We start from the raw sequence: 51,747 nt of genomic DNA, 5'->3' as shown, positions 1-51,747 counted from the left end.
CCCCCCTGGTGTCGCCTCGGTGTGCCAGCCAATCTATACGGGTGACTTCTCCGACGGAACTCTTGACGATGCCTCATCGAAGGGTCCGAAAGTCAGGGCCGGAGCGTCCGAAAGTCAGGGAGTTCCGCCACCCCTACAGCTGGGCGAGGGCCTTGGCGATGCGCTTCTCCGACACCGGATGAGCGGTGCCCAACGAGTTGGCGTAGAGGCTCACCCGCAACTCCTCGAGGTCGATGACGATCTCGCGCCAGGTGCTCGGGACCGACACGACGGTCTGCGCCCAGTCGGATTTCGCAAGCTCCGGGAACCGGTTGCGGATCTTCTTGGACACATCGTCTTCCACTCCACCGACGCGGTCCATCAGCTGCCTGTCTCGGATCGGTGAGTTCTGCATCCCGTCGATGCGCACGACTTCGGCCTGCACCCACCGCGGCAGGTCCCTGACCATCGCTCCGGTCATCGCTGCCACCGCAGTGGCCGAGATGCGGGATCCGCGCCACTGCTGGACATCGGCGAGGTTCGACAGGATCGCCAGGGACGATGCCTTCGACACCTTCTTGTCGAGCTCGGTCGTCGCTTTCAGCGCGCGGATCAGGTGAGGCAGGAGATCCGAGCTGTCGAGAGGCAGCGCCGCCTGCACGGTCTTCTCCAGTTGGGCGAATTCCTCGGGTGTGGATACCCAGCTCGTCTCCGCCGGCCCCAGCTCCGACTCGACGACGCTGCGGATGCCGACTCGGAGCAGGGCGGAGAGCATCTCGTCCGACGTCTTCTGATGACCGGCGAGGATGAGCTTCTCGTCCATCGTCAGCCCATCACGCAGGTATTTGAGCGCATGCGTCGTGCCGATGCCGAGCAGAGTGATGAGCCCCTCCCGGCTGGCCAGACGCGCCTGCAGTGGCGTGTCGAAGGCGACGAGGTCGACGCTGGTCCCCCGGTCGGCCAGTCCGGGCACCACGCCTGCCTCGGCGTCGTCCGGATCGGCTAGGGTGCCGAACGACCACGAGGTCAGGCCTGTCCGGGCGGTGAACGAGACCTGTTTCTGGCGCGCTTTGCGCACCTGTGGCTTCGCCGTCGCCGTCAGCTGACCCAAATCCTCGCCGAGGCCGACGGTCTTCTTCCCATCGACGACGCGGAACCGGATCCGCAGGTGCGGCGGGATCCGTTCATGGTCGAAGTCCTCGGACCTGACCGTGATCGGCACCAGATCGTGGAGGCCTCCTCCGCCCGCACGTTCGCTGAGGTGCGCGGCGAGGACTTCCGGCAGGCTCCCCTGGTAGGGGCTGAGGCTGGGCAGGATGTCGCGGGCGACGTCGGGGGCCGGGACGAAGTACCGGCGCTTGCTCTTCGGCAGTGACCGGATGTAGGCGGCGACGAGCTCCTCCCGCAGACCGGGCACCTGCCAGGAGAACTCGTCCGGGTCGACGAGGGGAACTGCGGCCGCGGGGAGTTCGACGGTCACCCCGTCCTCGCTGCTGCCCGGGTCGAAGGAGTAGCGCAACTTGGCCTTCGTCCCGTCGGAGAGCTCCCATTCCATCGGGAAGTCGTCGGCCACCGAGGCGGTGAGCTCCTCACTGTCCTCGCTGAGCAGGATCGATGTGGTCAGATCAAGGACGTGCGCATCGCGGCGCTTCTGCTTCTTCCACCAGGACCGGAAGTCCGAAGCCTGGGTGATGGTGGCGGGAACGCGCTCATCGTAGAAGCCGTAGAGTGCGTCGTCCTGGTCGAGGACCCGCCGGTTGCGGGTGCGAGAGGCAAGCTCTTCGGCCTCTTCGATGACGGCCTGGTTGTGGTCGAGGAACGGGAACCGCTCGTGCCAGTCGCGTTCGATCAGACCCTTGCGGATGAACATGTCACGAGCGGCCTCGGGATCGAAGGTGCCATAGCCGACCCGGCGGTCGCTGACGAGGGTGACTCCGTACAGGGAGATCTTCTCGTAGACCATTGACGCGCCGGCCTTCGTCGACCAGTGGGGTTCGGAGTACTGGCGGGTGACGAGGTCGCCGGCGGCTTCGATGACCCAGTCGGGGTCGATCGCGGCGACGGTGCGTGCCCAGAGCCGGGATGTCTCGACCAGTTCGGCGGCCATGACGAAATCGGGGTTCTTCTTGAACAGACCTGATCCCGGGAAGATCGCGAACCGGGTGCCGCGGGCGCCCTGGTAGTCCCTCGTCCGCTCCGAGCGGGACCCGATCATGGAGAGCAGCCCGGTGAGCAGGGCGCGGTGGATCGCGGCTGCATACGGGTCGAGCTTCATGGATGCACCGGCTGGACCGGTCTCGCCGTTCGCCTGCCCGTTGCCCTTCTTGGAAGACTTCTTGGCCGCGCTGATTTCGGCGAACCCGACCTTCCCGCGTGGACCTGACTGAGTCTGCTGCGCGGGTTGAGCCGACCCTCCCGAACCGTGGGTACCGCGACTGCGCGACCCCTGGTTCCGTGACTCGGCCCCGGCATTCGCCGGACCCGAACCCTCGACGCCAGGATCCGGTCGGAGTTCAGGCTCTCCGCTGTCCTGTCGCCACGTCGGACGGTCGACGCGGACGCCGGCCGAGCCGAGCAGGGATCGGAGCTGACCGACGAGGTCCTGCCATTCGCGGATCCGGACGAAGTTGAGGAACTCGGCCTTGCACAGGCGGCGGAACTTCGAGCTCGTCAGGGACGCTTGAGCGTCCTCGAGGTAGTTCCACAGGTTGAGGTAGGACAGGAAGTCGCTGGCCGGGTGGGTGAATCGGGCATGCTTCTCATCGGCGGCCGCCCGCACCTCGGTGGGGCGTTCCCGCGGGTCCTGGATGGACAGCGCCGCCACGATCACGGTGACGTCTCCCCCGCATCCCGCTTCCGCGCCGGCGATGACCATTCGCGCCAGGCGCGGGTCGATGGGCAGCACGGACAGCTTCCGACCGATCGGGGTGACCTCGATCCGCCCGGACTTGTCCGTGGTCAGTGCCCCGAGTTCGGCGAGCATCGTGCGCCCGTCGCGCACGGCCTTTGCTTCGGGCGGGGTGAGAAAGGGGAACGAGAGGATGTCCTCGTCGCTCGACGCGAACCCGAGTTCGGTCATCTGGAGGATGACGCTGGCGAGGTTCGTGCGCAGGATCTCCGGGTCGGTGTACTCCGGCCTGGAGTCGAAGTCGGCTTCCGAGTACAGGCGGATGCAGATGCCGTCGCTGGTGCGGCCCGATCGGCCTTTGCGCTGATTGGCGCTGGCCTGTGAGATCCGTTCGATGGGCAGACGCTGGACGCGGGTGCGGTTGGAGTAGCGAGAGATCCTCGCTGTTCCGACGTCGATGACGTATTTGATGCCGGGAACGGTCAGCGAGGTCTCGGCGACGTTCGTGGCGAGCACGATGCGCGGACGCGAATGCGGTTTGAAGACCTTCTGCTGCTCTCCCGCGGAGAGGCGGGCGAAGAGGGGGACGACTTCCCAGTTGCTCAGTCTGGTTCGTCTGCGCAGGTGGTCCTCGAGGGCGTCGGCGGTGTCGCGGATCTCCCGTTCGCCGGAGAGGAAGACGAGGATGTCGCCGGGAGCTTCCTGGCTGAGTTCGTCGACGGCGGCGATGATGCCCTCGGTCTGCTCCTCGACGCCGGTCTCGTAGTCGCCGGAGTCACCGGGCCCGTCGACATCGTCATCGGCGACGTCCTCGATCAGCGGCCGGTAGCGGACCTCCACCGGGTAGGTGCGGCCCTCGACCCGGATGATCGGGGCGTCGTCGAAGTGGGCGGAGAAGGACTCGGGATCGATCGTCGCCGAGGTGATGATGATCTTGAGGTCGGGCCGGTGCTTGCGGACTTCCTTGAGATAGCCGAGGAGGAAGTCGATGTTGAGGCTGCGTTCGTGCGCCTCGTCGATGATGATGACTTCGTAGTCGCGCAGGAGTTTGTCACGCGAGAGCTCGGAGAGCAGGATTCCGTCGGTCATCACCTTGACGCGCGTCGAGTCGGCGACCTGAGCGGTGAACCGGACCTGGTAGCCGATGGTGGACCCGAGATCTTCGCCGAGTTCATCCGCGATGCGTTCGGCCACGGTGCGCGCAGCGATCCGCCGCGGCTGCGTGTGGCCGATCATGCCATTGACGCCCAAACCCAGTTCGAGGCAGATCTTCGGCAGCTGAGTCGTCTTCCCCGAGCCGGTCTCACCGGCGATGATGACGACCTGGTTGTCGGCGATGGCGGCCGCGATCTCGTTCCGAGCGGCGCTGACGGGCAGCTCCGGCGGGTAGGTGACCTCGACTGTCGTCGCTTCGCGGGCTGCCTTCAGCCGTGCTCGACGTTCACGATGATGTGCACCGGCCTTCCGTGGGGTCTTCCGCCGAGGTGGTCGTCGGCTCTGCGTGCCGGAATCCGTGGGCGAGGGTGTGTGCTTGTCCTGTGACATCTCGAACCCAGCTTAGCGGGATTCACCCGGAGCGGTTGAGACTGCCGCTTCGAGCAACGCGATTCGGTGTCGATCGTAGAAGGCGAGAATGCCGGTTGACCTTGACGCTGCATCAACCAATACATTCGATCCCATGACGATTTCGATGATAGACAGCGCCTTGGCAACCACGCGTGTTCTGGAAGCGGATCCAGACCTTCGCTCAGAGCTCGTTCGTGAAATGTGGGAGCCGATGGCAGGGATGTTCCACTTCGTTCCCGGCGGGGTCGATATGGCATCAGTGCACACTCAGAATTTCGGATTCTCCTGCGAGGGTCCGATGGGGCGACTCCGCGATGGGTTGGATACCCTCATCGCCGCCGATGCATGGCAGCGAATTGAGACTGCGCTTGAGCGTGGGATCACAGCGTTGGAATCAGCCGATCCCACCGTTGAAGTCCCCGACCTGCAGGTCCTTCTCGTACTCGGCGACCCAGGCAATGAGCATTTCATGGAGGTGGTGCAGGGAATGTCAGGCTTCGGAGGGATCAGCGGCTACATCGCCATCACCGTCTGGCCCACTCCCCTCGTTCTCGAACGGCTCGAGGCCATCGCTGTGCACGAGCTCCACCACAATGTCCGGTACTCGCCCGGAGGCATCGTCTGGAACCCTGCGACGGTGACCGTGGGCGAATATGTCGTATCCGAGGGATTGGCAGACGTCTTCGCAGCTGAACTGTACGGAGATGCCGGTTACACGCATTTCGTCGCGGAATCCACGCGCCACGATCCGGCTGTCCTCGCGAAAGTGACCAGCGGCCTCGACGGCACCGGGATGGAGGACTTCGCTGCCTGGGTCCTCGGGGACGAGACAGCTCGATTGTTCGGCGCTGAACCCGTGGGGCTGCCGACGGGAGCAGGCTACGCGGCCGGCACCCGGTTCGTTGATGCCTATCTCGACGCTGCCGGTGGCACCGCGGCGCAGAATGTCCGCGCTTCTGCTGCCGAAATTCTGCACACAGCTCTCCCCCGGCTGGGGCTCACGCAGAGGTCTAATGGGTGAACCCCTGGGCCTCAACAGACTCAGTGACACGGTCGAAGAACCGCACCACCTCGGCGAAGACCTCGTCGCGGAGCTCCGGCTGGTTGTGGATCTCGTGGCGGATGCCGGTCCACACCCGGGTGGACACGTCCGGGTGACCACCGTCGGCCAGCCAGTTGGCCACCTGATAGACACCGGCGCCGAATCCTCCGACGGGGTCCTGGTCTCCGGCAATGAGGAATACCGACGTCTCTCGTGGGATTCGGTGCGCCCATTCGGGCGAGTCGACACGAGCGTAGAGATCGCAGAACGCCGCGGTGAATCCCGCAGTGACGGCACGCTCACCGAGGTTGAAGGGATCGGAGGCATAGTCGGCGAGAACGGTGGCGTCGCCCGAGACCCAGTCGAGCGGGTTCGCATCCTTGCCGTATCGACTCAGGAAGGAACCCAGCAGCAACGCCATGCCTTCGGAGTCGACTGCCTCGGAGCCATCGCTGCGCACTCGTGCCGCCGCCAGCTCACGAGCTCTCCCGGCCTCGTTCATCATGCCGGTCGTTCCGCAGAACACTGCTCCCGCGATCCCGGGACCGTCCTCGGCCACGAACTCGCGCATGATCATCGACCCCCAGCTGTGTCCGAACACCAGGTAAGGGACATCGGGAACCAGGGACTGGGCGATCTCGCGCAGCTTCTTCTCGTCGTCGACGAACACATCGTAAGTGTCGGTCCCGCTCCGGCCCCAGCTGTCGTTGGCGGCTGCGGTCTTGCCATGGCCCACGTGATCGTCCATGGCCACGGCATAGCCCGCGTCGTTGAGCGCCACCACCAATGGCAGGTAGCGGCGCGAGTGCTCGCCGAAGCCGTGGGCGAGTTGGACGAGCCCGCGGCAGCGTTCCGCAACCGGGGTGTGCAGCCACGCATGCATCTCGTCGCGGCTGTTGCTCGAAGGGAACGTCAGGTCGTGCACTGCCATAGTGGTGCCTTTCGTGAGAGGTCAGCCGCCCCACAGTGGGGACACGCTCTTGTACAGCTGCTGGGCGCCGAGGACGATGAAGAGCAGAGCCGTGATCCCCAGGGCGATGTTCGTGTGGAGCTTGTTCGCCCACTCCTTCGGGATGCGCTTGCCGTTGAGGAGTCCCAGAAGGGTGAGCGCCAGGAAGGGCATGAAGAGAGAGCCGAGCACTCCGTAGGCGAGGATGAGACCGATCGGCTTGCCGAGCAGGAACAGCAGCATCGGAGGGAACGTCAGCCACAGCAGATAGAACTTGAAGTACTTCCCTCCGGTCAGGGTGTCAGGATGCCCGCCGGGCCTCTTCCGCATGTGGCCCCAGAAGTCGGCGAACATCAGTGAGACTCCATTCCACACCCCGATGATCGAGGAGAAGGACGCGGCCCAGAATCCGATGAGGAAGCCGGTGCCGACGACCGTGCCGTACTTGTCGTTGAGGACACTGGAGAGATCGACCAGGCCTTCGTCACCGGCGGAGATCGAGACACCGGCGGCACGAACCACCTCGGCGCCGACGATGAGCATCGCGATGACGAAGATTCCGGTCATCACGTAGGCCATGGAATTGTCGATCCGCATCACTCGCATCCACTTGGGCGTGTACCAGCCCTTCTCCCGCAGCCAGTAGCCGTAGGCAGCCAGGGTGATGGTGCCGCCGACTCCTCCGGCGAGCGCGAGCGTGTAGATGACTCCGCCTTCGGGAATCAGAGGGATGAGTCCTTTGAGCATGGCGGGAACGTTCGGCACCGCGATGACGGCGAGCCCGACCACGGTGACGAACATGATGCCGACGAGCACGGCCGTGATCTTCTCGAAGATGGCATAGCGCCCGAACCAGACCATGACGAATCCGGCCAGACCCATGAGCACCGAACACAGCGTGAGGTTCAGGCTCGGGAAGAGGGCGACCACGGGAAGGGCTGCCGAACTCATCGCGGTGGCGCCGTAGACGAAGCCCCAGATGAGGATGTAGGGCCCGAAGTACCAGGTGGTCCACCTGCCCAGCGACCTCCACCCCTCGAAGATCGTCAGGCCGGTGGCCAGGGTGAAGCGGCCTGCGCCTTCGACGAGGATGATCTTGAGGATGACTCCGACGATGACTGCCCACAGGAGCGCGTAGCCGTACTGGCTTCCGGCCACCAGTGTCGCAACCATGTCGGCGGCGCCCACGCCGGTCGCCGCGACGACCAGCCCGGGGCCGATGATCTTCCATTTCGCGGGTCCGGGAGCTTCAATGCGCCCGGATTCGATGTGTGATTCGGGAGAATTCGCCATGTGCACCATTTCATCACGGCTATTCTCGAAGTGTGACGAATGATGACTCCCGCAGCAGGATCGCCCGGCGGATGTTCCCGGACGGCGAGGATCCCGACCCTCGCTTCACCCTCGCCAATGAGCGCACCTTCCTGTCGTGGATCCGGACCGCGCTGGCGTTCATCGGTGGAGGCATCGCGGTCGAGGCGTTCACCTCGACGGTCTTCTCCGACACCCTGCGAGCCAGTTTGGCGATCGTGCTCATGGCGATCGGCTTCGTCCTCGCCGCGGGGGCGGCCGTGCGCTGGTTCCGGATCGAGACGGCGATGCGCCGCAAACGGCCACTGCCGCTGCCGCTCATCATCCCGATTGTCAGTCTCGCCTCGGCGCTGGGCGCGGGACTTCTCGTTCTCGTGTTCTCCGGTTTCCTGTGAGTCCTTCGGGCCGAGGGCGCGATTCCGACTCAGCGGAGCATGGTGGGCATCAGCCGCCGCACGCCGACCCGGGCCTCCAGCCCGAGCGCACGACGCAGTCCTGGCTGCGCACCGGTCTCACGCTCACCGTCGTCAGCCTCATCTTCATCCGCTGGATACACATCTTCCATGCGTTCTCGATCGCCGTCTTCGTCGTCTGCCTGGGTATGGCGATCTCCGCCATCGCGCTGCAGGTGCGCCGCTATCGCCTCGGCGTCCACTCCATCCGGGTCGAACGCGGTCGCCCCACTCCCCTGGCGGTCCTGTTCCTCACCACCTCGGTGTGCCTCATCGCGGCCCTGGGCATCGCAACGGTCCTGCGCATCACCGTGCGCTGAGCGCCTCACCTGCGGCCGAATGCCGGAACACCCGGGGGTCGGCATCCGAACCACCCGCGCCCTTCTCTACACTGGTGGTCATGAAGGATGCCCGTGAAGTCTCAACTGCCCCACTCGTCGCGCTCGGCCTCCTCGGCGGCTACCTCACCGCCCGTGAGACCGGGATCCGCCCGCTCGGCGGAGTCGTCCTCGCCGCTGCCGGCGCCTACGCCGCGCGCACCTGGTACGTGAAGAAGGGGTGGCCGACCACTTCGGCACTCAGCCTCGGATATCTGGGCGGATTCGGACTCTCGCACCCGCTGGCGAAGAAGATCGGCGCCTGGCCCTCTGTGCTCGGCGTCAGTGCGGCCACCGCGGCCGCTGCTCACTTCGCCGTCGACAAGGGCTGAGCCCATTCCGCCCTCCTCCGTCCGTATCGACGTCACTCCCGACCACTCCCTGCCCCCGCTGAGCAGGGGAAGCGAGGACGACCGGTAGCTCATGCTCGCAGTCTTCGAAGGCTTCGCCGTCATCGCGGGAGTGATCCTGTGCGGATTCCTCCTGGGCCGAAGCGAGGTCCTCGGTCCCAGCGGACAGCAGGTCATCGCCAAACTCGTCTTCTACGCCGGCACCCCGGCACTGCTCTATGTCACCGTTGCCGGAACCGATCTCGGCCTCATCTTCAACACTGCCCTGTTCGCAACCGGTGGCTCGGCCGTCGTCGTGGGCATCCTGCTCTTCGTCCTCACCAAATGGATCAGGAAACGCGGCACCGGCGAGGCGATGTTCTCGGCCTGGGCCGTCAGCTACGTCAACATCGGCAACCTCGGGATCCCCATCGCGGCCTACGTGCTCGGCGACATCGGCTATGTCGCCCCCGTGCTGCTGTTCCAGCTCATCATCCTCGCGCCCATCGGGATGGCAGTCCTCGACTCCTCGGGACAGAAGCGGCACGACCAGCACTGGTACTCGGCTGTGTTCCAGATTCTGCGCAATCCCATCCTGCTCGGCGCCGGTGCGGGAGTCGCCGCCTCGGCGACGGGATTCGAACTCCCCCGCTTCATCTTCGAACCGATCGACATGATCGGTGCGACCGCGGTCCCCGGCGCGCTCCTCGCCTTCGGCATCTCGCTCAAGGATGGTTGGGCGCTGCCGGTCGCCGGCACCCGCAGGCAGCTGTCCTACATCACCATCGTCAAGCTCGCCATCCAGCCGCTCGTCGCCTGGATCATCGGCGGCCCCCTGCTGGGTTACACCGGCGTCGACCTGCTCGCCATCGTCGTCACCTCTGCCCTGCCCACGGCGCAGAACGTGTACATCTACTCGATGCAGTACAAGCAGTCGGAAGCGCTGATGCGCGACGCCGTGTTCATCACCACGGTTCTCGCGGTCCCGACGCTCGTCATCGTCGCGGCGCTGCTCGGATAGCTGCGCCCCTCGCGCAGGCCGACAGCCCGGAGCCCTGCGCACAGCCGCCGGCCCCGCGTTCTGCGCCCGGTCGATCCGGGCCTCGTTGGCGTGTCCTCCCTCTGATGCTCCGCGCTGTCTATGACAATGAGACTGTGGCTGACGAGAAGAACGAGACCGAAGACCTCCTGAGCAGGCGGATGAGTTCAGGCTCCCACAGCGCTGCCGGAAAGCACTCCGCCCCTCCGGTGGAAGCGGCGAACGACCCGTCGACGGACACCGAGGCGTTCGATCCCATCAAGGACGACATCCTGCGGGAGGAACCCCGCCCGAGGACCGGTTCGACCTCGGCGGTGAAGGTCGCTCCGGCGTATCCCGCCTCGACTGACACCGGATCGACACGCGAAGTATCCACCGGCTCGACCCGGCAGGTGCCCGCGACGGCATCGGTGATGAGCGAGGAGGACTGGGCGGCCGTCTCCCGCGCCGCCACCACCTCCGACAGTCACGACCCTGAGTTCCCCGAACGACGGCGCACCGTTCTCGACGTCATCGGCATCATCTGGATCACGCTGGCGACTCCGTTCATCCTGCTCGCTCTGGCAGTCCGCTTCGTCGCCTCGGGGCTCTTCCTCAAGTTCGAGTACTTCCGCCCGGGATTTCCCGCCGATGAATTCGGGTTCGGCGCGGCCGAACGCGAGCACTACGCGACGTACGTCATCGACTACCTGCACAATCTCGATTCCCGTCGCTATCTCGCCGATGTCATCCTCCCCAACGGCGAGCCCGTCTTCATCTCCGAAGAGCTCGCCCACATGGCCGACGTCAAAGCCCTCATCTCCCTGCTCTACCTCATCGCCTTCATCGGGATCATCGGCGTCATCATCTTCGCCCTCGTCCTCTCCCGCAAGAACGGACCCGGCCTCCACCTCGGCGTGCGTCTGGGGTCGATCTTCACCATCATCTTCCTGGCCGGAGCTGCGGTGCTCGCCTTCCTCGGCTGGGACTCCTTCTTCCGCGGCTTCCACCAGATCTTCTTCAAAGACGGAACGTGGGAGTTCTACCTCGATGACTCCCTCATCAGGCTCTTCCCACCCCAGTTCTGGGTCGATGCCGGCATCGCCCTCGGCGGGATCGTCGTCCTCCTGGCCATCATCCTGTTCTGCTTCAGCTTCGCCGGCCACAAACGCCGCAGAGCTCTGCGCAAAGCCGCCAAGCACGCCTGAGCGGCTCCCACGATCCCGGTCGGGTGGTCTTTCCCCTTCCACCCGGCCGAAATCCCTTTGCCCGCCGAGGCGATGCCTGTGATGGGTGCCCGCCGATGCGAGGCCATCGCCTGCAGTCACCGAGGTGGCGCCTGTCACGGGTGGCCGCCGTTGACACCCGCCCCGCATTGCGACTGGGACACTTGTGAGGCACACGGAACCCCTTGAGCCCCTGAGAGCTGCCGAGTAGCGTCGGAAGTGTCCGCGACATCGATTTCTTCGAAGGAGCCGAGCATGTCCATGACCCATGACAGCGATCAACTGACTTTCCAGAATCCGGTGACGCGCTTCCCGGACATCACGCCTCCCAAGCAGGACCAGCCCGAGCCGGGACTCGACAAGGAGCTCATCCCTCAGACCGACCGCGGCCAGAACTCGTACCGGGGAACGGGGCGGCTGAAAGGCCGCAAGGCGCTCATCACCGGCGCCGACTCAGGGATCGGTGCAGCAGTCGCCATCGCCTTCGCCCGTGAAGGCGCCGATGTCGCACTCTCCTACCTCCCCGCGGAACAGTCCGATGCAGAGGAGATCCGCGACTACATCGAGCAGTCGGGACAGACTGCCTTCCTCTATCCCGGCGACCTGTCCGATCCGCAGTACTGCCGTGAACTCGTCGACGCCTCCGTCAAGGAACTCGGGGGTCTGGATGCTCTCGTCAACAATGCGGGCCGGCAGATCGCGGTCGAACAGATCGAAGACCTGTCCGATGAGCAGTGGGAGGCGACCTACCGCACGAACATCTTCGGCATGTTCCACGTGACCAAGGCTGCGGTGCCGGTGATGCCGGAAGGCTCGACGATCGTCAACTCGACATCGATCCAGGCCTACGAACCGTCGACCCACCTCATCGACTACGCGTCGACGAAGGCAGCGATCAACAACTTCACCAAGGGACTGGCTCAGCAGCTGGCGCCGCGCGGTATCCGGGTCAACGCCGTGGCTCCGGGACCGATCTGGACACCGCTCCAGGTCTCCGACGGCCAGCCCAAGGACGCCCTGCCGGAATTCGGCAAGAACACCCCTCTTGGCCGGGCCGGGCAGCCCACCGAACTGGCGCCTGCCTACGTCTTCCTCACCTCGCCGGAATCGAGCTACGTCCTCGGTGAGACGCTCAACGTCAACGGCGGAAAGCCCTCACCCTGATCGACCTCAGAACGCTTCCACCCGCGACCCGGGTATGGGATGATGGCCACACCCCGACTTCTGGTCATTCAGGGGTCGGGGGCCATCGTCCGCACGACAACAATGTTGGACAGTGATCGGAAGGACATCCCATGAGCAAAGAGAAGAAGCTGCGGGACGCCACCCATAGCCTCGATGAGAAGTTGGAGCCGGTCGCCGGCACCTCCGACATGGAATCGGGTGCCAAGGTGGGCTATCAGGAAGACGATTCCGAGGAGCGTCTGCAGCAGGTCGCGGATCAAGAGGGTGTGACCCTGATCCGGAACCAGGACGGTTCCCACACGGCCATCGACGAGTCGAAGGCCGACCTCGACGACTCCGACCTGAACGCCGGGGACACTCGCTCGAAGGACAGTCCTCCGTCCGAACCCCCGGACTGATCAAGCCGAGACTCGGACTGATCACATCTCGGCACGGACAGAACGAGCCGAGACCCGGTCGGATCGACGAGCAGAACTCTGCGCCCCGGTGGTGAAGCGTCCCGCCGGGGCACAGTTGTCTTCGCTCACTCCTGCTACTTCTTCGATGATTTCGTGCGCTTGGCGCTCTCCTTCTGCAGGGCGTCGACGAGTTCATCCTTGGTCATCGTCGACCGGCCGGAGACGTCGAGTTCCTTCGCCAGATCGTAGAGATGCTCCTTCGAGGCGTTGGCGTCGACTCCCCCAGCGGTCGGCCGGTCAGTGTTCTTGCCGCCCTTGCTCTGCTCGTCCGATGGCCCGGATTCCGGCTTCGGCCGCCAGGAATCACCCACCTTCTCGTGCGTGTGCTTAAGGGCCTGGTAACCGACGCGGTAGGCCCGCTCCTCGTCCCCGTATTCGTCCAGGGCGGAGTCATGCGCCTTCGCGAACGTCCGCTGTGCCTTCTCGTCCGACCTGCGCAGCGTCGACGGAAGCTCGGACTTCTTCGGCTTTCCACTCTTCGACATCATCGGCATCGTCATCACCTCTCATCGTCGGACTCTCGGTTCTTCGCAGGCTATCGCGGCTGGGAGTCGGTGCCAAGAGGCCGCAGTCGCTCAGTCGTCGACGGCGTCGCGACCGCGGCGCACGATCAGCGGGTCCGGTTCCAAGACGACATCGGGGTCCTTGCCCTCGTAGTCGAACTGATTGAGGAAATAGCGCATCGCGTTGAGGCGAGCGCGCTTCTTGTCGTTGCTCTTGATGGTGATCCATGGGGCATGGTCGGTGTCTGTGCGCCGGAACGTCTCCTCCTTCGCCTCGGTGTAGTCCTCCCACCGGCCCAGCGATTCGAGGTCCATGGGTGAGAGCTTCCACTGTCGAACGGGGTCGATCTGGCGGATCGCGAACCGGGTGCGCTGTTCGCGCTGGGTGACGGAGAACCAGAATTTCGTGACGTGGATGCCGGAGTCGATGAGCATCTTCTCGAAGACGGGTGCCTGCTCCATGAACGTCTCGTACTCATCGTCGGTGCAGAAGCCCATCACGCGTTCGACATTGGCCCGGTTGTACCAGGACCGGTCGAACATCACGATCTCACCGTTCGTGGGCAGATGCTTGATGTAGCGCTGGAAGTACCACTGCCCGACTTCGCGATCGGAGGGCTTGTTGAGAGCCACGACCTTGGCAGCGCGCGGGTTGAGGTGCTCGGTGAACCGTTTGATCGTCCCGCCCTTGCCGGCCGCGTCGCGTCCCTCGAACACCACCACGTGCTTGAGATCGTGGTCCTGTCCCCAATACTGGAACTTCAGCAGTTCGACCTGCAACTGGTACTTCTTGATCTCGTACTCCTCCCGCTCCATGAGTTCGGGATACGGGTACCCTTCCCGCCAGGTCTCGACGGCCCGGCCGAACGGATCGATGAGGCGAGGGTCGGGAGTGTGGCCGTCGTCGACGCGGTAGCCTTCGACGCGGAGTTTGTCGATGTACTCCCGCAGGTTCTCATTCGGCAGATTGGTCATAGGCGCTCTCCTCGACGTCGACTTCCTCTTCGGCGCGGGCCGCACCCAAGAGTGTGAGCCCCAGACTCAGGCACGGTACTGCGCCGAGGTGAACATCAGGTTATCCGATCGACGTCCCGTTTCGGGATGATTCCGAGGCTGATCAGCGGCGCGAGCGCCACTGCTGCGAACGCCAGCGGGTATCCCCAGACGGTGATGAGGGCGCCGAGGCCGGGCCCGAGTGCCGCCGACATCACGAACTGGCCGGTGTTCTGAGCGCCCATGGCCTTGCCCGCCCAGCGTGGTCCCGCGGCTTCCGCCACCGAGGCGAACGCGAGCCCGTTGTCGGCCACCGACACGGTTGCGGCGAGGATGAAGATGATTCCCGCGACGACCGGCATCGGGGTGAGCGACACCAGAGCGACGTGGCCGACGAGGATCACGGCGAGGACGGCGACGATGCGCATGAGCCCGACCCGGGAGCCCACTGTGTCGGACAGACCTCCGATGATCATCCGGCCGATGGCCCCGACGAGCTGCGACGCGGCCACCACCGACCCCGCCATTGTCGCGTCGACGTGCTGATTGCTGATCAGCCAGATGAGACCGTAGGTCGCGAACGCAAACTGCGGGACGACGAGAAGCGCGGAGGCGATGTGGATCCGCCACAGGAAGGAGTCGGTCCGGTAGGGGTTCCTCGCCGAGGCGGGTGTCTCCTCGACTTCCTGCACGGTCGGCGAGGGCTCCGCCCCGGACGATGGCACCGCCTCGGCGGGAGAGGACGTGGCCGTTGTGGCGGGGGGATTGCGGACGACGAGCACGCACACCAGTGCCATCACCGCGTTGATCGCAACGATGAGCCACAGGTAGCCGGGCAGTCCGTCGCTCGCGGCGATCGGGGGCACAGCCAGGGCCGCGACACTGGTGCCCAAGGGCGGAGCCATCTGCCGGATGCCCATCGCCAGCCCGCGGCGGTGACGCGGAAACCACCCCATGATCATGCGTCCGCTCGCCGAGTTCACCGAGGCGGCCGCCGCGCCGGAGGCGGCAATGAGGACGGTCATTGCCACCGGGGAGCCGACGACGAACAGCGCGAACCAGGTCGCCAAAGCGGTCAGAGAGATTCCGAGGATGATCGCCAGGCGTTCGCCGAAGCGATCGGCGAACGCTCCCCAGGCAATCAGGGTGAGGATGAGACCATAGCTCGGCGCGACGGCGATGGTGCCGGCCTGGGTCAGCGAGTAGCCGAGCTCAGTGCTCATGTAGGGGATGAGGAATGCCGGTCCCGTGATCGCGACGGTGGCCGCCATCTGCGCAACCACACTGATGACGAGGATCACCCACGCTTGTCCACGGGGCGCGATCTCGGTCATACCTCGAGATTAGCCGGGTCTCTACCCTGGCGTAACCACGTCTCGGATCGCGACAGGGGCGTTTACGTTATAGTGATCCTGGCGTCGCCCCCTATAGCCCAATCGGCAGAGGCAGTCGACTTAAAATCGATTCAGTGTGGGTTCGAGTCCCACTGGGGGGACCATGTCCTCGGCAGCGTCGGAATCGATGCCGGGACTCTTCGTGATTTTCCGTTCGGCGCACTCGGGTTCAGTCGGGCATGATGTCCCTATGACTTCGATGCTCCTGTCAGCTGGGAACCCGCCGCAGTTCGTGACCGGAATGGACGACTCGAGAGTCGTCGCGAACGAGGGTCCGGCGATCGTCCTCTCCGGAGAGGACGAACTGATGTCCACGCCTGGCTCAGAAGGATCGTTCTCGGTCGCCGACATCGATTCGATCTCCACCCTGGACGCAAGGCCCCTGGCCTACCGCGAAGCCGATGGGCAGTGGCAAGTCATCGGCTATGAGGCTGCCGATCACTGGTCGGCGCTCTCCCCCGACCTGCGCCGGCGTCTCCTCGCCGATCGCACCGCGGTCCTCAACGTCGAGGACTTCAAGGCGACGACGAACGGCGCGAGCGCATCGATGATCACGAAGAACTGGTTCTACTCCGGCCATCCGCGTCGGTACCGGATCGCCGGTGAGCTGCGGGAGCTCATCGAGGTGCTCGCAGCGATCAGTTCCCACCAAGACCGCTGATGCGCTCCCGGTTGTCGGTGATCGCCGAGGCATTGAGTTCGGCCCACCGGCGCAGCGTGGCGACAGGTTCGCGCAGAGACCGACCGAGGTCGGTCAGACGGTATTCGACGCGCGGCGGCACCTCGGCGTGAGCCTCTCGAGTGATGAGCCCGTCAGCGGCGAGCGAACGCAGAGTCGAGGTGAGCACTTTGGGTGTGATGCCCCCGATCGACTGGCGGATCTCGTTGAAGCGCAGCGGGCCGGACTCGAGGATGTCGATGATCAGCACCGTCCACTTGTCTCCGATCCGGTCGAGGATCACCCGAGTCGGACAGTCCGGGTCGAAGGCGTTGCCTTCCCAGCTGATTCTCATGGAACGCCTTTCATTAGTATCTTTGAGGTACGCGATATCTCGAGGATACCGTGGTGGCATCACCAGCACCTCTACGAAAGGAATCACCATGAGAATCGCACTTTTCGGAGCTTCGGGGATGGTCGGCTCACGAGTGGCAGAGGAAGCCGCTGCTCGGGGACTTGAGGTCACCGCCATCACCCGTTCGGGCACGGAGGTTCCCGGTGCCGTCGCCACCCTTCAGGGAGACATGGGCGACGCCGCCTTCGCCGCTGCGGTCGTCACCGACCACGACATCATCGTTTCGACGACCGGTCCGAGCCGCACCGGTGGCGACCACGGTGAATGGCTCGACGCCCTCACGACCATCGCTGCCGCGAGCAGCGACAAGCGGATCTTCGTCGTCGGCGGCGCAGGATCACTCCTCGTCAACGGCGGCATGCTCAAAGACTCACCCGACTTCCCTGAGATGTACAAGGCCGAAGCCGAGACCGGCACGCGTGCCCTGGAGATCCTGCGCTCCGGCGACTACTCGCCTTGGACGCTCATCTCCCCCGCCCCGGTCATCGCCCCGGGCGAGCGCACCGGCACATTCACCCTCGGCCTCGATTCGCCGGTCGGCGACACGATCTCGGCTGAGGACTTCGCGATCGCCATGGTCGACGAGATCGAGAATCCGCGACACGTCGACGCCCGCTTCACCGTCGCGAACTGATCTCTCCTCGCGGAGGCGGCGGCTGGGGAACGCCCGGCCGCCGCCTCCGCGCCTGTGGTCAATGCAGGGCGTAGTCGCTCGATGAGATCTCGAACCCGTGGTCGCCGTTCGTGCACACCACGCCGCGTTCCCGATCGACCGTGCAGGCGATTCCCCTGACCAGCAGCAGCTGGCCGTAGCCGAGGACTTCCGTGTCGGCGCCCCACTCCCCCGACGCCGATGCCAGGCTGTAGACGGGGTCGCCGTAAGCGGTGAATCGCGGGCGGCCCTGTGACTCGAGCTCGATCGCTGTCGGCTGCTGCTGGGCTCCCATATGGCTGACTGTGGGCAGGTCGTCGGGGAAGGCGTGGTTGTCGCAGCCGATGCGGTCCTCGATATAGCTGCAGTGGTGCTTCCTGGTCTCCGTCGTGAAGTAGAGCTCGCTGCCCGATCCTGCACCCTCGGCATGGTAGTTCCAGGGTTCGACGTGATATCCGGCCGGCACCGCGACTGTCGCCGGCCGGACGAAGAACCTCTGTCGACCCTTCTCGCACACCAAGGTCAGGGCGTAGGCCTTGACCTCGGCGTCCATCGGGAACACACACGACCACCCCTCGATGTCCGTGCCGTGTCCGTCGACGTGCCCGGAATCGTCGCCGTCCCCCTTGGCCAGACCGACGAGTGCCGCCCGAGCTTCTCGACAATCGGTGTCGGGCGTTCCCTGATAGACATTGGCCTTGAACTCTCCCGGCGCCTGCCCGCAGTGGCCGACCGGCAGCGGCTGCGCCTCGGCAGCCTCCCGGGGCACGCCCGAGGAGCTCCAACCGGTGCTCGTCGGCTCAGGGGCCCCCGAGGTTGCCGGTCCCGGAGCTGCGGGCGGCGGAGAGCTGCATGCGCTGAGCACGAGACACAGTCCCGCCAGAGCCATCGCTGCCTTGGACCTCATCCATTCAGGCTAGCCCCAGTCCGCCGTGCGTGGACCGGGGAAACTGTTACGACTTGGACACCGGGACCACACACGGGCAAGAGCGCAGCGCCCCCATCACCCCGAGCACAGATGACGCCGAGGCGGTGCCACCGTGTGGTGGCACCGCCTCGGCGCTGTCAGTCATCAGTTGCCCGCGGGGGCCGGTCCGGAGGAATCAGGCGTTGGCCGGTTCCTTCTTCTTCTGCGGAGCAGGCTTCGACGTGGCGGCCTCGACGAAGTTCTTGCGCGGAACGTCGAGGTCGACGAGCGGCATGGTGTCGCGGCCGAGCACGGCGTTGAGGATCCAGTTGCCGAACACCTTGACCTTGCGGTCGAGGCTGGGGATCGCGTAGCCGTGGTAGGCACGGTGCATGAGCCAGGCGAGGACTCCGCGGACTTCGAAGTCGCCCATCTGCGAGACGCCCTTGTACAGACCCAGCCCGGCCACCGAACCGATGGTCTTGTGGAAGTACTGCTTGAACTCGGTCTCTCCGCGCAGGGCGGCGAGGACGTTGGCGGCCAGAACGGGAGCCTGACGCACGGCGTGCTGAGCGTTGGGCACGCAGTAACCGCCTACTCCGCCTCCGGAGAGGTCGGGAACGGCAGCATTGTCACCGGCTGCCCAGGCTCCGTCGACGACTCCGTCTTCGCCTTCGACGCGGAGGTCGGCCCGCACGGTGACACGTCCGCGCTCGTCGATCGGCAGGTCGGAGTCGATGAGGATCGGGTTGGCCTTGACCCCGGCCGACCACACGATGGTGTCGGCGTCGAATTCCTCGCCGTTGGAGAGCTTGATGTGCTTGTCGGTGCAGTCCTCGAGGAAGGTCTCGAGGTAGACGTCGATGCCGCGCTCACGCATGTGCTCGACGACCCAGCGAGCCTGGGCTTCCCCGACCTCGGGCATGACGCGGTCCATCGCCTCGACGAGGACGAAGCGCACGTCGGCGTCGGTGAGCGTCTCGTACTGGGCCACCGCGGACCGGACGACGTCTTCGAGTTCGGTCAGCGCTTCGATGCCGGCGAACCCGCCGCCGACGAACACGAAGGTCAGAGCCTTGCGGCGCTCCTCGTCGTCTTCCATCAAGGACGCATCCGCGACGCGGGTGAGCAGGTGATCGCGGAGGGCGACGGCTTCCTCGATGCGCTTGAGGCCGATCGCGTTCTCCTTGACACCGGGGATCGGCAGGACGCGGGCGACGGAACCGGAGGCGAGGATGATGTGGTCGTAGTCGAGTTCGAATGCTTCGTCGTTCTCGGGTTCGACGACAACGTACTTGTCGGCATGGTTGATCGAGGTGACCTTGGCGGTGATGACCTCTGCGCCGGGCAGATTGCGGCGCAGCGGCACGACGGCGTGGCGGGGCTCGATCGATCCGGCAGCCACCTCGGGGAGGAAGGGCTGGTAGGTCATGTACGGGTTGGGGTCGATGACCGTCACGGTTGCTTCACCGCGACCGAGGTTCTTCAACAGGTTCTGTGCGGTGACCAGACCGAGGTAGCCACCACCAACGATGAGGATTCGAGGACGCAGTTTTGAATTTCTGATGAGTGCCATGAACCCATCCTAGAGCCTTGTGAAAACTTTCACGAATTCGAGGTCGAAGCCCAGATCAGAAGCGCAATAGGGCCTGTTTCTCACCGTCGCCGGTGGAGGAATGCGAGGCCGGAGAGCACCAGCAGAATGACTGCTGCGGCACCGCCCACGGCGAGGACCGCGTAGCCTGTCGTCGGCGTCGATTGGGAGGAGACGACGTCGGTGGGCGCCACCGCCTGTGGGCTGTTCGTCTCGTCGGGGGCCGCGGTCTCGGACTCCGAGGCGTCGGCGTCAGCGCGCCGGTGCATTGTCACCCAGTCGGTCAGGGCGTCGGCGGCGCTGGGCACGGACTTCGGGACGTCTGCGTCCATCGCCGCCACCGGGTCGATCCGACCATGGCCGACGATCGGATCGGGCTTGCCGTTCGAGGTCTGGCCTTTGTGTCCGGCGACGGGTGTGGCCGTCCCCAGCAGCTTCGCGGTCACCTCGTCGGCGCTGAGGCCCGGGTTCTCCGCGCGCATCAGCGCGGCCACCCCGGAGACGACGGGTGAGGCGAAGGAGCAGCCCTGGCCCTCGGCGTAGCCCCCGGAGTAGTAGGGAATCGGGATGTCGACGGCCGGTCCCATCAGGTCGACGGCGGTTCCGGGTGCGGTGGAGGCGGGAAGGACCTTGCCGTCCTTGCCGAGCCCGCCGACCCCGATGACCCCGGGAACGGTGGACGGGGACCAGGCCTGAGTCGCGCCTTGGGAGGCGTTGCCGACGCAGGCGATGACCATGACGTCCTTCTCATAGGCGTAGGCGAAGGCTTCGTCCCAGCTCTGCGGCCACGCGGGGTCATCCCAGCCGAGAGACATGTTGACGACCTTCGCACCAGAATCGACGGCCCACTTCAGCGCATCAGCGGCTTGGTCCCGGGTCGATCCTGACCCTTTCGGCCGATCGGGTCCCAACCACATGGAGGCGGAGAGGATCTCCGCATCGGGCGCCACGCCCGTCGGCCCGGGGCCTCCGCCCTGGCCGGCGATGACGCCGGCGACCGCCGTTCCGTGGTGGATGGTGTCCTTGCCGCCGATCGGGGTCGTGCCGTCCTTGCCCAGCCCGCTGAAGTCCTTCGCCTCACCGACCACTCCTTTGAGATTCTCATGGTCGGCGTTGACGCCGGAGTCGATGACGGCGACCTTGACGCCCTTGCCGGTGGACTTCTTCCACATCTTGTCGATGCCGTAATCCTTGATGTACCACTGTCCCGGTCCGGCTTTTGGGGCGGCTTGAGCTGCCGAGACCGGGCTCATCACCAGTCCCAGCACGAGTGTTCCGACGACGGCGATCCGCGTCAGCGCGGACGGTCGGCGCACGGCCGGGCCCGCGATGGGCGGAGTCGAAGTCTGGGCCTGGAGGGAGTCCATCATCGGATCCGGTTCACTGCGGCGGTCGTGTGAGGTCGAGGGCGATGCCGTCGAGGATGTCGGCCTCGGACACGGTGATGTCGAGCTCGGCGCCTGCGGCAACGACCGCGGCGTCGATGCGGCGCACGATCCGGGAGAAGAGGAGCCCCCCGGCGGCGATGACGTCGACTCGCCCCGGGTGCATGTAGGGCAGTGCGGCTCGCGACTCGCGGTCCATGCTGAGCAGCTCGTCCGCTTGCCGTTCGATGTCGCCGACGCTCAGGTGGGCCCCGTGGATCCGCTCCCGCTGATAACTGTCGAGGTCGAGGATGCCGGCGGTCAGGGTCGTCACCGTCCCGGCCACACCGATGAAGGTGCGTGGGGCGGAGAAGTCGAGGATCTCCGCGGCCTCATCGAGGTGCGATTCGATATCGGCGACCGCGGCCGCGATCTGGTCGGTGTCCGGGCGCTCGACGGCCATGTGCCTCTCGGTCAGACGGACGGAGCCGATGTCCATGCTCACGGCCGCCTCAACACCGCTGGTGCCGAGGACGAGTTCGGTCGATCCGCCGCCCAGGTCCATGACCATGAAGGGGCCGACGTCAGAACTGCGTCCGACGGTGGCCCCGAGGAACGACAGCTGGGCCTCCTCGTCACCTGTGATGACGTCGGGCACGACCCCGAGGATCCTGAAGATCCCGGCGAAGAACTCGTCCCGGTTCCGCACATCGCGACTGGCGGAGGTGGCGACGAACCGCAGCTTCTCGGGCTGGTACTCGGCAGCCACCTCGGCGAATTCCTGGGCGACGGCGAACGTGCGCTCCAGCGCTTCGGGAGCGAACTCCCCTGTCGCGTCGACCCCTTGTCCGAGGCGCACGATGCGGGTCTCGCGGCGCAGCTCGCTCATGGTGCCGTCGTCGTCGACGTCGGCGATGAGCAGGCGCAGGGAATTGGTCCCGCAGTCGAATGCAGCTACACGCATGGAGTGGTCCTGTTTCTGGGTCGGTCCTGGGTCGTCGAGGGGCGTCGTTCCAGACTACTCGGTCGGATCGCTCGCCGAGGCGCTGGTCCGGTCACGAAGATCCTCGGCTGGAGTGTCCGTCTCGACCGAGCTGCCGGCGTCGGCGCCCGGATCGCTCTCGGCAGAGGTGACGGCTGGGGTCGGCACGTCGGTCATCAGCCCCATCGCACGGTCCCCGATCGGGTTGACACCGGGCCCGGCGGCCAGAGCATGCCCGACGAGCGCGTGGAGGCATTTGACCCGGGTCGGCATTCCACCGGCGGAGAAGTCGCTGATCTCCTCCACCTCGGCGATTCCGACCTTCTGCCCGATCGCCGAGCGTGTGGCCAGGTACTCCTCGTGGGCGCGCCGGTAGGCGGCAGCGAGCTCTTCATCGGTGGAGAGCTCGGAGGTCCATTCGGCCATGATCCCCGCGGCCTCGAGCCGGGAGCATTCGGCTACGAACGCCGGATGGGTGAGGTAGAACGTGGTGGGGAAAGGAGTGTTGTCCTCGAGTCGCGGCGCGGTGGCGACCACGAGAGGCTCCCCCGAGGTGCTGCGCGCGGCGATTCCCACGACTCCGCGCGGGATGCGACCGAGCTGCTCTTTGAGGGTGGCGAAGTCCGCCTCGGTGCACTCTGTGATCATCAGCCCTTCTCCACGGTATTGCCGACCATGTGGATCGACTCCAGCAACTCAAGGTACCAGGCCTGTTTGCCCGATGGGCGCTGGGCGTCGGATTCGGCGCCGGGCAGAGCGTCGCGATTGATGACGATCACGGCGTTCTCGCCCTTCTGGACGTAGTACTGCTCCTCCCGGGCCCGGCGTGCGATGTAGGTCGGGTCGTTGAGCTTGTCGTTCTTCTCCTGCAGCGCCTCGACCTCGGCCCTGGTCGTCGAGATCTCGTTGTTGAGCGCAGCGATCTGCTGCGCCTGCTTGAGTGCGGAGTTGATCGAGGGCAGGAACATGACGAGGACGAGAGCGATGACGACGAGGAAGATTCCCGCGCGCCAGGACAGCCGGTGGCGGTCGTTGTGCGCATGAGCTTCCACCACCGGAGCCGGGCGACGCCGAGGTGCGGCTCTGCCCGGGGCCGATCGGGGGGCGCTTTTCTTGGGCTTGCTCGGAACCATGTCTCTTTCCGCTGCCACCGGGGATTGGGAAGGCGGTCGCAGCACTTCCAAGTGTGCCGTGTCCGCAGCTCAGGCGCGAGGATTTCCGCGCCATGGCGTGTTCACATCCACCATCCGATACAACGCGTCCAGAACCGCGAGACGGACGAGCGGGACCAGGCGGCAGGGCTGGAACCGGGCGGCGAGGAAGGGGCCCATCAGCGGCCAACGACACAAGTCCAGCCCCGCCCCAGGAGGTAAGCACTCGCCATGTCCACCCCCAGCCGCAATTCCCTCCCCTGGCTGCAATTTCTCCCCTCAGCTCCGCAACTTCCACCCTTAGCCTCAAACCTCACGGCTGGGTCCGCAACTTCTACAGTCAGCGGCAGAACACCCCTATGCAGAGGTAGGAATTGCGGTCGCACGGTGCCAGCACAGCACCAAGTCCGAATCGGCGGAATTCTCGTGACCACCCTTGAACGGACGCTCATCGACGTGGCTCGCCACTACAACCTCGACATCTCGGTGGCGATGCTCGACAGCGCCTTCCATCGAAAGCTCACCAGCATGGAGACGATCCTCGCAGCGCCCGATCAGTGCACGAAGAAGAGGAACACGAAGAAGATGAGATTGGCTCTGGACCTGACTGACGCAAGACGCGAGTCCCCGGCGGAGTCGATCGCCGCCGTCCGCTTCTTCCAGTACGGAATCACCGGAATGGAACCGCAGGTGGTCTTCAGGCACGAATCACTGTCGAGAGACATCCGCGTCGACTTCTGCCACAGAAGCGCCCGGCTCATCGTTGAGGTCGACGGCATCGGCAAGCTGTACCTGAACTCCGGCGTTCCGCGTGAGGAGCTCGAAAAGGAACGTCGACGCGAACAGTGGCTGCGCGACCTCGGCTATCTGGTGATCCGCATCAGTTGGAAGGAACTCTTCCAGGAGCGAAGGTTCATCGAGATAAGGAGGGAGTTGATGCGGATCGCATGAGTTCCCACCCCGGCATGGGTACCGGCAGCCGCAATACACCCCCTTGCACGGGTGGAGAACAGATTCAACGGTGCGAAGCGCGAAGCCGCGGGGAGGACTGAGGGCTGCCGGTATGAAATGAGGTTGACTCTGAAACGCCGAGGCGGGGGTGAAGCGAGCGATCAGCTCACTTCACCCCCGCCTCGGCGAGGATCCGGGTCTCGGGTCCCACCGTCAGACGGTCAGACCTCCGGGCTCAAGCTCAGGAATCAGGCCTCGAAGCGCGGGAACGCCTTCCGGCCGGCGTAGCGGGCGGCATCGCCGAGCTGCTCTTCGATGCGCAGCAGCTGGTTGTACTTCGCCACGCGCTCCGACCGGGCCGGGGCTCCGGCCTTGATCTGGCCGGCGTTCGTGGCGACGGCGAGATCGGCGATCGTCGTGTCCTCGGTCTCACCGGAGCGGTGCGAGATCATCGTCGTGTAGCCGTTGGTCTGCGCCAGCGACACTGCGTCGAGGGTTTCGGTGAGCGTGCCGATCTGGTTGACCTTGACCAGCAGCGAATTGGCGGTGTCGTTCTCGATGCCGCGCTGCAGGCGCTCGGGGTTGGTCACGAACAGGTCGTCGCCGACGAGCTGCACCTTGGAGCCGATGGAGGCGCTCAGCGTCGCCCAGCCCTCCCAGTCGTTCTCGTCCAGCGGGTCCTCGATCGACACGAGCGGGTACTTGCCCAGCAGGCCCTCGTAGTAGGCAGCCATCTCCTCGGCCGACTTCTTCGCGCCTTCGAACTCGTAGGATCCGTCGCTGTAGAACTCCGACGATGCCACGTCGAGGGCCAGCGCGATGTCGCGGCCAGGCCGGTGACCAGCGGCTTCGATGGCCTCGAGGATGAGGTCGAGGGCTGCGGCATTGGATTCGAGGTTCGGTGCGAAGCCGCCCTCATCGCCGAGGCCGGTCGCCAGTCCGCGCTCCTTGAGCACACCCTTGAGCGCGTGGTAGACCTCGACGCTCCACTGCAGTCCCTCGTGGAAGCTCGCGGCTCCGATCGGGGCGATCATGAATTCCTGGATGTCGACGTTCGAGTCGGCATGCGATCCGCCGTTGAGGATGTTCATCATCGGCACCGGCATCACATGCGCGTTCGGCCCGCCCAGGTAGCGGTAGAGGGGCAGGTCGGCGGACACGGCGGCGGCGCGCGCCACGGCCAATGAGGTGCCCAGGATCGCGTTGGCACCGAGGCGGGACTTGTTGGCGGTGCCGTCGAGTTCGATCATGGCCTGGTCGACCAGCCGCTGATCGTCGCTCTCGAGTCCGACGATGACTTCGTTGATCTCGTCGATCACCGCGTCAACTGCATTGGTGACGCCTTTCCCGAGATAACGCTCCGGGTCGCCGTCTCGCAGCTCCACCGCTTCGAACTCGCCGGTGGAGGCACCCGAAGGCACTCCTGCCCGACCGACGGACTCGTCGGCCAACAGCACTTCCACCTCCACGGTGGGATTTCCCCGGGAATCCAGGATCTCGCGGGCATTTGCGGCAATGATCTCAGCCACTGACAACTCCTTCGTGTTGGTTTCACATGGGGGAACATGCGCCTGCAGGCCAGCTTAGTGCACCTGTGGGCAAGGCTCATTCTCAGTCCATGGGCACGACCCCGGTCCGCAGGGGCGTCCCCGGTCTGCGCCAACGTCTCAGTCCGTGGGCACGACAAGGGCCTGACGCAGGAGCGTCGGAGTCTGCGGGTCCATCCCGTGGTCGAGCAGGTACCCCTCGATTCCGCGGTTCCCGTAATCGTCGAGGATGCGGTCGAGGGTTGTCGCCAGCAGCTCCGGCGGCGCGGCCGTCGCGGTGGTCGCGAGGTCCCCCGAGATGCCGGCATCGGCGAAGTTCCTCATGATCGCCTCGAGGAACGCACCGGACAGGTGCTGCTGGGTGGCGGAGTACTCGGCGAGGATGTCGTCACGGCCGACACCGAGGAGTTCGTGGATGAAAGCCGCGACCACACCGGTGCGATCCTTGCCGGCCGAGCAGTGGAAGACGACTCCCGCCTCGGCGTGCTCGGCGATCGCGTCGACCGCGAGCGCCAGTCTGGACCCGAAGTGCGAGATCATGAGTTCGTAGATCTTCTCCAGTGACCGTTCGGAGAGATCCATGCCAGTGGCCTCCGCCGCCGCTTTCATCTCCTCTCGGCTCTGGCGCTTCACGGGGAAGAAGAGGTCACCGAAGACGGGCAGTTCGATGTACTCCACGTCGAGGCCATCGAGGGCGTCGGGCAGGTTCGCCCGCTCACCGATGTCACGCAGATCGATGACCGTGCTGATTCCGAGTCGGACGAGGTCGGCGCGCGCCTTGTCGGTGAGCTGAGCGAGGCCGTCCGCCCGGAACACCGTTCCCGTGGTCACGGAGTATCCCCTCGCCGAGGTGACCGCTGCGTCCGCGTCGGACATACCCGAGCTGCCCAGGCGCCAATCGTCCGCCGAGGCGGTGCCCGGATGACTGTCAGCGGCGACGGCGATCGCGGCGACCGTCGCCGGGGCGGCAACCGGTGCTCCCCCGATGTCCCGGAAGTTGAAGGTGCCTTCGATGTCGATTCTGTCCAGGCTCACTGCTGCGCGTCCTTCCGTTGCCTCTCGAGGGATTTGATGCGCGTGTACTCGGCTTCGACGTCGGCCAGCGGCGCCATCCGGCCGTCCTCCGCGTCCTCGCCGAAGGCGAACGGGTGCCTGCGGATGAGCTTCTCCTCGAGCCTGTCGATGATGAGTTGCAGCGTTCCACCGTACCGAACGTCCGTGCCCTCCCCGTCCGAACCGACGGCACGGGAGTCATCCGGGCCGGCGGCGCTGCTTTCGTCGAGCAGCGCCGAGTGGAACAGCACCTGGTAGAAGACGTCGCCGAGCTCTTCGATCAGCGAATCACGGTGGGCCGCGCTCGGCTCCTCCCGGTAGTCTTCGAGGGCTTCGATGAGCTCTTCGGTCTCCTCACGCGCGAACTTCTCCAGGCTGCCGTGGTCCTGAGCGCTCGACCACGGGCAGCGTCTCCGCAGCGCAGCCATGGCCGCAACGACCCCGTCGGTGCCCGGCCGGCCCGTCATCCGCCCACCCCGACGGGTTCGGATTCGACCACGGGGACGATCGCGTCGAGGAACTGGTGGGCCCAGCGGAGGATGTCGGAGTCGGTCATCTCCTTCGCCCCGAAGCCGTCCCCGGTCATCGGCTTCGGCACGAGCACCGAGCGGATCGTGGGTTTGAGCAGCGACTTCGGGTACAGACGTTTGAGCCGCACGACCTGTGAGTCGGCCAGCTCCACCGGTCCGAACCGGATGAAGTTGCCCTGCATGACGATGTCGTTGATGCCCGAGGCCTTGGCCCGGATCCGCAGTCGGGCGACATCGGCGAGCACGCCCACCGGGTCGGGGCAAGGACCGTAGCGGTCGACGAGTTCGTCGAGGACCTCCCGCAGCTCCTCCTCGTTGGCCGCGGCGGCGAGCTTCCGGTAGGCCTCGAGACGGAGACGCTCGTGTTCGACGTATTCGGCGGGCAGGTGCGCGTCGACAGGCAGTTCGATCCGCATCTCCGCTTCGGGTTCGGTGGCCTCACCACGGAAGTTCGCGACCGCCTCGCCGACGAGCCGCACGTAGAGGTCGAAGCCGACCCCTTCGATGTGTCCGGACTGCTGACCACCGAGGAGGTTGCCGGCTCCGCGGATCTCGAGGTCCTTCATCGCCACCTGCATTCCGGCCCCGAGCTCCGTGTGGGCGGCCAGGGTCGTCAGCCGGTCGTGGGCGGTCTCCGTCAGCTGGGTCTCCCGCGGGTAGAGGAAGTAGGCGTAGGCGCGTTCTCGTCCGCGGCCCACTCGTCCGCGCAGCTGATGGAGCTGCGAGAGGCCGAAGCGGTCTGCCTGATCGATGATGAGGGTGTTCGCGTTCGAGATGTCGATTCCGGTCTCGACGATCGTCGTGCACACGAGCACGTCGAACTTCTTCTCCCAGAAGTCCACGATGACCTGCTCGAGGCGCTGCTCATTCATCTTCCCGTGCGCGATCGCGATCCGCGCCTCGGGGACGAGTTCGGCGATGTGGGCGGCGATGGCCTCGATGTCCCTGACCTTGTTGTGGATGTAGAAGACCTGCCCCTCGCGCATGAGCTCACGTCGGATCGCGGCCTTGATCTGCTTGTCGTCGTACCTGCCCACGTAGGTGAGCACCGGGTGACGCTCCTCCGGCGGGGTGGCCAGGGTCGACATCTCCCGGATGCCGGTGACCGCCATCTCCAGGGTGCGCGGGATCGGGGTCGCTGACATCGCGAGGACGTCGACGTTCGTTCGCATCGCCTTGAGCGTTTCCTTGTGCTCGACGCCGAAGCGCTGCTCCTCATCGATGATGACGAGACCGAGGTTCTTGAACCGCACCTCACCGCTGAGCAGCCGGTGGGTGCCGATGACCAGATCGAGCCTGCCGTCTGCAAGATCCTCGACGACCTTGTCCGATTCCTGCTTCGTCTGGAACCGCGACAGGGCGCCGACGGTGACGGGGAACCCCGAGTAGCGTTCGACGAAGGTCTCATAGTGCTGCTGGACGAGCAGCGTCGTGGGCACGAGCACGGCAACCTGCTTGCCATCCTGAATCGCCTTGAATGCGGCGCGCACCGCGATCTCCGTCTTGCCGTAGCCGACGTCGCCGCAGATCAGTCGGTCCATCGGCACCGACTTCTCCATGTCGGCCTTGACCTCGTCGATCGTCGTCAGCTGGTCGTTCGTCTCGACGTAGTGGAACGCGTCCTCGAGTTCACGCTGCCAGGGGGTGTCGGGTCCGAAGGCATGGCCTTCGGTCGCCTGCCTGGCCGAGTAGAGGCGGACGAGCTCTCCGGCGATCTCCTTGACCGCCTTGCGAGCCTTGGACTTGGTGTTCTGCCAGTCGGCTCCGCCCATCTTGTTGAGGCTGGGGTTCTCTCCCCCGACGTACCGGCTGACCTGGTCGAGGGAGTCGCTGGGCACGTAGAGCCGGTCGCCGGGCTGACCGCGTTTGGCGGGCGCGTACTCGATGATGAGATATTCGCGGGTGTGCTTGTTCGCACCCTTGCCGCTGGTGCGCTGGGTCATCTCGACGAACTTGCCGACGCCGTGCTGTTCGTGGACGACGAAGTCACCGGGCTTGAGGTTGAGCGGGTCGACCTGGTTGCGCTTACGGCGGGTCGGCAGCCTGCGCATGTCCCGCGTCGAGGTGGCCGCGGCCCGCCCGAGCACGTCGGCTTCGGTGAGCACGGCGAGTCTGAGATCGTCGAAGACGAAGCCGCCGAACGGCGCTGCCGTCGTCACCGTGACGACCGCCTCGGCGAGGTCGGTGGGATCGTCGATGAAGGTCGCCGGCACTCCCGCCTCGGAGAACACCTCGACCATGCGCGTGCCCGGTCCGTGCCCTTCGGTGAGGACGAGGACGCGCCACTTGTCGTGGATGAGTCCCCTGACGTCGGCGAGGATCGCCTCGACGTCTCCGGCGTACCCGCGCGGGACGCGGGCGGGGATGGTGAATACGTTGTCGCTCGGCGAAGCGAGCTCCGCATCGGTGGAGAATCCGCCGATCTCCCACCAGGCGAGGCCGATGAGCTGAGCGCCTTCCTTCATCTCCTCGACCGTGCGGAAGGTCGCCGCGGAGAGGTCGATGGGTGATTCGCCGCCAGCGGCGGCTCCCGACCAGGCGGCTTCGAGGAACTCGTTGGTCGTCACGACGAGATCGGCGGCCCGGGCGTGGACGCGTTCGGGCTCGGTGAGGATGATCTTCGTGCCCGCGGGCAGGAGGGCGATGATGGGCTCCATGCCATCGGAGAGCACGGCCGAGAGCGATTCCATCCCTTCGACCGCGACTCCACCGGCGATCTTCTCGAGCATGTCGGCCGCGGCCGGCAGGGTCGGAGCCAGCGCGGCGGCGCGCTGTCGGACCGAATCGGTGAGCAGCAGCTCCCGGCAGGGCGGTGCGGTGAGAGTCAGGGGCGCGGCGTCGGGGTCAGCGGGGATGGACCGCTGATCGGCGACGGAGAACTCGCGGATCTCATCGATCTCGTCGCCGAAGAACTCAATGCGCAGCGCATGGTCGGCCGTCGACGGGAAGACGTCGACGATGCCGCCGCGGACGGCATATTCACCTCGGCGGGACACCATGTCGACGCGGGAGTAGGCGAGTTCGGTCAGCCGCTGCGCGAGGTCGTCGATGTCGTATTCATCGCCCTGTGCCACTTCGACCGGTGCGATCTCCCCCAGGCCCTTGACGAGGGGTTGGAGGAAGGCACGAACGGGGGCGATGATGAGCGAGAGCTCCTGGCCCGGTGTCGGGTGGGCGAGCCGGCGCAGGATCGACAACCGTTGGCCCACCGTGTCCGAGCGCGGTGAGAGCTTCTCATGGGGCAGAGTCTCCCAGCTGGGGAAGACTGCGATGGATTCGGCCGGGATCCAGTCCGCCATCGATCGGGCCAGGTCCTCGGCCTCACGGGTCGTGGCGGTGACGATGAGCTGCGGTGCGGGGGTTCCCGACTCGCGGCGTGCTGTCTCCACGGTGCGACGTAGGATCGAAGGCCACAGACCCTTGATCGCGTCGATCGTGCCGCCAGTCGTACTCGGGTCGGAGAACGCTTCGACGAGGTCATTGATGGTCGGGTTCTGGCGTGTGAGATCGAGTCCGTTGAGCACCTGACAAGTCTAGAACACCGCGCTGACACTTCAGTGGATGATCGCTGACACAGACAGATACCTCTCAAGCGCGAGACGGGCACGTCTTGGTCGGGTGGAGGCAGGTACGTCTCGACCGGATGGAGACCGGAGGATCTCGAACGGATAACAGGCCTAACGGATCGGAAACGATTGGGCGCATACCCCCGTTATTCGGTGTTCTCCAATCTTGATCGAGGACAATCAAGGTATGAGATCAGATCAGTCCCCGCACTTCTCCGCCTCCGAAGCACGGTACTTGTTCGGCACTGATTCCACCCCTCACGCATCGTCGCCGGTGGGCGGGGTACCGCCCCAGGGTGGGCGTCGGATTCCAGCTCCGCGAGACCTGCTGAACGGAGACCACCACCTGTCCCGATTCGTTCCCGTCTTCGTGCTCCTCGCCATCATGTGGGTGCTCGAGATCGTCGACGCAATTCTGCCCATCAACATCGATCTCTTCGGACTGGAGTCCTGGAACCCGGTCTCGCTCTACGGTCTCGTCACCTCCCCGCTGCTGCACTCCGGCTTCAACCACCTCACCGCCAACACCTTCCCGTTCGTGATCCTCGGTCTCTTCATCGCCGTCGAGGGCGCACGCAGGTTCTGGGTGGTCACCGCCATCACCGCTCTGGTCTCGGGCCTCGGGTCCTGGCTGACCACCCTCCCGGGCCAGCACATCGTGGGCGCCTCCGGAGTCATCTTCGGCTTCTTCGGCTACCTGGCCGTGCGCACCTGGTTCACCGACGACGTGCTCCGCAAGATCATCTACTTCACGATAGGACTCTTCGTCTTCATCACCTATGGAGCGGCGATGGTGTTCGGAATGCTCCCGCAGGACAACGGCATATCCTGGCAGGGTCACCTGTTCGGATTCGTCGGCGGTGTGATCGCGGCCCGCGTCATCCATCGCCGGAAAGCGCCGTCGCCGTCAGCGTGAGTGATATTTCTGCTGCACGGCGAGCAGTCCCTCGCTGATGTAGAGCTCCACCGCGTCGGCGAGGTCCGAGACGAAGATCGGCAGGATCGTGCGCTCCTCCTTGGAGAACGGCTTGAGCACGTAGTCGGCGGTGTCCTGACGGCCGGCGGGGCGACCCACCCCCGCCCGGATCCGCGCGTAGTCCTTGGTGCCCAGCACCGACGTCATCGATCGCAGTCCGTTGTGTCCGCCCTCTCCTCCGCCGACCTTTGCCCTGATCGAATCGAAGGGCAGGTCCACGTCGTCGTGGATCGCGATGATCCGTTCGACCGGGATCGAGTAGAAGTCCATCACCTGCCGTACCGGCCCGCCCGACTCGTTCATATACCCGGTCGAGGTGGCGAGCACGATTCGGGGACCGGGGACCCCGGGCCGGGACCCGACCGGCAGCCGCCCGGTGCCGACGTTGGCGCGCAGCTTGCTGCGGCCCAGCTTGATGCCGGCTCGCGAGGCGAGTTCGGCGACGACCATCTGCCCGATGTTGTGTCGGGTGGATTCGTATGTGGGCCCCGGATTTCCGAGACCGAAGATCAGCCAGGGTTCGTTCGCCATGTGCTCCCGCTCGCTTCAGCTCAGGTGGTGGGACTTCGCGCATCCTCGGCGACTCAAGTACGGCGGGCCATGTTCGCACATGGCCCGCCGTTGCCTTGAGTCAGTGCAGAGTCTCCTCTGCGGTGATCATCCGATCACTCGGAAGCGGACTCTTCGGTTGCGGTCTCGTCTTCCGGCTCTTCACGGGTCGGCTCGGCGACGTTGACGACGAGGAGCTCGGGGTCGGAGACGAGCGAGACGCCTGCCGGCAGTTCGATCTCCTTGGCCAGAACGTGCTCACCGACGGTGCGGCCTTCGATCGAGGCTTCGATGACCTCGGGCAGCTTCGTGGCATCGGCCTTGACGACGATGTTCGACTCCTCCTGCGAGATCATCGTGCCGGGAGCGGGCTCTCCGACGATGTGGATCGGCACGTCCACCTCGATCATCTCTCCGCGTTCGACGACGATGAGATCGAGGTGCTCGATCTCACGGCGGACGGGTTCGATCTGCACGTCGCGGGCGATGGCCAGGACGTTCTTCGAGCCGTCAGCACTCTCGATCTCGAGCAGGGCATTGGCGTGCTTGAGGGCCAGCATGGTGGCGTGGCCTTCGAGCGAGATGTGGACGGGGTCGCCGCCGTGGCCGTAGACGACTGCGGGGATGCGACCGGCGCGGCGGATCTTGCGCGCGGCGCCCTTACCGAATTCGTTCCGGGCTTCGGCAATGAGTTTGAAGTCAGCCATTTTCTCTCCTTCGTGGGTACTTATCTTCAAGCACCACGGCGAAACAGCCTTAATCCTCACTTAAGGAACTGCACTCGGTGCACATTCGCAGATGTGGGTCAGGACCGCGTCGATAACGGAAACGTGAGTTTCCCTCGCCGAGGCAACCCCACCAGTCTAGTCGACCCTGCAGAACTGACCAATTCGGTCATCGCCGCAGAGCCAGGCGCGGAAAGCCTGCGGGAGCTCGCGTCACTCCGCCTGCGGGGCCCGCCTCACTCCCCCTGCGGGAGTGTGGTGCCGATCGCCGCGGCGCAGGCGTCGATGCCCGCGGACGTCAGCAGGATGTCGTAGTGGTTGGTCCCGGCGACCTCGACGACCGTCATCTCCGGCCAGATCCCGGAATAGGACTCGACGAGTCCGGGCGGGTAGAGGCCGGGCTCGGACGCCAGCAGATCGCGTTCTGCGAACAGGAAGGTCACGTCCTTCTGCCCGTCGGCCATGACCCGTTCGAGGGAATTGCGGTAGTCGGCGCCGGTGTACATGTCGGCCGAATCGGCCTGCATCGTGTCGACGGACGTGGACGGCTGGAACCGATCCTCGCCCTTGGCGGCGAGGTCGTAGACGAAGCTCTCCGCCGCCACCGGGTCGATGCCCTCGGCGAAGGCCGGATGGGCTGCGAAGAATGCGAGATAGTCCTCCACACTGTCGAACTCCATGCTCAGCCGATCGGCCGACGGGCCGAGCACGGCCGCAATGAGATCGTCGGTATCGAGGTCCTCGTCATTGAGATCGTCGATCGGGTGGATGCGAGAGGTGCGGTCAGCGTCATTCCCCGTCTGCGGCACCGGCAGCGGAAGGCCTCCGTCGATGAGCACCGGACCGCCGTGCCGATGATCGGAGCTCTCCATCGCCATCGCGGCCAGAGTCATCGCCACGAAGGCGCCCATGGCGTGACCGACCAGCGTCACCGGTCCGGAATCGACGAATTCCCCGATCACGCGTCGAACGTCCTCGGCGTGGGCCCGCATCCCATACGGGCCGGGAAGAAGTCGGGAGTCGGCGCGCCCGCGCAGGTCGGGCCCGATCACCCGCACCCCGGGGAGCGCGGAGACCAGCCCGCCGAAGAAGAGGTGATTGGAGGTGATGCCGTGGATGACACACACCGTCGGGACCGGCCCGGGTTCGATGACACCCGGTTCCCACACGCCGACGCTCATGTCACCGCCGGAGACAGCGACCTTGTATCGGTTGTAATCGTGGGACGACATCACGGTTCCCTTCCCTCGCGTGCCTCCAGTGTAGAACGAACCCCGAGCCGCAGCTCGGGGTTCGTTCTGCAGAGACCGCCGGTCAGGGCGCGCGATCACGGTCAGGGCCGGCGATCACGAAGGATGCGATCCTGCTCAGACCTCGAAGAGGCTGGTGACCGATCCGTCCTCGAAGACCTCATGCACTGCGCGGGCGATGAGCGGGGCGATCGAGAGCACGGTGAGCTTCTCGAAGGTCTTGTCCTCGGTCAGTGGCAGCGTGTTGGTGACGATGACCTCTTCGGCGACCGAGTTCGTCAATCGTTCGACGGCGGGCCCGGAGAACACGGCGTGCGTGGAGACGATGACGACGCCCTTGGCACCGGCGGCCATGCAGGCGTCAGCTGCCTGGACGATCGTGCCGCCGGTGTCGATCATGTCGTCGACGAGGATGCAGGTCCGGCCCTCGACCTCACCGACGACGCGATTGGCCTTCGACTCGTTGGCGCGGGTGATGTCGCGGGTCTTGTGGATGAAGGCCAGCGGCACACCGCCGAGGGTCGCTGACCAGTTCTCAGCGACCTTGATGCGACCGGCGTCCGGGGACACGACGGCGAGGTCGCCGGGGTACTTGTCCTTGACGTAGCCGGCAAGGATCGGCATCGCGATCAGGTGGTCGACGGGGCCGTCGAAGTAGCCCTGGATCTGCGCGGTGTGCAGGTCGACGGTGATGATGCGGTCGGCCCCGGCCGTCTTGTACAGGTCGGCGACGAGGCGGGCCGAGATGGGCTCGCGTCCGCGGTGCTTCTTGTCCTGCCGGGCGTAGGGGAAGAACGGGGCGATGACGGTGATGCGCTTGGCCGATGCCCGCTTCAGTGCGTCGACCATGATCAGCTGTTCCATCAGCCATTCGTTGATGGGCGCACCATGGGACTGCAGCACGAAGACGTCACAGCCGCGCACCGACTCGGAGAATCGGACGTAGATCTCACCATTGGCGAAGTTGTAGATGTCGGTGGGGAGGAGTTCCGTCCCCAGGTTCTCTGCGACTTGCTCAGCGAGCTCCGGATCTGCGCGCCCACTGACCAGAACGAGCTTCTTCTCGCCCGCCGTCGTAATCTCATTCACTTGCCAGTTCCCCTTCGGATGCGGCCTCGGCCGCCTGCGCTGCAGGCGTGCCGGGGCGATTGCTGACGACCCAGCCCTCCAGGTTGCGCTGCGGAGCCACGTTGATGGCCAGCGCTCCTGCAGGGACATCTTTGCGCACCACAGTGCCGGCACCCGTGTAGGCTCCATCGCCCACCGTGACCGGGGCGACATACATGTTGTCCGAGCCCAGGCGTGCGTGCTTGCCGATGACGGTGCGGTGCTTGGCGACACCGTCATAGTTGACGAAGACCGACGCGGCGCCGATGTTGGTGCCCTCGCCGATCTCGGCGTCGCCGACGTAGGACAGGTGCGGAACCTTCGCGCCCTGACCGATCTCGGCGTTCTTCGTCTCGACGAACGTGCCGATCTTGCCACCCTCGCCGAGGTTGGTCCCCGGACGCAGGTACGCGAACGGACCGACGCTGGCGTCGGGTCCGACGATGGCCAGTTCCGCATGCGTGCGCACGACGCGGGCACCGGCGCCCACCTCGGTGTCCTTGAGGGTCGAGTCCGGTCCGACGACGGCCCCGGCGCCGATGTCGGTGGCCCCGAGGAGCTGAACTCCGGGCAGGACCGTGACGTCCTCGGCGAGGGAGACGTCGACGTCGATCCAGGTCGTGTCGGGGTCGACGACGCTCACCCCGGCACGCATCCACTTCTCGACGATGCGGCGGTTGAGCTCCTTGCCCAGTTTGGCCAGCTGCACCCGGTCGTTGGCGCCCTCGACCTGCCACAGGTCATCGGTGGCGGTGGCGGCGACGGCCAGACCCGCCTGCCGGGAGTAGCCGATGACGTCGGTGAGGTACTTCTCTCCCTGAGCGTTGTCCGTGGTCAGAGAGGTCAGACCCTGTCTGAGTGCGGCGGCGTCGAAGGCGTAGATGCCGGAGTTGATCTCCCGGATCGCTCGCTCCTCGTCGCTGGCGTCCTTCTGCTCCACGATGCGGAGCAGAGAACCGGAGGCGTCACGGACGATGCGGCCGTAGCCGGTGGGGTCGTCCACCTCGGCGGAGAGGACGGTGACGGCATTGTGAGAGCTCTCGTGGATCTCGACGAGACCGCTGATCGTCTCGGCGGTGAGCAGCGGGACGTCGCCGTAGGTGACGACGACGGTGCCGGAGATGTCCTCGGGCAGCTGGCTCAGCGCGCATTCGGTGGCGCGGCCCGTGCCGGGGATCTCGTCCTGATCGGCGATGAGCACGGTCTGCGTCGAGGCCTCGGGCAGGGATTCGAGGTGCGCGACGAGCTGATCGCGTTCGTGGCGGACGACGACGACGAGGTGGTCGGGTTGGGTGCCGGAGGCGGCGGCGATGGCATGGTGGAGCAGAGACCGCCCACCGATCGGATGCATGACCTTCGGCAGAGCCGATTTCATGCGTGTGCCCTGGCCGGCAGCCAGAACGATAACGGCAGTGGGTCGGGTCTGTGTCATACTTAATCCCCCGCAAGTCGGATTGGGCAAGCTCCGCCCATAGGATTCGAACCTATACTGCACGGCTCCAAAGGCCGGCGTGCTGCCATTACACCAGGGCGGAACAGCGTGCACCATGGAAGGGCCCGCGCTCACGAGAGACCATCATGCCATTACGATGAACGGTATGGAAATTCTGCGCGAGATTCTACTGTCCCTCCATCTGATCGGAATGGCGATCATCGTGGGCGGCTATTTCACGGTCATCCGCTCCCCTCGGGTGCTGCCGGGAATGCTCCACGCATCGTATCTGCAGCTGGTCACGGGCCTGCTCCTGGTGGTCATCGCCGAGATGGGCGATGACGACGTCAATCACATGAAGATCGGCATCAAACTCGTCGTCGCGATCCTGGTCACCGTCTTCGCGTTCATCGGCAACCGGAAGCAGAAGGCGTTCGCCGCCGAGGCTCCTGCCGGAGCCGGCGCGGGAGTCGGCGTCGGCAGCGCCGTGGCCACGAAGAACCCCTCGGCGACAATGGCGCACCTGACCTTCGCCTTCGCACTCATCAACGTCCTGGTGGCCGTGTTCGTCTGACCTTCCCTCGTCTCCCCTCCGACATCCTGACGGCGGCCCCGGCCGCCCCCGCCGCGCCCCCCCGCCCCCCGCCCCCCGGGCGCCCGGGGCCCCCCGGGGGGGGGCCCGGGGCCGCCGTCGCATTCCCGTCCGGGAGCAGCGAGGGGTGCGCTCGTGTCAGACCCGGACGGTATCGTTGGTCCGGACATGATGTATGCAGCTGATAACACCTCAGACGCCGGGCCGGGAACGGACTCGGTCCTCGCCGAACTCCTCTCCGGCCTCAATCCCCGACAGCGGGAGGCTGTGACCCACACCGGATCCGCCCTGCTCATCGTCGCGGGTGCCGGTTCGGGCAAAACGACTGTTCTGACCCGGCGCATCGCCTACGCCCTGGCCACTGGTCGGGCGCATCCGGGCGAAGTCCTGGCGATCACCTTCACGAACAAGGCGGCCAAGGAGATGGCCGAGCGGATCGGCGCGCTCATCGGGCCCGCCTCACGCGCGATGTGGATCTCCACGTTCCACTCCTCCTGCGTGCGGATCCTCCGCCGCGAGGCCAAGGTGCTGGGGATGAAGTCGAACTTCACGATCTATGACGCCCAGGACGCCCAGCGCCTGGTGGCTCAGATCCTCAAGGAGCTCGGCCTCGACTCGAAGAAGTACACCCCGCGGGCGATCCTGCACCGGATCTCCAATCTCAAGAACGAGCTGCAGACCCCCGACGACTTCATACCGCGTCCGAACAACCCGGCCGATGAAGTGCTTGCCGACGTGTTCCGGCGCTACACCGCCCGACTGCGGCTGGCGAACGCCTTCGACTTCGACGACCTCATCTCCGAGACCGTCCATCTCTTCGGAGCGTTCCCCGAGATCGCCCAGTCCTACCGGCGTCGCTTCCGCCACATCCTCGTCGACGAGTACCAGGACACCAACCCGGCCCAGTATGCGCTGATCCGGGCCCTGGCCGGCGACGGCTCCGGCGGCCCCGGGGGTGCGGAGCTGACTGTCGTCGGTGACGCCGACCAGTCGATCTACGCCTTCCGTGGGGCGACGGTGCGCAACATCGTGGAGTTCGAGAAGGACTTCCCCACCGCCGAGGTGGTTCTGCTCGAGCAGAACTACCGGTCGACCCAGAACATCCTCGACGCGGCGAACGCCGTCATCGCCAACAATCAGGACCGCAAGGAGAAGAAGCTGTGGACCTCGGCGGGCACCGGTGAGCCGATCGTCGGCTGGGTGGCCGAGAACGAGCAGGCCGAGGCCCGTTTCATCGTCAATCGCATCGACGAGCTCATCGACGACGAGCAGTACTCCTATGGGGATTTCGCCGTGTTCTATCGGACGAACGCCCAGTCCCGCGCGATCGAGGACGCTCTGGTCCGGTCGGGAATCCCCTACAAAGTCGTCGGCGGAACCCGGTTCTACGAACGCAAGGAGATCAAGGACGCCCTGGCCTACCTGAGGGTGCTCGCCAACCCGGATGACGACGTCAACCTCCGCCGCATCCTCAATGTGCCCAAGCGCTCGATCGGGGATCGGACGGAGGGCATCATCGCCGACTTCGCCGACCGCGAGAACATCAGCTTCTACTCCGCCCTCGCACGTCTCGACGAGATCGACCTCCTCAGCCCCCGGGCGAAGACCTCGGTGCGCAAGTTCTACGAGCTCCTGCGCGATCTCGGCGCAACCGCCGAGGCAGCTCCGGTGTCCCGTGTCATCGAGGCGATCCTCGAGCAGAGCGGATACCTGGAGTCATTGCAGAAGAGCACCGACCCGCAGGACGAGTCGAGGGTCGACAACCTCGCCGAGCTCGTCGCCGTCGCCGAGGACTTCGCCACCACGCAGGCGATGGCCGCAGCCGAGGCGGAGGTTCAAGCCGAGGCCGACGGTGAGTCACAGGCCGAAGCGGACGACGCCGTCGCAGCGGCGGATGCCGTGGACGCTCCCGGCACCGGGACCACGGCGATCGATCAATTCCTCGAGCAGGTCGCCCTGGCGTCGGACACCGACCAGATCCCCGACGCCGAACTCGGCCAGGTCACTCTCATGACCCTGCATACGGCCAAGGGACTGGAGTTCCCCGTCGTCTTCCTCACCGGCCTCGAGGACGGCAGCTTCCCCCACTCCCGCGCCTTCGAGTCCCCCTCGGAACTCTCGGAGGAGCGCCGACTGGCCTACGTCGGCCTGACCCGAGCACGGCAGCGACTGCTCCTGTCCCGCGCCGAAACCCGCAGCATGTGGGGACAGCCGCAGTACAATCCGCCGAGCCGGTTCCTCGCAGAGATCCCGGAGCCCCTCATCAAGTGGGAGAACACCGGCAGCTTCTCCGGCGGATTCGGCCCGGGAAGCTCCGGCGGATCCTCGTTCGGCTCCGGTGGCTACGGATCGGGGGTCTTCGGCTCGAGCAGCTCTGCCCGGGGGGCGGCCTCACGGTCTGCGGGAGGTGCGAGCCGGTCACGGAATTCCGGCGCGAACTCGTCGGCCCCCGGCGGCGGATTCCCGAATCGGATCCGACCCAATCGCGAGGTCATCTCCGTCGCAGTGGGCGAGAAGGTCTCACACGAATCCTTCGGTCTGGGCACAGTGACCGAAGTCAATGGAGTCGGTGACAAGACCGTGGCCGTCGTCGACTTCGGGTCGCTGGGCACCAAACGCCTGCTGCTGCGCTACGCTCCCGTGGAGAAGCTCGGCTAGAAGCCGACCCTGAATACAGGAGCGCCGAGGTGAAAGTTCATTCACCTCGGCGCTCATCCATGCCGGACGCGGCGATGGATCAGAAGATCATTCGGTGCCGACGTGTCCGTCAGCAGCTTCGCGACCCTGGTCGATCTGTTCCCCGAACTTGCCGCCGGAGAGACCGTCGGCGAAATCAGAAGCCTTGTCAAGCCCCTGGTCGCTGAACTCTTCACCCTTTTCGCTATTCAAGGCGTCCTTGGCCTGATTGGTGAGGTCTTCGAATCCCATGTTGTCTCCCTTCGACGGAGTCAGGGTTCTTGCGAACCCTCTGACGGTGAACACCCTGCCATCTCTGATCTCCGATTGGGACCCGCTCAAACGCATTCCCAGGGAACGCACAAACTCCTCTGCGCTCCTCCTCTGCGGCTCCTCCGCAACGTCGACACAAGCCGCATTGCCGTGGGAACTGTTCTCCGGAAGTCCATCGACAAGCCGTCCTGACCTGAGTACCGTGAGCAGTAGAGGTGGCAGGCAGCCGGCCTTCCGTCGTCAGCTGAGGAGTTCTCATGCGCGTTGCCGTCGTCGGCGCCACAGGAAACACCGGGACAGCGGTGCTCACCGCCCTGCTCGACCATCCGGAGGTGTCCTCCGTCCTCGGCATTGCTCGTCGCATGCCTGATCTCACCGTCGCTCCCTACTCCGAATGCCAGTGGGCCTCCATCGACATCGCGGCAGCCAGTTCTGCCGAGCAGGCGCTGGCCGAGCTCCGCGACGCCTTCGCCGATGTCGACGCGGTCATCCACCTCGCTTGGCTGATCCAGCCGAACTCGAATCGGGACCTGCTGCGAAGGGTGAATGTCGAAGGGACGAAGAGAGTGGCGCAGGCGGCGGCCGAAGCAGGCGTGTCACACCTGGTCGCCGCATCCTCCTGGGCCGCCTACTCCCCCGACACCGGCGAAGTCAGGCGTGACGAGTCGTGGCCGACCACGGGCATCGAATCCTCGCACTACAGTGTGGACAAAGCTGCCCAGGAACGGGTGCTCGACGAATTCAGCGCCTCCCATCCCGAGGTCCTCGTCACTCGACTGCGCCCCGCCCTCGTGTTCCAGTCCGATGCCGCCCACCAGATCCAGCGGTACTTCCTCGGCAGCTGGATCCCGATGCAGACCCTCGGCGCCGTGAAGCCGCCAGTTCTGCCCGTGCCCAAGGGGCTGCACGGAGTCCAAGCCGTCACGGCTGAGGATCTGGCCGCCGCCTACACCGCCGCGGTCGTCAAGCGGGTCCCCGGGGCGTTCAACATCTGCGCCGATGAAGTCCTCGGTCCGCAGGAGCTCGCTGACATCGTCGACCACGGCCGCTTCGTCCGGCTTCCCCCGCGCCTGGTGCGAGCCTTCGTCTTCGGAGCGCACAAAGCTCGACTGCTGGCCGCCGACGAAGGGTGGCTCGACATGGCGATGTCGGTGCCGCAGATGGACAACTCCGCGGCCAAGCAGGGGCTCGACTGGACGCCTCGCACCTCGGCCGCCGATGCCCTGCGGATCCTCCTCTCGGGAATGATCGAGGGCTCGGGCACGGCCTCGGTCCCACTGCGTCCCCGGGATCCCGACGCCGGTCATCTCGCGGCGGCACATGGTTGGGTCAGGGAAGGTGTGGAGGCCGGTGGAAACACCGACAGCCCCAGCGCCGCCACGGCCGGACACATCTCCGATTCGGTCACCTTCGACCTGCTCAATCTCTACCTGTCCGACCATCTCACCGGAGCGACTGCCGGGGTTCAGCGGATCGAGCGGATGACCGGGGCCTATATCGACACCCCGGTCTACGCGAAGCTCTCGGAAGTCGCCGAGGAGATCCGGCTCGAGCGCTCGTTCCTGCTGAACCTCATCCGGGACCTCGGGATGAAGCAGATGCCCTACCGGCAGGCGGTGTCGTGGGTGGGCGAGCGCCTGGGCCGGCTCAAGAGCAACGGGAAGGTGACCGAGCGCTCACCCCTGACGCTGGTCCTCGAGGCCGAACTCATGCGCAGCGCCGTGATCGGCAAACTCGGCGCCTGGCAGACCCTCCAGGCGAACGCCGAGCTCCTCGGTCTCGAACCACAGGTCTTCCGGGACCTCGCCGACCAGGCGCTGGCCCAAGCGGACGCCCTGGGCGAGGTCCACGCCTATGCGCGAACCCGGGCATTCCGCGACGACCGGGACACGTTCCACCCACAGACCCCTGACCACCGCAGTGATCAGGACAGGGAAGAGCACACTCAGGAGGCAGTGATGACGCAGCAGCCCGACAACACCGGAGCAGCTCCCGGCGGAGACGCGGAGGAGGTCCAGACCGTTCCCGAGGCAGCGCCGAAGAAGGAGGCAGAGCGGCCGGGCACGACAGCGGACCGTCGTGCCCACGATGACGCTCTCGTGGACGAATGGGGAGAGGAGTCGTTCCCGAGCAGCGACCCTCCGGGCCACTACTGATCGCCGGGCGGCATCGCGGACAGCCGCTCCTCACAGCTGCTCCGCGGGAGCCGCCCTACAGTTTGTCAAGCCCCCTTGTGTGATCCCCGGCTCCGCCGGAAGATGAGACCACGACCGTCCCCCAAGCAGGAGGAGAAAATGAGGGCACTGACCTGGCAGGGCAAACGTGAAGTCAGCGTGGAGACGGTGGTCGATCCGGTTCTCCGCGAACCCACCGACATCATCATCGAGGTCACTTCGACGGCGATCTGCGGTTCCGACCTCCATCTCTACGAGGTGCTCGGACCATTCATGGACAAGGGTGACGTCATCGGCCACGAGCCGATGGGCGTCGTCGTCGAGGCAGGAGCCGAATCCGGCTGCGCGGCCGGAGACCGCGTCGTCATCCCCTTCGGAATCGCATGCGGCCATTGTTGGATGTGCCAGCAGGGCCTGACCTCCCAGTGCGAGACCACCCAGGTCCGCGAATACGGCAGCGGTGCCGCACTGTTCGGCTATTCCCGGCTCTACGGCTCCGTGCCCGGTGGTCAGGCCGAGTACCTGCGGGTCCCGCATGCGGACTTCGGAGCGATCAAGGTCGGCACCGAGCTGCCTGACCACCGCTACCTCTTCCTCAGCGATGTCATCCCCACCGCGTGGCAGGCGGTGGAGTACGCGGGCGTTCGGGAGGGAGACACCCTTGCGGTGTTCGGCCTCGGTCCGATCGGACAGATGGCCGCCCGCATCGGCGCTCACCTCGGCGCCGAAGTGTTCGGGATCGATCCTGTGCCCGAGAGGCGGGCCATGGCGGCCCGCCACGGAGCCCACGTCTTCGATTTCGACGACGACACCAATGATCGGATCCGGGAGGCCACCGCCGGTCGCGGACCCGATGCGGTCGTCGACGCCGTCGGCATGGAAGCGCACGGCTCGCCGGTGGCGAAGGCGGCCCACCAGGCGGTCAGTCTGCTGCCCGGTGCGGTGGGGCGGAAGATGATGGAGACCGGCGGCGTCGACCGGCTCTCTGCGCTGCATTCTGCGATCGATCTCGTCCGCCGAGGTGGAATGCTGTCACTGTCCGGTGTCTACGGCGGTCAGGCCAGCCCGATGCCCCTGCTCACGCTCTTCGACAAGCAGATCCAGCTGCGGATGGGCCAGTGCAATGTCCACCGCTGGGCCAGCACGCTGCTGCCGCTCGTCGAAGATCCCGACGATCCGCTGGGCACCGACGACCTCGTCACTCACCGCGTGCCGCTCAGCGCCGGCCCCGAGGCCTATGAGGTGTTCCAGAAGAAGAGCGACGGGTGCATCAAAGTCGTCCTGGATCCGGCATCATGACGGCGCCGGTGTGGAACGACGGTGCCCGCATCGCTCGTCCCTCTGACAGCCTGCCCGCCGCCGATCATGTCAATGCCGTCGTCGTCGGTGCGGGCCTGACAGGTCTGTGCACGGCTCTGCGACTGGCCGAGGCCGGCCGGAAGGTGGTCGTCGCCGAGGCGAGATCGGTGGGAGCATGCGCCAGCGGCGCGTCGACGGGCAAGGTCACCGTACTGCAGGGCAATCGGCTCTCCCTCCTGGCCGAATCCTTCTCCATTGACGTCGCCCAAGACTATCTGCGTGCCCATCAGCACGGGGTGGAAGAGATCCTTCGCCTGTGCTCCGCCCGTCAGGTGCCGTTCGAGCGGGCCAATGCCTTCACTTATGCCGGGACACCGGAGGGAGTGAATAAGGTGAGGAATGAGTTCGAGGTCTGCCGCGAACTCGGTCTGCCCGTGTCGAGCCACGACTCCCTCGACACCGCCTTCCCCGTGCATGCGGCCGTCGAGCTGCCCGATCAGGTCCAGCTCGACCCCGTCGCCCTCCTCGACGGGCTCGTCGCTGCCGTGGTCGCCGCCGGCGGACGGGTCGTCGAGGGATGCCGGGTGACCGGACTCGAGGAGTCGGACGACCGCGTCGCCGTGGAGACGACGGCAGGGCGGCTGAGCGCCGATCATGTGATCCTCGCGACCGCCAGCCCGATTCTCGATCACGTGCTCACGACCACCGAACTCGTCCCTCATCGGTCGTATCTGTGCGCCTTCGACCTCGCCGGTTCCGCGCCCGAGAGCTCCGCGCCCGAGGATGCACTGCCCGAGGGCATGTTCGTTTCGGTCGATTCCCCTTCCCGGACCCTGCGGAAGGCGACCGTCAATGCGCAGCGTGTGCTCCTCGTGGGCGGCAACGGGCACCGGACAGGTGAGGCGATCAGCACTCAGGAGCTGATCGGCGACCTCGAATCCTGGACGGTCGAGCACTTCCCGAACGCCCGGATGACCCATGCCTGGTCGGCCCAGGACCATCACCCGACCGGCATGGTCCCCCTCGTCACGACGTTCGGCTCCGACGAGGGGCGCGTCCACTTCGCCGGCGGATACAGCAAGTGGGGAATCACAGGGGCACCGGCGGCCGCCCGCATCATCAGTGACCGCATCCTCGGGCGACCGGAGACGGTCTCCTTCGGCACCCCGTCGAAGCTGGGCGCGATGAAGAACGCCGTGAAGTCGCAGGCGAAGACCCCGGCGATGATGGTCGGCAACCTTGTCCGCGAGGGACTCAAACCGACAGGCGAGACCACGGTCGGCGGTGAGACGGTCGAGGTCAGTCTCGTCTGTCCCCACGCCGGCGGGATCTGCACGTGGAATGACGCCGAGAGCAGCTGGGACTGCCCACTCCATGGGTCCCGATTCGACGCCGACGGGTCCGTTCTCGAAGGGCCGGCCACCACGGACCTCAAACGGCTGTAACGCTCAACCGATCCGAAGGAGCTTCATGACGGACACAACCAGGCAGACCGCCGATCTCATCGTCGACAGGCTGCGCGACTGGGGCGTCGAGCGCCTCTACGGCTACGCGGGAGACGGCAACAACCCTCTTCTCGGGGCCCTGCGACGGGCGGGGAACTCCCCTCGGTTCGTCCGTGCCCGGCATGAGGAGAGCGCAGCCTTCATAGCCGTCGGAGAGGCCAAGTACACCGGGCATGTCGGTGTCGTCACCTCGACACAGGGCCCGGGCGCCGTCCACCTTCTCAACCCGCTCTACGACGCGAAGCTCGACAGCGCACCCGTCGTCGCCCTCGTCGCCCAACAGCACACGAGCGTCCTCGGCTCCGACTACCAGCAGGAGATCGACCTCCAGACCCTCTTCCATGACGTCGCCTCACCCTTCGTTCAGCTCGTCGCCGCCCCGGAGCAGCTGCCCATGGTGCTCGACCGCGCCTTCCGTTCGGCACTGGCGACGCGGCAGCCGGCCGTGCTCGTCCTGCCCCACGATGTCCAGCAGGCACCCGCCCCCGAGCTCGGCCAGGCCCACGGCGAGGTGGTCACCGCCCCGCGGTGGGCCACCGGTCGGATCCTCCCCCGTGATGAGGACCTCACAGCTGCCGTCGAGGTGATCGAGGCAGGTGAGAAGATCGCGCTGCTCGTCGGGCGCGGAGCCCACGCTGCGAGCGACGAGGTCATCGCATTGGCGGAGCACCTCGGCGCCGGGATCACCACCAGCCTGCTCGGCAAACCGCACATCGACGAAACCCATCCACTCGCCGCGGGAACCATGGGGCACCTGGGCACGACAGCCTCGGCGCATGTGCTCCAGGACTGCGACACACTGCTCATCGTCGGATCCAACGATCCGTGGACGGAGTTCTACCCGGCACCGGGAACCGCGCGGGCGGTGCAGATCGACATCGACCCGGCGATGCTGTCCAACCGCTATCCCGTCGAGGTCGGGCTCGTCGGCGACAGCGGCCCCACCCTCGCCGCGCTCAGGGACAGGCTCCGACCGCGACCCGACTCCGCCTGGAGGGCGGAGGTCGAACGCCACGTGCGCAACTGGCACGAGATCTCGAGGCAACGAGCCGAGATCCCCGCCGATCCCCTCAATCCCGAGCTCGTCGTACGCCGCTTCGGCGAGAGGATCGAGGCGGACTGGCAACTGGCTGTCGACGTCGGCAGCTGCGTCTACCATTACGTGCGGCAGATGCGCCCGCCCGCCTCGGTCCCGGCCCATCTGTCGAGCACGCTGGCCAGCATGGGCTGCGGGATTCCGTTCGGGCTCGCGGCCAAGGAATCTCGGCCGCGGCGTCCCGTCGCCGTCGTCGCCGGGGACGGTGCGATGCAGATGCTCGGCAATGGGGAGCTGCTCACCGTCGCGGACCGTTGGGCGCATTGGCAAGACCCGCGGTTCGTCGTCCTCGTCCTCCACAACCGGGACCTCGCGGAGGTCAGCTGGGAGCAGCGGGAGATGGAATCCCAACCCCGTTTCGCCGCATCCCAGGATGTTCCGGGGTTCGACTTCGCCGGCTATGCGCGGCTGCTCGGCCTCCACGGCGTGAGGGTGGCGGACCCGGAAGACCTCGACGAGGCCCTGTCCGAGGCGTTCGCGGCCCAGAAGCCTGTCGTCATCGAGGCGACCACTGACCGCGATGTTCCACTCCTGCCTCCGTTCCCGCACGGACGGCAGAAGCTCGATGCGATGCGCGCAGGGCTGGAAGCCGAGGGCGACGGCGGCACCCATGCCCTGGAGCTGCTGTCGGCCTACGCTCGGATCGAGGAGGAGCATCAGTGACCGAGCGGCCGCCAGCGCCGCCGACGAGCTTGGTGCCGTCCTGCTGGGTCAGCGAGTTTCGGGGACCACGAGCGACACCGCGACCAGCAGCCCGGAGAAGAGCAGCATCGTCGTGATGTCGACTCCGCGGGACCGGTTGACCCAGTACTCGCTCCAGGGCGCGGGCATGGCGCGCATGAACGCCAGGCCCGCGGGGACGAGGGCGAGCACGAAGGCGCCGAGGCGGAACTCGATGAAGGTGAGTCCCGCTGCCACGATGACCCCGAGCAGGCAGACCAGCAGAACCCAGTCCTTGGGCAGCGGATTCGAGTAGCGCCGCTTCCAGTAGATCCAGCGCTTGGCCAGCCTGCCCCGCCCGCGATGCACATGGCGCGGGGAGGTCGGCGGCTGCTCAGTGGAAGAAATGGCGGCTCCCGGTCAGGTACATGGTGACCCCGGCCTTCTCGGCCGCGGCGATGACCTCGTCGTCCCGGATCGATCCGCCTGGCTGCACGACGGCGGTGATTCCCGCGTCGATGAGGATCTGCAGACCGTCGGCGAAGGGGAAGAAGGCGTCCGAGGCGGCAACCGCCCCCGCCGCGCGTTCGGCACCCGCGCGCTCGACGGCGAGTTTCGCCGAGTCGACGCGGTTGACCTGTCCCATTCCGACTCCGACGGAGGCGCCGTCCTTGGCCACGAGGATGGCGTTGGACTTCACCGCCCGGCAGGCCCTCCAGGCGAACTCGAGGTCGGCGAGCACCTCGGCCGATGCTGCCTCACCTGCCACCAGAGTCCAGTTCTCGGGGGCGTCGCCCTCGGCCTGGAAGGCGTCACGGTCCTGGACCAGGAACCCACCGGTGATGGGGGTGAGCTCCGCCGGGGCGAAGTCGACGTCGCCGAGTTCGAGCAGGCGCAGGTTCTTCTTCGACGACAGGATCTCCAGGGCCTCGGCGGAGAAGGAGGGTGCGGCCAGGCACTCCGTGAAGATCGGCTTGACGGAGGCCGCAAGCTCGGCGTCGACCTCGCGGTTCGTGGCGATGACGCCGCCGTAGGCGGAGAGAGGATCGCACTCGTGGGCGGCCTGGTGCGCGGCGGCGGCAGTGTCCGCGACCGCGATGCCGCATGGATTGGCATGCTTGATGATGGCGACGGCAGGGCGCTCGAAGTCGAAGGCGGCGCGAATCGCGGCGTCCGTATCCGTGTAGTTGTTGTAGGACATCGCCTTGCCGCCGAGCAGCTTCGCCCCGGCGATCCCACGGGTGCCGTCCGAGTACACTGCTGCACCCTGGTGCGGGTTCTCGCCATAGCGCAGATCGGCGACCTTCTCCCCGGTGACTCCGGCGAAGTCGGGGCGGGAGACATCGGATGCGGACTCGGCGGCGAGCTCCTCGGCGAACCAGGACGCCACGGCAGTGTCGTAGTCCGCGGTGTGGGCGAATGCCCGGGCGGCGAACCGACGGCGGGCGGCGAGGTCGAAGCCGTCTGCGCCAGCCGCTTCGACGACGGAGGCGTAGTCGCTCGGATCGGTGATCACCGCGACGCTGGGGTGGTTCTTCGCGGCGGCCCGGACCATGGAGGGTCCGCCGATGTCGATCTGCTCGACGCAGTCGTCGAAGCCCGCACCGCCGGCCACGGTCTCGGAGAACGGGTAGAGGTTGACGACGACGAGGTCGAACGGTGCGATCTCCAGCTGCTCGAGCTGTTGGACATGTGCCGGTTTGCGGGTGTCGGCGAGGATGCCGGCGTGCACCCGCGGGTGCAGGGTCTTGACCCGGCCCTCCAGGCATTCGGGGAACCCGGTCAGCTCCTCGACCTTCGTCACCGGTGCCCCCGCCTCGGCGATCTTCGCCGCGGTAGAGCCGGTCGAGACTATCTGAACACCTGCCGCGTGCAGACCGCGCGCCAGGTCCTCCAGTCCGGTCTTGTCGTAGACGCTGATGAGCGCTCTCTTGATCGCGCGGGTTCCTGTCACGGGTCCTCCTTGAAGGCTCTGTTGTGTTGAAGGCTCTGTTGTGGTCGGGGCTCAGGGCAGGTCGTTCGCCGAGGTGATGTATCCCCTGACGTGGCGACCAGCCACGTCGAGGTCGTGAATGGCGAGGTGGGTCAGCAGTCTGACGAGCTCGTCCCGCTCCCGGGCCTTGATCCGCTCGTGCACGGTCTCCTCGGTGTCGTCGTCGGCGATGGGGACGGCGAACTGGGTGATGATCGGTCCCGTGTCCACACCGGAGTCGACGAGGTGGATCGTGCCTCCGGTGATGCGCACCCCATGGGCGAGCGCATCCCGGACTCCGTGGGCGCCGGGGAAAGACGGCAGCAGTGCCGGGTGGGTGTTGATGATCCGGCCGGGGAAGGCGGCGATGAAATCGGGACCGAGAATGCGCATGAATCCGGCCGAAACCACCCAGTCGGGGTCGAAGGAGGCAACCGTGTCCCGCAGTGACCGGTTCCATTCCTCTCGGTCGGCGCAGTCCTGGGGGCTGACCACGAAGTCCGGGATCGCAGCGGCCCGGGCCCGCTCGAGGACTCCCGCGGTGGGGCCGTCGGATCCGATGGCGGCGATCTCCACGTCTCCCCCGCCTCGGCCAGAATGCTGATCTCGGAGCGAATGTGGGACACCCGCTCCGGCGAAGGCTTCGATCACAGCTTGAGTGAGGGTACCGGAGCCCGAGGCCAGAAGAACGATGCGCACGGGCCCATTCTACAAGGATCACCACCGCCGGTGAGTGCGGTCGGCTCTCGGCTGCCGGGCGGCAGGGCGTTTGCCGGCCGGTTATGAGAAACTGGCTGGGTGACGCCTCCAAACAGCACTGACGACAAGACCGCCCCGACTCCGGAAGAGGAGCTCCAGGCCGCACCTGCCAGGCACGGACTGATCCTGGTTCTGCTGGTCCTCGCCTCGGTCCTGACGTTCACGTACCCGCTGCCGTTCAAGCTCGCCGCGATCGGCTTCGCCATCGCCGCAGTCGTCTGGTCGGTCCGCTACATCCGGGCGGTGATCAAGGCGAAGCAGAGGCGCAACATGTCCCTGGGCATCCTCGGCGGGCTCCTCAGCGTCTACCTCATCTTCTCGGCTCTGTCGTCGGTGGTGCTGTGGCCTGTCCAGTCGACCTATGAGCAGTGCCTGCGCAACGCCATCACCCAGCAGGCCCAGTTGTCGTGCTCGAGCGAGTACCAGTCCGGTCTGAGCAGTTGGTTCAAGGAGATCACAGGACAGGACCTGCAGCTTCCCGGCAACAGCTGAGCCGACGCTCGCCCGCCGACGCTCGCACGCTGACCTTCGCCCGCCGAGGCGTCTCCACCGCGGACAGCGGCATTCGGGACGAACTTCCCAGAATTTCTGCCATGTGCGCCCGACGGGACTCGACCGCAGCAGCTGAGTTCCTACTGTTGAGCCATGAACCCGCTCACAGCAGTCCCCTCGCACCCCTCGACCGACCGCGGAGCTCGCACACTCCTCCGGCGCTGGCCCGCCGCCCTCGGCGTCGCGCTCGGTCTCTCGCAGCTCCTCACCGACGACCCGCGCAGCGTCACCGGCGCCCTGCTCGTCCTGCTGCTCGCGACCACCGGCTACGTCCTCATCGCCGCGCTCGACCGCCCGCGGTGGTCGTGGGCAGTCATCGGCTCTCTCGTCGTCCTCCTCACCGGCACTCGACTCGCGTCCGCTCCCCCGGTCGTCGAACTGGGTGCGGTGGTGCTCCTCATCCTCGCCGCGGTCACCGTCGGCGTCGCCCGGGGCACGTGGAAGAAGGGCGGCCTGCACCGCTGGCAGCCGCTCGCGGCACTGGGCTTCCTCGCCCTGTGCCTGGCCGCCCTGGCCGTCTCCACCGAGACCGGTCGTCTCATCATCGGGGTGGGACTGATCGCCCACACCGTCTGGGACTGCCTCCACTGGCGCAGACACGCAGTGGTGTCGGCCTCGCTGGCCGAATGGTGCGCGGCGCTCGACCTCACGCTCGGCGTCGGCGTCCTCGTGGTCACGATCGGCTCGTGGTGACGATGACGACTGTCGTCCTCATCCACGCCGCAGCCACCGATTCCTGGTACTGGCACCCGCTCACTGCGGAGTTGGAGTCCCGGGGAGCCGAAGTGAGCGCAGTCGACCTTCCCGTCGACGACGATGCGAAGGGTCTCGACGATTATGCCGACGTCGTCGTCGATGCCCTCGGCCACGCAGGGACGACCCGCGCTGGGACACCGGGGCCCCTCATCGTGGTCGGGCACTCTTTCGGCGGCTTCACCGCGCCGATCGTCGCGGACCGTCTGGACGCCGATCTCCTGATCATGCTCCAAGCCCAGATCCCCGTCCCCGGCGAAGCCCCGGGCGACTGGTGGGAGAACACCGGCCATGCGCAGGCCCTCGAGGAGGAAACCGCCGGGGGCATGATCGACCCGATGGAGCTGATGCTCCACCGGACACCTGCCCATCTGGCCCGTGAGGCCCTGAGCCATCA

Annotated in this window: 47 protein-coding genes and 2 tRNA genes; 22 read left to right on the top strand and 27 right to left on the bottom strand. The window is 66.1% G+C overall.

Annotation, left to right across the window (positions count from 1 at the left end; genetic code table 11):
* Positions 1-133: 133 nt before the first annotated feature.
* Positions 134-4,372, bottom strand: a complete 4,239-nt coding sequence (hrpA, locus tag RIT73_RS14805) for an ATP-dependent RNA helicase HrpA (RefSeq protein ID WP_309132858.1) — start codon at positions 4,370-4,372, stop codon at positions 134-136.
* A 409-nt stretch (positions 4,373-4,781) separates the two neighbouring features.
* On the opposite strand from hrpA, the gene RIT73_RS14800 reads away from it, so the two are divergent.
* Positions 4,782-5,414, top strand: a complete 633-nt coding sequence (locus RIT73_RS14800; protein ID WP_309132857.1) for a DUF2268 domain-containing putative Zn-dependent protease — start codon at positions 4,782-4,784, stop codon at positions 5,412-5,414.
* Here RIT73_RS14800 and RIT73_RS14795 read toward each other — a convergent pair.
* Entirely contained in the window at positions 5,404-6,366 is a 963-nt protein-coding gene (locus tag RIT73_RS14795; protein ID WP_309132856.1) for an alpha/beta hydrolase, read from the bottom strand. The two genes, RIT73_RS14800 and RIT73_RS14795, sit on opposite strands and share 11 nt — an antisense overlap.
* 21 nt (positions 6,367-6,387) lie before the next feature.
* Complete coding sequence (locus RIT73_RS14790; protein WP_309132855.1) at positions 6,388-7,677, bottom strand: Nramp family divalent metal transporter; 1,290 nt, start codon at positions 7,675-7,677, stop codon at positions 6,388-6,390.
* A 32-nt stretch (positions 7,678-7,709) separates the two neighbouring features.
* Here RIT73_RS14790 and RIT73_RS14785 point away from each other — a divergent pair, with 32 nt between their 5' ends.
* The 7 genes from RIT73_RS14785 to RIT73_RS14755 all read left to right on the top strand — a co-directional run bounded on the left by RIT73_RS14785 (position 7,710) and on the right by RIT73_RS14755 (position 12,680).
* Positions 7,710-8,090: a YidH family protein gene (locus tag RIT73_RS14785; protein ID WP_375295017.1), complete on the top strand. Its 381-nt coding sequence runs from the start codon at positions 7,710-7,712 to the stop codon at positions 8,088-8,090.
* Positions 8,087-8,467, top strand: a complete 381-nt coding sequence (locus RIT73_RS14780) for a DUF202 domain-containing protein (RefSeq protein WP_309132854.1) — start codon at positions 8,087-8,089, stop codon at positions 8,465-8,467. Before RIT73_RS14785 ends, RIT73_RS14780 begins: the two co-directional genes overlap by 4 nt.
* An 80-nt stretch (positions 8,468-8,547) precedes the next feature.
* Positions 8,548-8,856, top strand: coding sequence for a hypothetical protein (locus RIT73_RS14775; protein WP_309132853.1), 309 nt, complete (start codon positions 8,548-8,550; stop codon positions 8,854-8,856).
* A gap of 91 nt (positions 8,857-8,947) precedes the next feature.
* Positions 8,948-9,874, top strand: coding sequence for an AEC family transporter (locus RIT73_RS14770; RefSeq protein WP_309132852.1), 927 nt, complete (start codon positions 8,948-8,950; stop codon positions 9,872-9,874).
* 134 nt (positions 9,875-10,008) lie between these two features.
* On the top strand, positions 10,009-11,079 hold the full coding sequence (locus RIT73_RS14765) for a TIGR01906 family membrane protein (RefSeq protein ID WP_309132851.1): 1,071 nt from the start codon (positions 10,009-10,011) through the stop codon (positions 11,077-11,079).
* A 273-nt stretch (positions 11,080-11,352) separates the two neighbouring features.
* On the top strand, positions 11,353-12,261 hold the full coding sequence (locus RIT73_RS14760) for an SDR family oxidoreductase (protein WP_309132850.1): 909 nt from the start codon (positions 11,353-11,355) through the stop codon (positions 12,259-12,261).
* A 131-nt stretch (positions 12,262-12,392) separates the two neighbouring features.
* Positions 12,393-12,680, top strand: a complete 288-nt coding sequence (locus RIT73_RS14755; protein WP_309132849.1) for a hypothetical protein — start codon at positions 12,393-12,395, stop codon at positions 12,678-12,680.
* A gap of 134 nt (positions 12,681-12,814) precedes the next feature.
* On the opposite strand, the gene RIT73_RS14750 is transcribed toward RIT73_RS14755, so the two are convergent.
* The 3 genes from RIT73_RS14750 to RIT73_RS14740 form a co-directional block, all read right to left on the bottom strand.
* Complete coding sequence (locus RIT73_RS14750) at positions 12,815-13,234, bottom strand: ChaB family protein (RefSeq protein WP_309132861.1); 420 nt, start codon at positions 13,232-13,234, stop codon at positions 12,815-12,817.
* An 81-nt stretch (positions 13,235-13,315) separates the two neighbouring features.
* On the bottom strand, positions 13,316-14,218 hold the full coding sequence (gene ppk2, locus RIT73_RS14745) for a polyphosphate kinase 2 (protein WP_309132848.1): 903 nt from the start codon (positions 14,216-14,218) through the stop codon (positions 13,316-13,318).
* 95 nt (positions 14,219-14,313) lie between these two features.
* Complete coding sequence (locus RIT73_RS14740) at positions 14,314-15,570, bottom strand: MFS transporter (RefSeq protein WP_309132847.1); 1,257 nt, start codon at positions 15,568-15,570, stop codon at positions 14,314-14,316.
* Between the two features lie 87 nt (positions 15,571-15,657).
* Here RIT73_RS14740 and RIT73_RS14735 point away from each other — a divergent pair.
* Positions 15,658-15,734 (top strand) — tRNA-Leu (locus tag RIT73_RS14735).
* An 86-nt stretch (positions 15,735-15,820) separates the two neighbouring features.
* Positions 15,821-16,291 (top strand): hypothetical protein, encoded by a 471-nt coding sequence (locus RIT73_RS14730; protein ID WP_309132846.1) that lies wholly within the window; start codon positions 15,821-15,823, stop codon positions 16,289-16,291.
* Here the strand turns inward: RIT73_RS14730 and RIT73_RS14725 are convergent.
* Positions 16,269-16,643 (bottom strand): helix-turn-helix domain-containing protein, encoded by a 375-nt coding sequence (locus RIT73_RS14725; RefSeq protein WP_309132845.1) that lies wholly within the window; start codon positions 16,641-16,643, stop codon positions 16,269-16,271. The genes RIT73_RS14730 and RIT73_RS14725 overlap by 23 nt on opposite strands.
* An 88-nt stretch (positions 16,644-16,731) precedes the next feature.
* On the opposite strand from RIT73_RS14725, the gene RIT73_RS14720 reads away from it, so the two are divergent.
* Positions 16,732-17,337, top strand: coding sequence for an NAD(P)H-binding protein (locus RIT73_RS14720; RefSeq protein WP_309132844.1), 606 nt, complete (start codon positions 16,732-16,734; stop codon positions 17,335-17,337).
* A 58-nt stretch (positions 17,338-17,395) separates the two neighbouring features.
* Here the strand turns inward: RIT73_RS14720 and RIT73_RS14715 are convergent, their stop codons facing one another.
* The 6 genes from RIT73_RS14715 to RIT73_RS14690 form a co-directional block, all read right to left on the bottom strand.
* Positions 17,396-18,262: a hypothetical protein gene (locus RIT73_RS14715; RefSeq protein ID WP_309132843.1), complete on the bottom strand. Its 867-nt coding sequence runs from the start codon at positions 18,260-18,262 to the stop codon at positions 17,396-17,398.
* Positions 18,263-18,458: 196 nt separating this feature from the next.
* On the bottom strand, positions 18,459-19,838 hold the full coding sequence (locus RIT73_RS14710) for an NAD(P)/FAD-dependent oxidoreductase (RefSeq protein ID WP_309132842.1): 1,380 nt from the start codon (positions 19,836-19,838) through the stop codon (positions 18,459-18,461).
* Between the two features lie 80 nt (positions 19,839-19,918).
* A complete protein-coding gene (locus RIT73_RS14705; RefSeq protein WP_309132841.1) occupies positions 19,919-21,223 on the bottom strand; it encodes a S8 family serine peptidase in 1,305 nt (434 codons plus the stop codon).
* A 13-nt stretch (positions 21,224-21,236) separates the two neighbouring features.
* A complete protein-coding gene (locus RIT73_RS14700) occupies positions 21,237-22,184 on the bottom strand; it encodes a Ppx/GppA phosphatase family protein (protein WP_309132840.1) in 948 nt (315 codons plus the stop codon).
* A 54-nt stretch (positions 22,185-22,238) separates the two neighbouring features.
* On the bottom strand, positions 22,239-22,850 hold the full coding sequence (locus RIT73_RS14695) for a DUF501 domain-containing protein (RefSeq protein WP_309132839.1): 612 nt from the start codon (positions 22,848-22,850) through the stop codon (positions 22,239-22,241).
* Positions 22,850-23,254, bottom strand: coding sequence for a septum formation initiator family protein (locus RIT73_RS14690; protein ID WP_309132838.1), 405 nt, complete (start codon positions 23,252-23,254; stop codon positions 22,850-22,852). Before RIT73_RS14690 ends, RIT73_RS14695 begins: the two co-directional genes overlap by 1 nt.
* Positions 23,255-23,779: 525 nt before the next feature.
* Here RIT73_RS14690 and RIT73_RS14685 point away from each other — a divergent pair.
* Entirely contained in the window at positions 23,780-24,304 is a 525-nt protein-coding gene (locus RIT73_RS14685) for a DUF559 domain-containing protein (protein ID WP_309132837.1), read from the top strand.
* A 248-nt stretch (positions 24,305-24,552) separates the two neighbouring features.
* On the opposite strand, the gene eno is transcribed toward RIT73_RS14685, so the two are convergent.
* The 4 genes from eno to mfd all read right to left on the bottom strand — a co-directional run bounded on the left by eno (position 24,553) and on the right by mfd (position 30,958).
* Positions 24,553-25,833, bottom strand: coding sequence for a phosphopyruvate hydratase (gene eno, locus RIT73_RS14680; protein ID WP_309132836.1), 1,281 nt, complete (start codon positions 25,831-25,833; stop codon positions 24,553-24,555).
* A gap of 138 nt (positions 25,834-25,971) precedes the next feature.
* Positions 25,972-26,886 carry a tyrosine-protein phosphatase gene (locus RIT73_RS14675; RefSeq protein ID WP_309132835.1) on the bottom strand — a complete coding sequence of 305 codons (915 nt, stop codon included), beginning with the start codon at positions 26,884-26,886 and terminating at the stop codon, positions 25,972-25,974.
* Complete coding sequence (locus RIT73_RS14670; RefSeq protein ID WP_309132834.1) at positions 26,883-27,371, bottom strand: MazG nucleotide pyrophosphohydrolase domain-containing protein; 489 nt, start codon at positions 27,369-27,371, stop codon at positions 26,883-26,885. The genes RIT73_RS14675 and RIT73_RS14670 overlap by 4 nt, the downstream gene beginning before the upstream one ends.
* Entirely contained in the window at positions 27,368-30,958 is a 3,591-nt protein-coding gene (mfd, locus tag RIT73_RS14665) for a transcription-repair coupling factor (protein WP_309132833.1), read from the bottom strand. Before mfd ends, RIT73_RS14670 begins: the two co-directional genes overlap by 4 nt.
* 229 nt (positions 30,959-31,187) lie before the next feature.
* Between mfd and RIT73_RS14660 the strand changes: the two genes are divergently transcribed.
* Positions 31,188-31,916 carry a rhomboid family intramembrane serine protease gene (locus RIT73_RS14660; protein ID WP_309132832.1) on the top strand — a complete coding sequence of 243 codons (729 nt, stop codon included), beginning with the start codon at positions 31,188-31,190 and terminating at the stop codon, positions 31,914-31,916.
* Here the strand turns inward: RIT73_RS14660 and pth are convergent.
* From pth to RIT73_RS14630, 6 genes are all read right to left on the bottom strand, one after another.
* Positions 31,908-32,507, bottom strand: coding sequence for an aminoacyl-tRNA hydrolase (gene pth / locus RIT73_RS14655; RefSeq protein ID WP_309132831.1), 600 nt, complete (start codon positions 32,505-32,507; stop codon positions 31,908-31,910). The two genes, RIT73_RS14660 and pth, sit on opposite strands and share 9 nt — an antisense overlap.
* Before the next feature lie 134 nt (positions 32,508-32,641).
* A complete protein-coding gene (locus RIT73_RS14650) occupies positions 32,642-33,232 on the bottom strand; it encodes a 50S ribosomal protein L25/general stress protein Ctc (protein WP_309132830.1) in 591 nt (196 codons plus the stop codon).
* A 254-nt stretch (positions 33,233-33,486) separates the two neighbouring features.
* Positions 33,487-34,482 carry an alpha/beta fold hydrolase gene (locus tag RIT73_RS14645; protein WP_309132829.1) on the bottom strand — a complete coding sequence of 332 codons (996 nt, stop codon included), beginning with the start codon at positions 34,480-34,482 and terminating at the stop codon, positions 33,487-33,489.
* A gap of 135 nt (positions 34,483-34,617) precedes the next feature.
* A complete protein-coding gene (locus RIT73_RS14640; RefSeq protein WP_309132828.1) occupies positions 34,618-35,589 on the bottom strand; it encodes a ribose-phosphate diphosphokinase in 972 nt (323 codons plus the stop codon).
* Positions 35,582-37,039 (bottom strand): bifunctional UDP-N-acetylglucosamine diphosphorylase/glucosamine-1-phosphate N-acetyltransferase GlmU, encoded by a 1,458-nt coding sequence (gene glmU, locus RIT73_RS14635; RefSeq protein ID WP_309132827.1) that lies wholly within the window; start codon positions 37,037-37,039, stop codon positions 35,582-35,584. The genes RIT73_RS14640 and glmU overlap by 8 nt, the downstream gene beginning before the upstream one ends.
* 31 nt (positions 37,040-37,070) lie before the next feature.
* Positions 37,071-37,142, bottom strand: a tRNA-Gln gene (locus tag RIT73_RS14630).
* 63 nt (positions 37,143-37,205) lie between these two features.
* On the opposite strand from RIT73_RS14630, the gene RIT73_RS14625 reads away from it, so the two are divergent.
* Positions 37,206-37,613: a hypothetical protein gene (locus tag RIT73_RS14625; RefSeq protein ID WP_309132826.1), complete on the top strand. Its 408-nt coding sequence runs from the start codon at positions 37,206-37,208 to the stop codon at positions 37,611-37,613.
* A 186-nt stretch (positions 37,614-37,799) separates the two neighbouring features.
* Positions 37,800-40,289, top strand: a complete 2,490-nt coding sequence (locus RIT73_RS14620) for a UvrD-helicase domain-containing protein (protein ID WP_375295016.1) — start codon at positions 37,800-37,802, stop codon at positions 40,287-40,289.
* 87 nt (positions 40,290-40,376) lie between these two features.
* On the opposite strand, the gene RIT73_RS14615 is transcribed toward RIT73_RS14620, so the two are convergent.
* Positions 40,377-40,559, bottom strand: a complete 183-nt coding sequence (locus RIT73_RS14615; RefSeq protein WP_309132825.1) for an antitoxin — start codon at positions 40,557-40,559, stop codon at positions 40,377-40,379.
* A 278-nt stretch (positions 40,560-40,837) separates the two neighbouring features.
* On the opposite strand from RIT73_RS14615, the gene RIT73_RS14610 reads away from it, so the two are divergent.
* The 4 genes from RIT73_RS14610 (at position 40,838) to RIT73_RS14595 (ending at position 47,317) form a co-directional block, all read left to right on the top strand.
* Positions 40,838-42,736, top strand: coding sequence for an NAD-dependent epimerase/dehydratase family protein (locus RIT73_RS14610; protein ID WP_309132824.1), 1,899 nt, complete (start codon positions 40,838-40,840; stop codon positions 42,734-42,736).
* Positions 42,737-42,874: 138 nt separating this feature from the next.
* The gene (locus RIT73_RS14605; RefSeq protein ID WP_309132823.1) at positions 42,875-44,053 is read left to right on the top strand and encodes a zinc-dependent alcohol dehydrogenase; all 1,179 of its coding nucleotides are present in this window, start codon (positions 42,875-42,877) and stop codon (positions 44,051-44,053) included.
* Positions 44,050-45,498, top strand: coding sequence for an FAD-dependent oxidoreductase (locus RIT73_RS14600; RefSeq protein WP_309132822.1), 1,449 nt, complete (start codon positions 44,050-44,052; stop codon positions 45,496-45,498). Before RIT73_RS14605 ends, RIT73_RS14600 begins: the two co-directional genes overlap by 4 nt.
* A gap of 25 nt (positions 45,499-45,523) precedes the next feature.
* The gene (locus tag RIT73_RS14595) at positions 45,524-47,317 is read left to right on the top strand and encodes a thiamine pyrophosphate-requiring protein (protein ID WP_309132821.1); all 1,794 of its coding nucleotides are present in this window, start codon (positions 45,524-45,526) and stop codon (positions 47,315-47,317) included.
* Positions 47,318-47,365: 48 nt separating this feature from the next.
* On the opposite strand, the gene RIT73_RS14590 is transcribed toward RIT73_RS14595, so the two are convergent.
* The 3 genes from RIT73_RS14590 to purN are packed head-to-tail and all read right to left on the bottom strand — an operon-like array spanning position 47,366 to position 49,985.
* Positions 47,366-47,683: a hypothetical protein gene (locus RIT73_RS14590; protein WP_309132820.1), complete on the bottom strand. Its 318-nt coding sequence runs from the start codon at positions 47,681-47,683 to the stop codon at positions 47,366-47,368.
* 25 nt (positions 47,684-47,708) lie between these two features.
* Entirely contained in the window at positions 47,709-49,268 is a 1,560-nt protein-coding gene (gene purH / locus RIT73_RS14585; RefSeq protein WP_309132819.1) for a bifunctional phosphoribosylaminoimidazolecarboxamide formyltransferase/IMP cyclohydrolase, read from the bottom strand.
* Positions 49,269-49,319: 51 nt separating this feature from the next.
* Entirely contained in the window at positions 49,320-49,985 is a 666-nt protein-coding gene (gene purN / locus RIT73_RS14580; protein WP_309132818.1) for a phosphoribosylglycinamide formyltransferase, read from the bottom strand.
* 99 nt (positions 49,986-50,084) lie between these two features.
* Between purN and RIT73_RS14575 the strand changes: the two genes are divergently transcribed.
* The 3 genes from RIT73_RS14575 to RIT73_RS14565 all read left to right on the top strand — a co-directional run.
* A complete protein-coding gene (locus tag RIT73_RS14575) occupies positions 50,085-50,537 on the top strand; it encodes a hypothetical protein (RefSeq protein WP_309132817.1) in 453 nt (150 codons plus the stop codon).
* Positions 50,538-50,690: 153 nt separating this feature from the next.
* Positions 50,691-51,290 (top strand): hypothetical protein, encoded by a 600-nt coding sequence (locus RIT73_RS14570; protein WP_309132816.1) that lies wholly within the window; start codon positions 50,691-50,693, stop codon positions 51,288-51,290.
* Positions 51,291-51,292: 2 nt separating this feature from the next.
* The coding region (locus tag RIT73_RS14565) for an alpha/beta fold hydrolase (RefSeq protein ID WP_309132815.1) at positions 51,293-51,747 on the top strand (455 nt) is incomplete at its 3' end.

Origin of the sequence: Brevibacterium sp., from assembly GCF_031179145.1 — a bacterium.
Lineage (GTDB): Bacteria > Actinomycetota > Actinomycetes > Actinomycetales > Brevibacteriaceae > Brevibacterium.
The sequence above is the reverse complement of the archived record's forward strand: the minus strand, read 5'-3'. Positions and strand labels throughout refer to the sequence as shown.

What these genes read in the sequence shown, in the direction of transcription:
- RIT73_RS14620 (WP_375295016.1), top strand. Translation starts at nt 37,800, where the DNA reads ATGATGTATGCAGCTGATAACACCTCAGACGCCGGGCCGGGAACGGAC.
- RIT73_RS14595 (WP_309132821.1), top strand. Translation starts at nt 45,524, where the DNA reads ATGACGGACACAACCAGGCAGACCGCCGATCTCATCGTCGACAGGCTG.
- RIT73_RS14795 (WP_309132856.1), bottom strand. Translation starts at nt 6,366, where the DNA reads ATGGCAGTGCACGACCTGACGTTCCCTTCGAGCAACAGCCGCGACGAG.
- RIT73_RS14725 (WP_309132845.1), bottom strand. Translation starts at nt 16,643, where the DNA reads ATGAGAATCAGCTGGGAAGGCAACGCCTTCGACCCGGACTGTCCGACT.
- glmU (WP_309132827.1), bottom strand. Translation starts at nt 37,039, where the DNA reads ATGACACAGACCCGACCCACTGCCGTTATCGTTCTGGCTGCCGGCCAG.
- RIT73_RS14770 (WP_309132852.1), top strand. Translation starts at nt 8,948, where the DNA reads ATGCTCGCAGTCTTCGAAGGCTTCGCCGTCATCGCGGGAGTGATCCTG.
- RIT73_RS14600 (WP_309132822.1), top strand. Translation starts at nt 44,050, where the DNA reads ATGACGGCGCCGGTGTGGAACGACGGTGCCCGCATCGCTCGTCCCTCT.
- RIT73_RS14750 (WP_309132861.1), bottom strand. Translation starts at nt 13,234, where the DNA reads ATGCCGATGATGTCGAAGAGTGGAAAGCCGAAGAAGTCCGAGCTTCCG.
- RIT73_RS14715 (WP_309132843.1), bottom strand. Translation starts at nt 18,262, where the DNA reads ATGAGGTCCAAGGCAGCGATGGCTCTGGCGGGACTGTGTCTCGTGCTC.
- RIT73_RS14755 (WP_309132849.1), top strand. Translation starts at nt 12,393, where the DNA reads ATGAGCAAAGAGAAGAAGCTGCGGGACGCCACCCATAGCCTCGATGAG.
- RIT73_RS14710 (WP_309132842.1), bottom strand. Translation starts at nt 19,838, where the DNA reads ATGGCACTCATCAGAAATTCAAAACTGCGTCCTCGAATCCTCATCGTT.
- RIT73_RS14790 (WP_309132855.1), bottom strand. Translation starts at nt 7,677, where the DNA reads ATGGCGAATTCTCCCGAATCACACATCGAATCCGGGCGCATTGAAGCT.
- RIT73_RS14700 (WP_309132840.1), bottom strand. Translation starts at nt 22,184, where the DNA reads ATGCGTGTAGCTGCATTCGACTGCGGGACCAATTCCCTGCGCCTGCTC.
- RIT73_RS14650 (WP_309132830.1), bottom strand. Translation starts at nt 33,232, where the DNA reads ATGGCTGACTTCAAACTCATTGCCGAAGCCCGGAACGAATTCGGTAAG.
- RIT73_RS14760 (WP_309132850.1), top strand. Translation starts at nt 11,353, where the DNA reads ATGTCCATGACCCATGACAGCGATCAACTGACTTTCCAGAATCCGGTG.
- RIT73_RS14775 (WP_309132853.1), top strand. Translation starts at nt 8,548, where the DNA reads ATGAAGGATGCCCGTGAAGTCTCAACTGCCCCACTCGTCGCGCTCGGC.
- RIT73_RS14670 (WP_309132834.1), bottom strand. Translation starts at nt 27,371, where the DNA reads ATGACGGGCCGGCCGGGCACCGACGGGGTCGTTGCGGCCATGGCTGCG.
- RIT73_RS14625 (WP_309132826.1), top strand. Translation starts at nt 37,206, where the DNA reads ATGGAAATTCTGCGCGAGATTCTACTGTCCCTCCATCTGATCGGAATG.
- RIT73_RS14610 (WP_309132824.1), top strand. Translation starts at nt 40,838, where the DNA reads ATGCGCGTTGCCGTCGTCGGCGCCACAGGAAACACCGGGACAGCGGTG.
- pth (WP_309132831.1), bottom strand. Translation starts at nt 32,507, where the DNA reads ATGGCGAACGAACCCTGGCTGATCTTCGGTCTCGGAAATCCGGGGCCC.
- RIT73_RS14645 (WP_309132829.1), bottom strand. Translation starts at nt 34,482, where the DNA reads ATGTCGTCCCACGATTACAACCGATACAAGGTCGCTGTCTCCGGCGGT.
- RIT73_RS14720 (WP_309132844.1), top strand. Translation starts at nt 16,732, where the DNA reads ATGAGAATCGCACTTTTCGGAGCTTCGGGGATGGTCGGCTCACGAGTG.
- RIT73_RS14615 (WP_309132825.1), bottom strand. Translation starts at nt 40,559, where the DNA reads ATGGGATTCGAAGACCTCACCAATCAGGCCAAGGACGCCTTGAATAGC.
- RIT73_RS14705 (WP_309132841.1), bottom strand. Translation starts at nt 21,223, where the DNA reads ATGGACTCCCTCCAGGCCCAGACTTCGACTCCGCCCATCGCGGGCCCG.
- RIT73_RS14730 (WP_309132846.1), top strand. Translation starts at nt 15,821, where the DNA reads ATGACTTCGATGCTCCTGTCAGCTGGGAACCCGCCGCAGTTCGTGACC.
- RIT73_RS14605 (WP_309132823.1), top strand. Translation starts at nt 42,875, where the DNA reads ATGAGGGCACTGACCTGGCAGGGCAAACGTGAAGTCAGCGTGGAGACG.
- hrpA (WP_309132858.1), bottom strand. Translation starts at nt 4,372, where the DNA reads ATGTCACAGGACAAGCACACACCCTCGCCCACGGATTCCGGCACGCAG.
- RIT73_RS14695 (WP_309132839.1), bottom strand. Translation starts at nt 22,850, where the DNA reads ATGATCACAGAGTGCACCGAGGCGGACTTCGCCACCCTCAAAGAGCAG.
- RIT73_RS14570 (WP_309132816.1), top strand. Translation starts at nt 50,691, where the DNA reads ATGAACCCGCTCACAGCAGTCCCCTCGCACCCCTCGACCGACCGCGGA.
- RIT73_RS14740 (WP_309132847.1), bottom strand. Translation starts at nt 15,570, where the DNA reads ATGACCGAGATCGCGCCCCGTGGACAAGCGTGGGTGATCCTCGTCATC.
- ppk2 (WP_309132848.1), bottom strand. Translation starts at nt 14,218, where the DNA reads ATGACCAATCTGCCGAATGAGAACCTGCGGGAGTACATCGACAAACTC.
- RIT73_RS14660 (WP_309132832.1), top strand. Translation starts at nt 31,188, where the DNA reads ATGAGATCAGATCAGTCCCCGCACTTCTCCGCCTCCGAAGCACGGTAC.